A 49,427-nucleotide genomic window follows, 5' to 3' on the forward strand; every position below is an offset into this window, starting at 1 on the left:
AGAAGTATTTGAAGAGACAGGTCTTAATTACGAGGTCGATCATCTTGCTGTCATACACGAGAACTTCTTCATCGGCAGCTCCGGCTTAAAAGGAGTAGACTTCCATGAGCTGACATTCTACTACATGATGAAACCCATGGGCAAAAGAGATTTTACGAGCCATAGCACTACAGAGGCAGGTGCTAAAGAGACAATGCATTGGTTACCTATAGATGAGCTTGATAAGTGCAAGGCTTACCCGACATTTATGAAAGAATATCTTAAATCGGAGCATAGTGGAATAGAGCATATAATTTCAGATGAAAGATATTAATGAATCCCGCTATTATGGCAAGAGATTGTTACATAAACATTATTTCATTGAAATTAACAAATAACCGCCAATGATATATTACAATAATTAACAGTACCCGACGCGCCTCTTAACAATGCGAACCAAATCGGGTCTTTTGATTTTTGGTCTATAACCCGATATTTAACAAGGAAGTTGTTCAAGTGGCGAATAGTAGGAAGTTTGTAGCAAAAACGAAAGATGTTAGCTTAACGGTCAGAAGAGCTGATTCTTTTAGTATTAGTTATGTTAATTGTGAAAAAGATATATTTTGTGTTGAAGAAAATCAAGACGGTATAAAGTTCGTTCAAACAGAAAAAGTGTCGGCTTTTTACTGGCTTAAGTGGCTTGCTAAAGGCAGTCCTGAGGTCATTGTTACGTTGCCGGAGAATGTTGATTTTTGTGAGATTGAAGCTGAGTCGAATCAAGTATTAGTAGCAGATATTAAAGCTGACAAGATTTATGCAGAAGTTCATAACGGCAGGGTGGAAGCAAGGAATGTTCAGGCGAATGATGTTTTTCTAAAGTGTCTTAATGGTTCTGCTGTGGTGAATAATGTTAAGGTTGTTGTTTCTTGCATGGTGGATACGTTAAATGGTACGAGTGTTTTAGAGGGAGAAATTACCAAGGGTGCATGTCTTGAAGTAGTTTGTGAGAATGGTATGGCTGAAGTTTGTGATAAGCATAAAGCAGATCTTGGGCGCAAAACAAATGGATGTGCTCACTATGCTGTGCACTGCTTGAATGGAAAAGCTGTAGTGAAGTAATACTGTTGTGGTGTTTTATGTCCGCTACTTTGACTAGTCGCACGAAATAGAGTTTGGCATATTCTAAAAATGTTTTTAAATGTTGGAGTATTAGGCTTGGTGATTTTTAATCCAAGTGTAAAGGTCATTTTCATTTGCCTTGCCTGATGCAACTTTGAGAATAATATCAATCAGTTCTTCATCTTTATAAGACAACATAATGTTGTTGAGTGCCAGAAAGATTAGCATGACATGTGTGCCGATACGCTTGTTTCCATCTATAAAAGGGTGGTTCTTTATAAGACCAAAAGCTAGACGTGCTGCCTTATCTAAGACAGATGGGAAAAGTTCATTCTCGTCAAATGTTTGCAGTGGAGTCTTTAATGCAGAATCAAGCATTCCTACATCTCGGATACCTGAAGAACCACCACTTGCTTCAATCAGAGCCTGGTGAAGTTTAATCACCTGTTCTCGTGTTAGATACTTCATTTAGCAAGTTCCTCATAAACTTTTTTGTTCTTTTTGATGAACATGTTGGATAAAGCCATAACTTCATCGTCTGCTGGAACAGTAACTTTTTCAGTTTTGGCTTTTGGGAACTCTAAAATCACATAGCGTGGAGCGTTGTTTTTCAAAATAACAGCTGATCCGTATGTGTCAACAAGTCGTGCAACCTTGGAAAAGTTTTGATTTGCTTCGGAAATAGAAACGAGCGTGTCTGTATTTACATTCATATCAATAACCTCCATTTTTAGAAGAATTATAGCATATATTTTAGGATAAATAAATCCTAAGTATTTTGAGAGTTATTTTATAAATGCCATATAGCCTATGTGTGCTCTAGTTGCTTGTGTTTTTGGGGAACAAATCGGTTAAATAATCGTAGAAAAGTTCCCTACATTATTTGCATTCTTATACTGTTACAGTTGGTAACTATAGTGTTTCACCTTGTTTCTTTTCCGCTGTAAATTATTTGTTAGTTTGTAATTAGGCGGTATCTCAATCAAATGTTTCAATACTAATTTGGTTTCCGTCAAGTAATTTCATGATGTGTAATAACTGATTTGAAAGGAGTTGTGTTATGAGTAGTGTTATATCTTTGGGAGAAAAAATTAAAAAGGCTCGTCTGGAAGCCGGGTTGACGCAGGAGGAGCTCTCGGAATTATTGATGGTATCTCGTGCTGCTGTAGCAAAATGGGAAACGAATCGGGGTTTGCCGGATATCGAGAATCTGAAATTTATTGCATCTGCTCTAAGCGTGAGTGTTGATTATCTTTTGGATGAGAACAATAGTGTCGATTTTTCTATTACTAAGAAGCCTATTAATCTCAATAAATATGGTTTCGACGGTAGGTTGAGCAGTTTTAAGAAGCTGAAAATTAAAGAGCAGATTGTCCTAGATGAATATCCTGACTCAGAAATCAATATGCTAACTGTTGTTAAGACTTATAACAGTTCATCTGAGAAAATGGTTGATAATTTTGTTGGATGGTTTTCTACTCTCCTTGGAGGATTGCCATTGTTTGGCACATATGATTTCAGTAAAGCTGTTTCCACTCTTGGGGCTGATCAGTATTATTTGGTGGATAAAAAAGATAAGCAGTATTTCGTGCTTATAACCGATGAGTATATTATTAGCAGAATTATGGGAGTGGCGTTTAATAGTAAAAAATTCCGTATTGGAGATAAAGAATTTATGAAGGTTGGTAAGCTTCGTAATAAGTAGTAAATGGGTGGGTGGGTCTGGTTTTAATATTTTTTCTCATAATATTTGTTGATAAAAAACATGATTAATGGAGAAAAGGCGACTGAAATAGCTAAAAGAGCAGCTGGTAAATATGCCTTTGTTATAAATGCAATTATGGCAATTATTCCCATTAGGTGCATCAGTATGAATGCCATTGTTGCATTTACTTTATCTTTGATTTTCTCGTTTCTTTCATCGTTCACATTTATTTTGTAGTTGTGGTCTTTTTTCATCATCTTATAGTGCATGATTTTTACGTGTGAAAGTGAGATAATCGCAACAAAAACAACCGACAATGCAATTTCTACGGATTCGTTCAGTTTAAGAGTGAGTGCAAGAATTAATCCGCAAATTCCTATTACATATCCTATGTACCAAAAATTCTGGGTTTTCTGTTTTTTCATTTTTTATCTTCCTCGTAGATAAATATTTCTTCGATTGTTAAATTAAAGTACTTAGCAATTTTGTATGCCAATATGATTGATGGGTTGTATCTTCCATTTTCCAAAGAACCGACTGTCTGTCTTGATACTTCGAGTGCGTCAGCAAGTTCTTCTTGGGTTATGCCTTTTTCTTTTCTAATTTGTTCAAGTCTATTTTTCACATTACATTCTCCTTCCTAATGGAAAGTTAGCTTTACATATAGGATAATCTTTTCGAGAGTAAATGTCAAGTTAGCTTTCCATTGGATTTAATTTCGATAATGTTGTTTGCAAAGTTTCATAGTATTCAAGAGAGTAAGAAAAATAGAAGTATATTTTCTTTCAGATACTATTTCAGATAGTATTGTTCTTATGTGTAACAGTAGTGAGCTTTCGGCAAGTAACAGTGAAAATGTGTTAGTAGATTTTACTGAAAAACTTCTTGTGGATGTTAAAGATTTTAACAATAACAACAATAAAGTATTAAGTGTTCCCGTATCTGAATTATTGAATTTTGGATCTGGTTTATCGTCATTAATTCCTGCATGTAATACAGTTACTCAAACAATAACCATTCCTACGGATGGTCTTTATAAGATTGCTAATAAAGCTGCAGGTGATACTCTAAAATACGCAAAAAATGGGAATCTATGGGGATCTTTAAGAAAAGCTGATGGTGGTTCTAGAATGATGCAGATTTCAAAGATGGAGTCTTTGCAAGGTTCTATGAAAACAGTATCTGCGTTTAATCCTGCTCTTTTAATGATGGCCGTGGCTATTTATTCTATTGAAAAAGATATGAAAAAGATTAAAGAGACGCAGGAAAAGATACTTACCTTTATGGAAGTTGAGAATGAGTCACAGATTGAGGCAGATGTTGAGTCATTGATGGGGATTGCTTCTACTTATAAGTGCAGTTGGGATAATGAAATTTCTGTTACGAATAATCATAAGCTTGTTATCGATATTAAGAATCGTGCTAGAAAGAACATTATTGCTTATCAGAAAAAGATTACTGATATTCTTCTGTTAAGGAAGTTTATTGTGTCTAAAAGTAACGTAAATTCGACGTTGTCTGATTTAGGGAAAAAGTTTAAGTATTACAGATTGTCGTTGTATATTTTCTCTCTATCATCTTTGATGGAAATAATGTTAAGTGAAAATTTTGCGGAAGAGTACATTAGTAATGCAGAAAATGAGATAAAGAAATTGTCTGATGACTACTGTGAGAAATTTGAAAAAAGCTCTTTATATTTAGAAAAACTTGGTAATTCGGAAGTAGAAGTCAATGTTGTGAAAGCTATAGGTACTGCTGGTACTGCTGTTGGTAAGTTAATTGGTGGTATTCCTTTAGTTAAAGATGGTTCTGTTGATGAGTTTTTACAAGATAAAGGAAACGGATTACATGAAAATGCTAATGCAATGGGAGTAAAAGCAGTGAAGGAGTTTGCTGTTTTGCGTAATCCGGAAACAAAAGTGTTTGTGGAAAAAATGGAGGATATAACTCAAATCTACAATCGTACTTCGCAAATATGTGTTGATAAAGAAAAAATATATTTGTTGTAAGTCATATATTATTTCATGTTGTGAGAAAACGTTTAATGCGTTGATGTCAAAGGCTGATTAGGTGGGTGTGTTTTATAACGTTCGAAATTACGCTATTTCATTCGTTACTTTTTAACCCAAATCGCGCATTAGTTATTTGGGTCGTTAACAATGTTTTCTATATTTCTGCCTGAGTAGAATATGCGAATAACTGTTACAGTCATTTGGTTTTCGTCTACTTGGTAGAAAACAGTGTAGTTGTCGACTGGAACTCTGCGTATTTCTTTAGAACACCACGGCTCCCACTCTACAAGCTGATAGCACATAGGCATAGTGTTAAGAGAACGTATAGCATGCTTAATGCGGTTGACTTGTTTTTCCGCCGTTTTTGGAACTTTTAAATTAAAGCGAATGTATTCGTATAGCCCAGTGAGATCAAGGAACGCTTGCGGAGAATAAATGACGCTATAGGTTGTGCTCATACGCCGTATTCCTTAGCGAAGAATTGGTCTACTTCATCTGCACTGTATTGTTTGCCAGTTGAAATAGAGTCGATGCCTTTTTGTAATTCTTTATCCAACTCGGCTCTTGTTAAGCTGCCTAAAGCAAGCGGTTTTTCTTGCTTATTAGTCGGCAGACGAAGTTCAAATGGCATGCCTTTTTGTAAAACAATCTGGCTGTAAAGCATTTGGATTGCTGAAGATGGTGTTATTCCAAGCTGGTTCAATATGCTTTCAGCATTTTCTTTAAGATTTGTATCGATTCTTGCATATACAGCGTTTGTGTTTGTCATTGTGCTCGCGTCCTTTCTGACCTTATTTTACAAAATGTTTGCAAGCATACGCAAGCAGATGAAAGCAAAAGTTTAATCACTATTCAGATTATGACTTCACATTGTTGTATCTTCGGATTCAAAATCAAGCTATTAAGCCAATCTTAAACCTTTTTGCAATATTTTCTTATCGTTAGAAAGTTTAGCGTGTGGCGGCTTTAAGCTTGGTTAGTACGATTTTAGATGCGATTTTGCTATTTTATCAGTTATAACTTATAAATTATCGATTTTGTTATTAAATTTCACTTATAGGTGTGATGAACTGTGATTAGTTAAGTGGTTATAAGTGTATTCGAAAAGCCTGCACTTATTGGAAAAATAAAAAATTTTCTTTAATAAAGCTTGTATGTATGGTTTTTTTTTAATAGTAATACTATTAAAGCTAAACAGACTATTATGGATTCTAATTTTAATAAAATTGCATATTAGAAATAAGGAGCACGTATGCGACTAATTAGACCAGATAAGAAATATATCCAAAGTTATATAGAAGCGAATGAAGAAGATGAAATTTTTAGACCGAATGCAGAAAGACGTTTTAGAAATTATGAGACCATTATAGAGAGTTCTTATAACTATGAGCATGGTATAAATTTACCTGAAAATTATGTTAAAGCTACTACATTTTGGCTGATAGATAATGAAAAATTTATTGGTGAAATTAATATTAGGCATGAATTAAATTCTTTTTTAATTAACTATGGTGGTCACATAGGATACGAAGTTAGACAATCTGAATGTATGAAGGGCTATGGAACAAAAATGCTTTCTATGGCACTTACATATTGTAAAGAGACTTTGAATCTACATAAAATTTTGATTACATGCGATGATGACAATATCGGATCGATACGAGTTATAGAAAATAATGGTGGAATTTTAGAAAACAAAGTGAAAAATAGCTTATCAAGAGGAAATGTTACGACAAGAAGGTATTGGATTAATATATAGGGAAAATATTAAATTTTATCTATACTGACCACTCAATCGTGGCTTAGGACAATTTTTTAGACATTTTGTATAATCAAAGCACTATATTCCGTGATTGCATTTTCTGGAGAAAGATGATGAGTGAGACGAATGTAAGGCCAGTGCTTTTCAAGCATGCTTTTTGGGATAATGTGATTATAGAAACTGTTGCTGGCGTTTGCACGCTTATTATTGCGCTGCTTGTACAGCAGTTCGTAGGGCACCACGTACTAGGTTGGGAAACTGTGGTCATACTCGCGTTGAGTGTTGTGGTGTTTTCGCTGCTAAGTGCAGCGTATCTGCAGTGGTATAGGCATCGCAGGCCGGATGACGGGTATTTGCTTATTGGAATCATCGATTTTGTGCTCAGGCTTCTGGTGACCTCTGGTATTGCTTTATTGCTTGTTTCAAATACTACGCTGCTAAGCATTATTATTGGTGCAACAATCACCAGTGTGTTGCTGTTTGTTTTAGAAAAGCCTTGGCAGCCAGGTATGACGGATGCGCAATTACAGGAAGCTTCAAAGAAATCGGTTGAGCTTGGCGTTCAAATGCTTGAAGAAGAACGCGTAAAGCGCGCCGAGGTGAGAAACATGATTGCATTACAGCATGCGAGTGCAGGTAAAACAGACACTCCTAGAGGCGTGTCTTTAACATTTTCCTCGTTAATCGTTGCGAATATGTTGATGGAAGCAGTATATGCTGTTGTTACATTTTTGCTTGCATTGATGCTGCAATGGTGGATGCTTGGTACTATCGTTGGCTGGCGAACGCTACTCGTCATATTCTTCGGCAATATGCTATTTTCTTGCGCGGCGGCTGAGGTTATGGTTCTGATGGGTGCATTGAAGGCTGATCAACAGAAATGCCTAACAAAAAGTTGGCCTTTTTTGACTACTGCTGTATTGCTTAGACTGCTGATTTTCGGTGTTCTCGCTTGGCTTCTTACACCGAGTTTGGTATGGGTGAGCGTAGTCGTTGGTATTGTACTTACCAATATTATTCTCGTTATCAAGTGGAACCCTAAAAGGTGAATTTTTAATTTGTTTCGTTTATAATAGAAACAAATGTAAAAAATGATAAATTTATCGACTATAATCGAAAAAGACTTGCAGCTGAGAATTTGGTGTTTATCTATGCACCCAGGGTGGTTTATGCAAAAGTAACTATAAAAGTAATTACAATAGAAGTCCAAAAAAGTCCTAGTTTTTGCTGCAAGAATCCCCGTGAAAGGGATAGCATAACCCTATTTCTATTTGTTACAAGTAAAACTTAGAACACCTTATACATTTTATGTGTTATCAAAAATAACAACAACAATTGTATGGCAAAAAATTATTGGATAGAATGAGTGTTAAACCTATTTGGTGTTCGACTCCGTGGAGTAAGTGAGGAGGATATTCTTATGTACAAGGTTCTTATGTTCGTGCTGAAGTTGGTTATGTTTACAGCTGTGAATTTTATGTTCCTTTACTTGTCGATGGTGGTATACGGCCATGATTTTGGTGTGATGTTCAAAACGTATGGGAATGCGCTCGGTCCGTTTACGTTCATGCTTGCTTTGATGACAACGATGTTGTTGCCTAATGAAGGAACTATTTTTGAGGGTAAGCGGCAAAAAGTGTGCTAAAAAACCGAGTTTTCGTTGAAATACCAAGGAAAACTTGCTGTAGTTAAGCTAAAAAGGCTTAACATTTAGTATTACTTGACATTGAAAACAAAAGGGGCTTAGGACAATTTTTAGACATTTTGTGCAACCATAGTACGATGTTCCATAATTGTCTTTTAAGCCCCATTTTAATTCTGTGATTGTTGTAAAAATCAATATAAGTATGAATAGCTTGACGTAATTCTTCTGTGCTATCCCAGCTACTGCGACTTAGATAACAAATTGCGAAAAAGTTATGCATTGAGAACGTTATTTGCAATTTTTATATTGCGAGCATGCTGTTAGCGATTAAGCCCTCACTTTGGTGTAAATTCATTTCCTTCCCTTTATCTGCTATTTTTATGTTCAAACTCAAACGAGAAAATAAGCGGGGCTTCCTACCATCACGGCGCTTGATCGTACTATCTGATGCAGTAATGCGAACATAAAAATCGTGTATGACAGTCAAAAAATCCCATTCATGTAAATTGTGTTGCAATATGCGATACAGTATTTTATGGTATGTGTATGGAGGTTGATTGATATGGCATTCGTGAACTTAACGTTGTACGTCAGTCTTGCAACAACGCTTTCTTAAGGTCTTCCATAGAAGAATACGATGGTGCGTTAGGGTCTCTGGAAATTCTTCTAGCTTCTTCCATAGCAGCCAGTGTTTCAGTGTTATATTGTGGCTGCTTAATTATGAATGGGAAACCGCCTTCCATTATGGAAGTTCGTAAGAAAATATTGATAGCATCAGTGACGGAAATTCCGAAGCTGCCAAATAAGTCTTCAGCACTTTGTTTTACACTTGGTTCAATACGTATGTTGATGTTTGCAGTTTTAGACATATTATTACCTCCAACTACTTATATTGTATTGCAAATGTTAAACAAATGTTTTGTGGTTGCTTGTATTTGAGTTTTTGACGTAATACTCATATAATTTTCCACGTAAAGCACATTTAAGTTTATGAGGTGTTGCGCTATGACTGCCCAAATGATCGCTAGTCTTAAGAACGGTTTGAAAGGCATATAAAAGCACATAAAACAGCTTAAGATACATATTCTTTAGCAGTATTAAACACGCATTGCACATGATGTTTGTCATTATGTTTGCACGTGCGCGTTGGTTTTTGCATGTTTTTGCATGTTTTTGCATGTTTTTGCGCGTTCTTATCGTTCTTATAAGCAAGCGTTATCTTTTTATCTAACTGATTTTCATTGTTGAAATTTATTCAATAACAGTAAGAATGAAACTTTAATAACAAGTAAGAACGAAGCAATAATAATGAATAATAATATAGAAAATGCAACTAATAGTCGCGATAACAATAATAAGCAGTCAGCTAGCAACTTAATATTGCGTATTGATAATGTAACAAGATCTTATTCTCGTGGATTTGGCCGTAAGAAGACAACTCGCCAAGTTTTACATAACGTATCTTTTGATATTCATTCTGGTGAAATATTTTGCTTGCTTGGTCCAAATGGTGCAGGTAAAACAACTACCGTGAAAATTGTTGGTACGTTGTTGGCTCCTGATAATGGTAGTGTTCGTATTGCCGATATTGATGCTGTGAGTAATCCTCGAGAAGCACGTAAGCACGTGTCGTTACTTCTTGGAGGTGAGCGAGGATTTTATCAAAGGTTAAGTGCATTAGATAATCTTCGTTATTTTGCGGATCTTTCCGCTGTTCCATATAGGGAGCAAGGAAAGCGTATTCACGATGCTCTTGAGCAAGTTGATTTACTTGATAAAGCTCATGATGTTGTTCAAACTTTTTCAAGGGGAATGTGGCAGAGGTTGCATATTGCTCGATCGCTGGTTGCTAGAACGGATCTTATGCTTTTAGATGAGCCTACCACTGGTTTGGATCCTGAAAATGCTAGGAAAGTACGTGAAATTATTCATGCTTTACGAGATCAAGGAATAGCGATTTTGTTAACTACGCATGAGATGAGTGAGGCTGAAAAATTAGCTGATACTGTTGCTGTAATAAATCACGGTAATATTATCGCTCAGGGAAGTGTTCAGCAGTTGGCTTCTTTGCAGCATATTGATCATGTAACAATGTACGCGTATGACGGTGAAGTATCAAGCGGAACTCCTAGTGTTAAGGAAGAATTGCAAAAACTTGATGGAGTGTTGTGGTGTGATGTTTTTGAATCGCATGGAGTGTTAAATATTACTATCGCGTGGAGTAAAACATTATCTCAAGAACGAAATATTAAAATTCCTGTTGATGGGATTACGCGTTTAGGTGATCGCGCTGCAAGTTTGGAAGAAACGTATCTTGCTATTGTGCAAAATGATAATATTTCTGCGTCAAATATTTCTACTTCTTCTTCTGCTGCTGCGCCGTCTTCTTCGTCTTCTTCACTTTCATTGAGTAAGTAGGAGGCTTAATATGAATACTTCTGCTCATTCATACGCTTCTGTGATTCGTGGCATGTGGTTTCAGCTTAAAAGCTTAGCAAAAACAACGTTTTTCTTGCAAAATGCGATACTTGCTCCAGTATGTTTTGCGTTGATGAAAATTGTTGCATACTATGGTTTTTCTCATAATTGTGCCAACTTCCTTAATAATATTTGGGTTGATTCTTCTATAGCTGGATTATGGTCTGCTACAACTACTGCTGTTGGAATTATTGGATACCAGCGTTATTTAGGAACATTACAATATTTAACTTTAAGTGTTATATCACCTTCTGCAGTGTTTCTTCCTATTGTAGGATCCGCAGCTTTACTTGGTTGTATTGGTATGCCGCTTGCGATTATTACCGTTGCTGTTTTCTGCCATGGGTTCTTTATGATAACATTCACGCAGTTAGTTGGATACTTACTTTCTATGCTTGCTTGCGTAGCTTCTGCTGCATTATTATCTGGAATTTTTGTATTATGCCGTAAAGCTACAGTTTATGAAGGTTTGATTTTAATTCCGGTATGGATGCTTTGTGGAATAGTGATTCCTGTAGAATCAATGCCATTGCCTGCTCGCATTATTGCGTTTATTCATCCGCTTACGTCTGCAGTGTGGGTGGCTCATGCGCAATCGTTTAATGCTACTACTGTGTTAGCAATTGTGTTATGTATTGTATTATCCAGCGTTCTGCTTGTTATTGCAGGTTTCATGTTACGTCATGCTATTCGACTTGCAACGCTTAATGGAAGTTTGAACATAATATGATACGAAATAATAATCAGGTTGAAACTATGCAAAATAAAATTATTCAAAATAGTAAGTACGCTGAATTGCATCAATATAATCAATATTCACAGTATGGTCACGTGAGCGTGTTATCTAGTATACGAACTGGCGCAAGAGTGAGTATACAGAGTATACCTAGCTTAAATAGTTGGAATACTGCTGTTATTCGTATGATTGTTGAGCCTCTTTTATCCACGTTCTTATACGTTTTTCTAGCTGGAGCTGTGAGCGGAGGCTTCAATGGAGCAGCTAGTTATGCGACTAGCGCGGGTTTTAATCATAGTTTGATTGCTTCAACTCTTGCTGCTGTGATGGGAGCGTGTTCTATTTCTACAAGTATGACTGTGTCAGAGGCGCTAGCATGGGATCGTTTTGAAGGCACAACACCATTCGTGCTTACAAGCGCGAAAGTTGCATTACCATTATGGTTCGGTCGTATCATTGCGCTCGTGACTATTTCTTTAGTGAGTGATGCTGTGACTTTGTTTATAACAATGCTTGTAGTAAGCCCGAGTGCTTTCTTTGTGATTAATATGAGCGCGTTGATGCTGTTGTTCCTTATTGTTCCTGTTGCTTCTACGGGATTTGGTATTGCTATAGCTGCTATAAGCATGATGATGAATGATGTTTATACTATTTCTAACGCGCTTAGTGCAATACTTCCTATTGTTTGTGGTGTGATTGCTCCAATTAGCGTATTTCCTAAGATGATGCAATACGTGTTATACGTGATTCCAGTAACTCATGTTACTCAAGCATCTCGTAGTATAATTGATGGTTCTGTAAATGTTGGCGTATCGCTACTTGTGATTCTTATTGTTGGCATGTTATGGGCAATTGTTGGTGTGATCATATGGAATATTGGTGTGGCGGTTCAACAGTGTAAAGGTACTTTAACAAATATAGGGTTTTAGGTAATAAATATGTGAATTTAGTTAATTAAATAAGGATTTTATTAGTGGGTATAGGGGTGGGTGATACTAAAAGCATGTTGATTATTGCGTAAGATTGTTCAGCAAGTTATTAAGCCAATCTTAAACCTTTTAACGATAGCTTTTCCTATCGTTAAAAGGTGCCAAAATTTTATGCAATTGTTTTGTTGTTATTTTTGCTTTTTCTTTAAACGAGAGTATAGTGTTACCAAATTTGTAAAATAAGCTATTGGATTTGTGTAGTTTGTAGTGAATTATTTAAGTTGGATAGCAATTTGCAAGTAATCATGCGAGTAGTTATGTAAGTTTGCATGTAAGTATTCATGTAAGTTTGCATTATTTTGCAAGAGTTTTAGGGGAGAGCTGGTTGCTGTGAAGACGATTTTTAGCAAAGATAATATTTTTATTCGTATGAGATCTATTAGTCCTGCATTGCGATGGGCGCTGGTTGGCTTCTGTTTTTCTATGCTTGGCAATCAAGCGTATGAAGGATCGGTTTTGCCTTCGATTATTATTGTTGGCTTGCCGGCTTGGGTGATTGGTTTTCGTAAGACTTTCATGACGGTTGCCGATTTTCTTTCGCCATGCTCTGGTTGGATTGTTGATAAGCTTGGTGGTTTTCGCGCTCTTGCAATGACTGAAGGTGTAGAAGGCGTGCTCAGTTTGCTACCGCTTCTTATGCTTGGCTCTCCTGCGTGGAAGTGGTCGCTTGTTGCTCTTTCTTGCGCGTTGTTGATTACTGGTCAAGTGATTGATATTGCCAGTGAAGTTTTCGAGGTTGATGCTGCAGGCGGCGATGACGGCATGATTGTAAACTACAGCGGCATTGTAAGCGTTTTGGCGAGTGTTACAGGAACCTTGCTCGGCTCTCCGCTTGGATCTTGGATTGCAAGCTGGTCGATTCCTGCGGTTTTGATTTTCTCGTCCGTGACTTCTTTTGCGGCTTGTGCTACGCGATTTATTATGAAACAAGACATTGCGCAAGCATCTAACGAAGTAGAGGGAGCGTCGCAAGATGTAGAGAATGAATCGCAAGCGATTAGTGAAGAAGGAGAAGTATCGCAAGTATCGCAAGAAAATGACGTTGCCAACAAATCTACAGCTAAGCAATCTGTGAATCCATTACTCAAGAGTAAAATCATGCTTCTTGCTGGATCTCTTTTGGTTGCTTTTATTCCTGCATGCTCTGTTTCTTATATTCTTCTTGGTCTTGGTAAGCAATATGGTTCTAACTCTTTGACGATATTGTATATTTTCACTGGTGTAGGAAGCGTGCTTGCGTCCGTTTTGTATGCGCATTCGTCTCAAAAACTCGGTTTAAGAAAAGTTGCGATTTTAGGTATTGCTGTGAGCCTGCTTGCTTATTGCCTTATGTTTATTAATCTTTTGCCAATGATGTGCTTTGCATTCTTACTTGAAGCTATTGGCGGAATGCTACTAGTAGAGCCGATTATTGTTGCGCGTCAGATTCTGTTTAAAGGAAGTACTCTCGCTAAGTTTTCTGGTTGGGCGCGCCTCGCGTTTGCGATTGGTGCTACTACTGGTTCGTGGATTGGATTTGCATTCTCGTCTACGTTCCAATGGCAGCTTTTGCCTATACTCGCGCTGATTTTCACAGCAGGATTGCTGATTGTTTTACCGCAGTTACCGAACACGAGTTATGTCACAGACTAGGGTGCGATGCTATTTCATAATTCAATAGTTGTGATTTTACTCAAATATACTTGCTGAATCGACACAACATAGAAATCTAACAATTTGCATATATATGCATACCTATGTATAATCTGTAAAAAATAAAAAATAAAAATCTTGCAAGTGTAAATACAAATAAAAGAGTATAAAATATTCTGCACAACTTATAATACAGGAGACTCTTATGCACAAGATTATTCAAAAGTGGAATAGTATTGACCTTATTCTGCGCATTGTCATTGGTCTTTTTCTCGGTGCTGCACTTGGTATTTTTGTGCCTGCTCACGTTTATGTGCTTGATCTTATGGGAAAGCTATTTGTGAGCGCACTTAAATCTGTTGCTCCGATTTTGGTGTTTTGCTTGGTGATTGGCGCGCTGGCGAAAGCAAAAAGTGTTGGCAACATGAGGCTCGTAATCGTGTTGTACGCGCTATCTACGTTTACTGCAAGCCTTGTAGCTGTATGTGCGGCTATGATTTTCCCTGTTAATTTCACTTTTGCGCATGTTGAAGCAGCATCTTCGCCGTCTCCTCAAGGAATCGGTGAAGTTCTTAATTCTCTTGTGTTAAATATTGTTGTCAATCCGGTAGATGCCCTTGCTAAGGGTAACTTTATTGGCATTCTTTTCTGGGCAATTGCGTTTGGTGTTGCCCTTCGCTTAGCTGAACCTTCTACCAAAGCATTCTTCGATAATGTTTCGTCTGCTATTGGAAAAATTGTTCACTGGATTATTAATGCAGCACCTTTTGGCATCATGGGTCTTGTGTATACAACAGTGGCAAGCAATGGTCTTCGCATTTTTAGTGAGTATGGTTCCGTTATTGCCTTGTTAGTTTGCACAATGGCTGTTGTTGCTCTGATTGTTAATCCTATTTTGGTCTTCCTTCTTACTCGCAAGAATCCGTATCCTCTTGTTTTTAGAACTTTGCGTGATTCGGGTGTCACAGCGTTCTTCATGCGTTCTTCTGCTGCGAATATTCCTGTAAATATGAATTTGTGTGAAAAGCTTGGATTTAACAAAGACAATTATTCTGTTTCGATACCGCTTGGTTCAACTATTAATATGAGTGGAGCTGCTATAACGATTTCTATTATGGCTTTGTGTGCTGCGCATACACTTGGTATTTACGTTGATATTCCAACGGCTGTGATTTTATCTGTACTTTCTGCAGTTTCTGCTGCAGGTGCATCTGGTGTAGCAGGTGGTTCGCTTTTGCTTATACCTCTTGCATGCTCGTCGTTTGGTATTTCAAACGATATTGCTATGCAGGTAGTTGCTATCGGTCTTATTATTGGCGTTATTCAAGATTCTTGCGAAACTGCACTTAATTCTTCCACAGATGTTCTCTTTACAGCAGTTGGCGAATATCGCATGTGGCAGCATGCGGGTCTTAAATTTGTAATGGGTAAGGATCACGAGACTGTGCAGCTTAAAAAGTAGCTGTTGTTAAGTATTCTTCTTAGTGCACGTTCTTACGTTTATGCGTTTTATGAGCGTGCGCTTTTTGCTATATTTTGTGGGGTGTTATTGTAAATGAATTTAGCAGACGTGCAAATAAAAGAGTACGAAAAGTATAATAGCAAAGATATTTTAAGGCTGTATGATTCCGTTGGCTGGTCTGCGTATACAGATGATTTAGTCGCTTTGGAACATGGTTTTAACAATTCACTCAAGGTTTTAGCTGCATATAAAAATGATGAGCTAGTTGGCATTGTTAGGGCTGTTGGTGACGGGTATACGGTTGTTTTTATTCAGGATATTCTTGTCTTGCCTGAGTATCAAAGGCAGGGGATAGGGTCTGCTTTGTTAAAGGCGATTGTGGATCGTTATCCTCATGTTCGTCAAATCCAATTGACCACGGATTGTACTGAAAAAACTATTGCTTTTTATAAATCAGCTGGTTTTATTGAGTTTTCAGAAATCGATTGCTGCGGTTTTATAAAAGACAGAACATGATACAGTCGTTTTATCACTATTGGGTAAGGAATAGCAAAATAGCGAAAATAGCGAAATAGCGAAATAGTAGAAGTGGAATCAGCATTTTTAGTGCGCATTAGGCTTTAGGAAAGTGGTAGGTTGTGTTGGCAGGAATGCTTCGGTTAATCCACGCATTTGCTGCGATTATGCTTCCGCTGCCAATTGTGGTTTCGCCGCCTAAGATTGTTGCGTTTGCGTAAATTACTACGTTGTCACCAATATTAGGGTGGCGCTTTCCGCCTTTTACAGGATTTCCATCCTCGTCTAGCGCAAAACTTTTTGCACCCAGCGTTACGCCTTGGTAAAGCTTAACATGCTCGCCGATTACAGTTGTTTCGCCGATTACAATGCCGGTTCCGTGATCAATGCAAAAATATGCGCCAATTTTCGCGCCTGGATGAATGTCGATTCCGGTTTTTCTGTGTGCATATTCGCTCATAAGTCTAGGAATTAGCGGTACGTTAAGTTCGTAGAGTGCATGAGCTGTGCGGTGAATAAGCATTGCATAAAAACCTGGGTATGCGAGTGTTACTTCTACTTTGCTTGTGCAAGCAGGATCGCCTTCGTATATGGCTTGAATATCTGTTAAAAGTAACTTTTTAATTGTAGGAAGAGTATTTATAAATTGATCGCAAATTTCTCGAATTTTAACTGCGTCGTTTGTGTAGGATTGAAGTTCGTGGAATATAATGCGTTCTATAGTGTCTAGTGCGTTTGAAGTAACGGTATACAAACTAGCGTTATTATTCAAACTAGCGTTGAGTTGCGTAGTATTATTGCTTTCATTGCGCACATGCAACTCAGGCAAAAGTAACACCTGAGTCGCATGTATGAGCGCAATAATATTGTGATAGTTAGGTATGAATGTAGCTTGCCTTATGTCAGAATCATGAATTGAGTTGAGTTTGCTTATAAGGTCAAGATGCTCATTCATACATTAATCTCCAGTATTTTTATTTTCTTTATTTCTTCTTATTTTCTAGTTTTGATTACTAACTAATATTGTCATTTATTATTTAATCAAAACTTGTGTGCTTATAGTAGTTCTCCTAAAGGTATTTAGTCTTCAAATAATGCGGTAGACAAGTATCGATCTCCGGAATCTGGCAGTATTGCAACGATAGTTTTGCCCGCATTTTCTTCTCTTTTTGCTTCTTGGATTGCTGTCCAAACTGCAGCTCCGGAAGAAATACCTACGAGCACGCCTTCCTTTTTGCTTATAAGCTTACCACTTTCGATTGCGTCTTCATTTGTTACATGAACAATGCGATCGTAAATGTTTTGGTTGAGCACATCTGGCACGAATCCTGCGCCGATTCCTTGAATCTTGTGTGCTCCTGGCTTGCCGCCTGCGAGCACAGGGGAGTCGGCTGGCTCTACTGCGATTACTTCAAGATGCGGATTTTGCTCCTTTAAATATGTGCCAGTACCCGTGATCGTGCCGCCAGTTCCAACGCCAGCGATAAGAATATCCACGTTTCCGTCAGTGTCTTGCCAAATTTCTGGGCCGGTTGTGTTGTAGTGTGCGTGCACATTTGCTTGGTTGGTAAATTGTCCTGGAGTCCACGCGTTTGGCGTGTTTTCAACGATTTCTTTCGCCTTGGCAATTGCGCCTTTCATTCCTTCTGCAGCTAGGGTGAGCACGAGTTCAGCTCCGTATGCTTTCATAAGTTTTCGGCGTTCAATAGACATGCTTTCTGGCATGACGATAATGCTTTTGTATCCTTTTGTTTGAGATATCATTGCAAGACCAATACCTGTGTTTCCGGAAGTTGGCTCAACAATTACTGAGCCTGGTTTGAGAGTTCCTGCGGCTTCTGCTTCTTCAATCATCTGCTTTGCGATGCGGTCTTTTACGGAACCTGCTGGGTTGAAGTATTCGAGTTTTACGAGGATTTTTGCTTGAAGATTGTGCTCTTTTTCAATGTGAGTAAGCTCCAGAAGTGGAGTGTGACCTACGAGTTCTTGCACGGACTGGTAGATGTTAGACATAATATTTCCCCTTACTTGTTTGTTTTGTTTTGTTTAATTTTGTTTGTTTTTAATTTTTTAAAAATAATTTTTATTAATAAAGCGACTATTGCTTATTAGTTGTTTCTAACGATGCCATTTATTCGTTTTAATATTTAATCCGTATCAATTTTTATTTTTTAACATTTTATATTCGAATTTTGGCATAAAAAAAGAAACAGCGCGCTGTTTCTTGAATCGTAATTTGCTGTGTTTTAACGTAAATGCTTTTAACACAGGCTAGATGTTATGCACAGTCAGTGCTTGAAAACATCATTTCGATTAAGAAATGCGCAACAGCATACGTTACAACAACAATTTGTCATCATATTTGTATGATACATGTGCACTCCTTTACTCGTCGAAATGGTGATAAGTGAAGACTATAGCGAATGGATTTGTGTTTGTCAAACTTTGATTTGTACTACTTTTTCTGCGTGAGTGTCTGATTCTGGCTGTTTTGGGGCACTGGTGCAGATTGCGTTCTGCGTTATTGTCTCATTTTGTCTATCTTCGGACATTAATGCAGTTTGCGCGCTGCGTGAGTGTCTCTGTTTGGCACTAGTGGTCATTAGGTGCAAAATTGCAGAGATTGGCTACTTTAAGGCGGTGAAGAAAATTGCCGCAAACGGCAAAATCTTCACTGGTATTTATTAGATGCGTATCTCAATAGCAGATGTATATCTCACTGACATGTGCGTATCTCAATAACTTTAACTTACAGTATGTCAACCCAGTTTTGTCTAGCATGAAGTATTCTATGCACCATAACTGTTTTGTTCTCTTCGCAAATTTTATAGAAGATTACATATTTTTTAACGAAACATCTTCTAAAGTTTTTGCTACTTAGGTAATCATCGTTCGCCAGTCTGTATCGATACGGCATTGTTGATAGGTTTGAAACAGTGGCTTCTACGTTATCGAGGAATTCGGCTGCTGTAATTGGTGAGTCTAGATTGTGCGCAATGTAATGAACTATGTCTTGCAAATCTTTGTGGTAACTTTGCGAAACGATTATTGCGTATTTTTGGTTATTTTGCGCCATTGTTGAGTTCTTCTCTTAAGCTTCGCATTGATTCTTCAAAAGATAATGTGCGATTGTTACTAAAATCAGACTCGCTTTGAGAGAGTGACCTGTACAGTTCATATTTGCTCATGAACTTGTTGAATAAGTCAATACTCATTACAGCTAAGTCTCCGCGACCGTTTTTTGTAATGAAAACTGGCTCTTTTGTTTCGTGACAGAATGTTGATATCTCGTTGTAGTTATTGCGTAAATCTGTGCTTGACTTAATAGTTGGCATCGTGCGAGTCCTTTGAGATGATTGTTATTTCGTTATTTTTGGCTATTTTATTATTTTTTTGAATGAGCTTATCTAGTTTGCTTTATGTATATAAATAAATTATCAACATAGTTTAATGTAATATAAAGATATTATATGATTATTTCTTTAGATTATTGACTTTGATTGTTTGATTTCCATAATGCTAGTAGCCAATCGTTGCAAATTTGCAGTGATTGGCTACTTTGTTGTTGGTTTGCGCATTTGATACGTTTATGCTGATATTACATATGAGATCAGCGTTTTAATTTGATTTTTTTTTAACTCTATGCTTATTATTTCTAGCAAGCATTATGTATAAGTGTGTTTAAGCATTTATATGTGTTGTCAAGTAGATAAGCATGACCAATCAGGATAAGTATGATAGTGTAGCTTTCAATGCTTTGTAGCGAGTGAATAAGCAAATAGCTTATGAAGATGCTAGCTGCGAAAATGCTATTAGAGAAGAGATAGTAGAAATAGTATAGATATAAAGGAAGTGAGAGGTAGCGAGAATGAGTAAAACTGACAACGCGGCAAATCAGCAATCATCCACACTGCATCCCGACGTAAAAAATTACGTAAAACTATTTTTCAAAGAAAACAAGTTTGTAGCTTTTCTTTCGATGATAGTTTTTATTGCCTTGTCTATGATTTTCACTGCTATTTCTTGGCTTTTGCAAATTATTTTCGACTATATGTCTGGCAAAGGAGCCTTCTCTTTAACTACTATTTTGCTGCTTGTCGCTTCCTTTATGCTGGTAATCTCCCTGATTTTTGCGTTGAAGCGCAGTGCGTACCCTCGCTTTCTTGAAAAAGCAATGAATCAGTATAAAGAGTCTGTTATTAAGAAGCTTTTAAAGAAGAGTTATAGTGATTTTTCGCTTGCGAATTCCGGCACGTATCTTTCTGTACTTACTAATGATTGCGAGCGTATTCAAGAAAAGTATTTGAAGAAGATTTTTGACTTTGCTCAAGACGTTCTTATGCTTGTAAGTTCGCTGGCTCTTATGATTTACTATAGTCCGCTGCTCACTGTTATTGCTCTTATTATTTCTGTGCTTCCTATGGCGTGCTCAATTCTTACAGCTAGCGGAATTGCCACTCGAGAGGAGCAGGTTTCTAAGTCGAATGAGTCTTACACTGCTTTAACGAAGGATGTTTTGAACGGAGTTTCAGTTATTAAGAGTTTTAAGGCGGAGCAGGAGGTTATTGATCGCTACAAGAATCAGTCGATGGAGCTTGAGCATACGAAGAATCTTCGCGAAAAAACGATGACTACTGTTTCTGCTCTTGGCACGATTTCAAGTCTTGGGACTCAGCTTGGCGTGATGCTTGTTGGTGCTTGGATGGTTAACGCTCATGTTGGCGTTATTACTGCTGGCATGGTTTTAGCTTTCACTAATTTGATGAATGGCGTTCTTCAGCCTATTGCAACTCTTCCGCAAATGCTTGGCGAGATGAAGGGTGCTAAGAGGCTTATTAGTAAGATGGCTGATTATATGAGTAACGCTAAGGAAGATTCTGGCGAGATTATTGACGATTCTATTAAAAGTGTTGTTTTGCGAGATGTTTCGTATTCTTATGATGCGGATCATAAAGTTTTGAAAAATGTAAATCTAACTTTGCAAGCTGGAAAATCTTATGCAATAGTAGGACCTTCTGGAGCTGGTAAGAGTAGTTTGATTAATCTGCTTATGGGATACTACAAGGATTATGAAGGTAGTGTGAAGCTGAATAATCACGAGCTTAGCAATGTAAGCAAGAGTTCGCTTTACGATAAGACTACTCTTATGCAGCAGTCTGTGTTTATGTTTGATGCTTCGATTTTAGATAATATTACGCTTTTTAAGCCGTTCCCGAATGCGGAAGTTAATCGCGTGATTCACTTGGCTGGTTTGGATGATTTGATTGCTGCTAAAGGCAAGGATTATCAGTGTGGCGAGAATGGTAGTCATCTTTCTGGCGGCGAAAAGCAGCGTATTGCTATTGCGCGAAGCTTGCTTAAAAAGTCCGAGATTCTGTTGGTTGATGAGGCAACGAGTGCGTTAGATAACGAGACGAGCGCGAACGTAACGCAGTCTATTCTGGATTTGCAAGGAATTCTTCGACTTGTGGTAACTCACCGCTTGGATGCTAATTCGCTTAAGCAATATGATGAGATTCTTGTGATGAAAAGCGGCGAACTTATTGAGCGCGGAAGCTTTGAGGACCTTATGAATCAGAAAGCTTACTTCTACTCGCTTTACACTGTGTCTATGTGAGGATGTTGACTGGCTTGTTGAAATGTGCTGAGCAATTTAGCGCAATAGATCCTGAGCCAGTGTTAGTGGCCATTAGGTGCAAATTTGCAGCGATTGGCTACTTTGAGATATTGAGAGTTTAAATTATCCAGATTATAATAGTAGCCATCAAGTGCAAAATTGCAGCGATTGGCCACTTTGTGGTTGGCTACTTTGTGGTTGGCTGATCTTGGATTGTCCACTTTACAATTGGCTAATCTTGATTCGGTCACTTATGCATACTTTGTCGCAGTGCTTGCGGAAATATTTGCATAGAAATAAGAGCTTTGTGCCACAGCACGTTTGCACAATACTTATTGAAAGGATGCTAGATATGCCTGTTAAAGAAATAAAGAGAGACTATTATATTCAAAAGCTCGATTCGACGAAAAATAATGGTCTTATCAAGGTAATATCCGGCATGCGTAGATGTGGTAAAACGTATATTTTAATGAAACTATTTTATGACCATTTGATTGCGGATGGTGTAGAAGATGATCATATTATTCGCATAGCATTGGACGATAGAAGAAATAAGGACTTGCGTAATCCTGATAATATTCTTGCACATATTGATGAGCTTCTGAAAGACGATAAGACATACTATCTGTTTATTGATGAAGTTCAAATGATGGATGATTTTGTAGATGTGCTTAATAGTTTTTTGCATATCAGTAATCTAGATGTTTACGTTAGCGGTAGTAATTCTAAATTCCTTTCGTCGGATATCGTTACAGAGTTTAGAGGAAGAAGCGATCAGATTAGAATTTATCCTCTTTCGTTTTCTGAATTCATGTCTGTTCGTGAAGAGGATGAGCGGGATGCTTGGGAAGAATATTGGAGATTTGGCGGTCTTCCTCAAGTTGTTTTAATGGAAAGCGATGAGCAAAAACGCGAGTTCCTTCAATCAGTTTTTGAAAACACTTATAAAAGAGATATTCTTGACCGTCATGCAATACGAAAAAGAAGTGAACTTGATGATGTTACTAGAGTAATCGCTTCTTCTATTGGAGCTTTAACTAGCACTAGAAAAATCGTTCAAACGTTTAAATCTGTTTCACAGGTTTCGACTACAAGAACGACTGTTGAGAGATATATCTCTTATCTAGAAGATTCATTCCTTTTAGAGAGCGCTATTCGATATGACATTAAAGGCAGGAAGTATATAGGTAGTCCTGTGAAGTATTATTTTACGGATCTTGGCGTAAGGAACGCGCTTCTCGGCTTTAGGCAGATGGAAGAAACTCACATAATGGAAAATGTTATTTACAACGAGTTAAAACGTCTTGGTTACAAGGTGGATGTTGGTAGTGTGCAAGTTAGTGAAGTGAATAAAAATGGTAAATCAGTTCGCAAACAAACGGAAGTTGATTTTGTTGTAAATATGGCAGATCAAAGATTTTATATTCAATCTGCGCTTGCGCTACCTACTAGAGAGAAGACGTTGCAAGAAGAGAAATCTTTGATGAATATTAGTGATGCGTTCCGTAAGATTATTCTTGTTGGTGGGAGCGTAAAGCCTTGGCATACTGAGGAAGGCGTTCTTGTATTGGGATTGCTGAATTTCCTTCTTAATCCTGAAACTATTTATAAGTAAGGCATTGCGATTTTTTACACCTGAGCTGGTGCTAGTAACCATTAGGAGTAGTTTTTCCTTCTGTGTTAGTGTCTCTGTTTGACTTAGTGGTCATTAAGTGCAGATTTGCAGTGATTGGCTACTTTGTGATTTTTGTACGATAATGTGCGTGCTGGTACATAGGATTGAGTTGCTTGTAGGATGGAGCTGATCGTATGGAGGAGCTGATTGTATGGCAGAATATGATTTACCGATTTTAGAGTATGATTCCGATAAAAGCGCAGTTTTAATGCCAAATCACGATAATATTTCTGTTCAGCTTCCATCTAAAGCGGTTTTTGCTTTCTTGGGCGATGAAATTGATCAGTATGCTTTAAGTAGAAAAGCTACGATTGTAGCAAATTTTGAATCTGCAACTAAAGTATATCCGATATATGTTTTGGAAGAAAAAGTAGGAAATGCAGTAAGAGAAAATACAGGCAGCGAAGTAGAAGAAGAAACGCAAAAAATCTGCTTAGTGCAGGCTCCAGTTGGCGCTCCTGCCGCTGTTCAGATCTTAGATTGGTTGATTTCTTACGGTGTTAGCGAAGTTGTTAGTGCTGGTTCTTGCGGATCGCTAGTTGATTATGCGGAAAACGTTTTTCTGGTTCCGTATAAAGCTTTAAGGGATGAGGGGACTTCTTATCATTATTTGCCTCCAAGTCGTTATGTTGATGTTTCAGAGCGTTCAAGGCGTGCTATTTTGCAAACTTTGCAGGCGCATAATTTGCCTTATCATGAAGTTAAAACGTGGACTACGGATGGGTTTTTTCGTGAGACTAAGACGAAAGTTGCTAGTCGTAAGCAGGAGGGATGCGCGGTTGTTGAAATGGAGTGTTCTGCTTTAGCTGCATGTGCACAAATGCGCGGGATTGTTTGGGGTGAAATTCTTTACACTGCAGATACTTTGCACGATGTTGAAAATTATGATGAGCGTAATTGGGGTGGGGACTCTAAAGCGTATGCGCTTGAGCTTTGTATTGAAGCAGCGTTGCGTATTTGATGCGTTTATGCTGATATTACATGTTGAATCAGCGTAAACGTGTCATTAAGTATTGTTGTGCTGTAATCGCAGAATCCTATCAGCATAATCATGATAGTAATCGTAATAGTAAAATTTAATATAATTCATCCAATCGTGCTAATATAATTTACAATATATGCACGAAAGGACGGTGACTATTATCACTACATTATTAAACGCTAATGGTAGCAATATGGTTACTTTAAAAGAAGCAAAATCTTGCGGACTGTCAAAATACAAGTTTTATAAATTTGTTAAAGATAATGAACTAGAACAGTTAAGCGGTGGAATATATGCGTCTAAAGACTCGTGGGTAGATGAGTTGCTCCTTATTCATAAGCGTTCACCATCCGCTGTTTTTTCTCACGACGAAGCTTTCTTTTATCATGGATTAGTTGATATGGAGCCAATTACTCACACTATTACTGTTTATAGTGGTTTTAATGCTCACCGACTGAAAGCATCGTGCAATGTGAAAGTTTATAGCGTAAAAAAGGAATTGCTTGAAGTTGGAAAGATTTTAGTCACGGATAATCTCGGTAATAAAGTGCCAATGTATAATCTCGAAAGAACTGTCTGTGACGCGTTTAGAAGCAGAAATTTAATTGAAATTCAAGAATTTAATACAATCTTGAAATCCTATATTGCTAGACCAGACAAAGATCTCAATTTGTTAATGGAGTATGCGAAACTTTTTAGAGTAAACAATGTTGTTCGCAAGTATTTTGAGGTGTTACTATAAGTGAATTTAACTGATGCGCAAATAAGAGGTAGAATCAAAAACCTCGCCGAACAAAATAACGCAGATCCTCGTGTATTAATGCGTCTAACGTAGTCATGCGCTAGTGTCTATTAACTGCAGATTTGCAGCGATTGGCTACTTTTGGATTGACTGATTTGTGATTGGTTGATTGGGATTTAAAAATAAACGCCAGTAAAGTTTATTTTTAACTCTACTGGCGTTTATTAGTTATTTTCGTTATTAGTTATTTTCGTTTTTACTTGCTGTGTTTACCAAAATAATCTGCTAAATAAACTGCGACAAAACAATGCCAGCAATCATAAGCGGAATGTTGAAAATAAGGAATGTTGGAACGCAAGTATCCCAAATATGACTGTGCTGACCGTCCGCGTTTAAGCCGGCAGTAGGTCCAAGCGTGGTATCGGAAGCAGGAGAACCTGCGTCGCCAAGAGCTGCAGCTGAAGACATAAGAAGAATCGTTGCAGGAGTGCTAAAACCAATGCTCTGGCAGAGTGGCACGAACAAAACCGCAAGAATAGGAACTGTACCAAACGAAGTACCAATACCCATAGTGACTAGCAAGCCAATAATCGTAATTACAAAAGCAGCAATTAACTTGTTTTGTCCCATGGCAGTAACGCCTATATGTACAAGTTCATCAACCCCACCAGTTGCTTGAATCACATTAGCGTAGCCGCCAGCAATCAGCATTACGAAAGCAATAAGACCCATAAGCTTTACGCCACCCATAAGCTGCTTGTCGATGTCGTTCCACTTTATTGCGCCAAAAATAATCATGGTTGCAAGACCTGCAAGAGAAGAAAGCGAAAGATCCTTACTAATAACTTGCACTACTACAACAACAATAATTGCAAGAATAGTTACGTAATGTGCTTTAGTAAGAGGGCCAACAACAGCGTCCGCAGCACGAGTATCCGCTTGCGTGGTTTCATATTCGCGAGGCTTGCGGTATAGCACAAAAACTGCGAACAGTAAGGCTGCAAGCATTGCAGCACCCAAATACCAGTTAACAGCACTAACGTCTGCAACACTAACCTTCATGCCGTTTTTAGAAAGATTCGTAGCAATAACAGTTTGGAAAATTAGGCCAAATCCAAATGGAATAGCAATGTATGGAACTTCAAGACCAAAAGCGGTGCAGCAGGCAGCGGCTCGGCGATCAATCTTAAGTTTGTTCATAACTTGCAAAATCGGCGGAATAAGAATAGGAATATAAGCAATGTGAACTGGAACAATGTTTTGAGACATGCACGCAATTACTGTTAAAACAGCAAGAAGAATGAATTTGTTAGTTCCAATAATTTTGCTAATTTTTTTAGAAATAATTTGAGCCAAACCAGTTGCTGTAATTGCTTCCGCAAAAGTACCAAGTAAAATGTAGGCGAGTGCAGTTTGTGCGTTAGTAGAAAAACCGTCGCAAAGCAACGCCATAATCGTGTGATTCCCATCTCCAAAAAGCGGAAGATGGCCGGCAATGCCACCTGCAACGCAAGCTACTATCATTGATAGCAAAACATTAAGTTTTGCAAGACTAAGTGCGCATAGCACTACAACCGACACAATAACCGGATTAAATATAATATTTAAAATTTGCAAACTTAGCATGCCGTTCACCCCTTTAAATGCTTGAATTTAATATATTGTTTGAAGCAATACGTTTTATTTCGTATTGCTTAGGTTTGCGTTTTTGCATATGTATTCTTACATATGTATTTCTTACATTTAGTAATTAAAGACAATATAGCATGGAAGTGTTTACAACTTGTTTCTTAAGTAAATATAAAATATAAACAATTAAATAAAAAAATTAGAGTAACTCAACAATTGTTTACCCAAAAGAGTACGCTAAGGTACTAGTGGTGAAGAATTGATAAATCACCAAATGTTCGGTTTTACACCGTTTTATTGCAGCATTGCAACGTGAGTTTATCGCTGAAAAATAGCGGTAAAGCAATGCAAAATTAAAAATTGTTTTGCTCATTGCGAAAAATCTAACAATAAACAACAAACAAAAATTGAAAATTAAAAAAATTAAAAAATAGTTAAGTAGAGTAAGGAGGAATGCCTGACGATCTAAGCAACTGCAGTGTAAACTGTAAAAAAAGATATGCATTGCACTGCAATAAGATACTACGCTGTATCTGTAAGCTGCCGACGTCAAACGCACCAATTATGCAAGAAGATCAAACGCTTTTAGAAGCTAAAGAATTAGGGCTACAAAAATTTAGAAGATCACCATTCCATGATGTGTCGCTAACAGTTAAACCTCATCAAATTGTTGCAATATCAGGCGAACATGGCTCTGGGAAATCAGCTTTGCTGCTTGCGCTATCTGGTTACATGAAATTCACCAGTGGAACACTGAGCATTGTTGATACGAATATTCCTAGTGAAGTTCAAAAATCTCGACAGTACATCGGCTTGGGCTTGTTTAGTGGAATTAACGAATTCTACAAAACACAAACAATAGAAGAAGTGTTGATGAGTGAGCTGAAACTTGCAGCGCGCTCGCCGCTATTCTTGAAACAGTACAAGAATGATGTAAAAAACCGTGAAGCTCTACAGCAGTACGCGTACAATGTGCTCGCACAATGGAAAGTAGTATCTCCTCACAAAACAGCAATAGGAGAGTTGACGCCGTATGAGCGTATGCGTTTAGGAATTGCGCTAGCTTTGTTAAAACAGCCTTGGCTGTTATTTGTTGATGGAGTTGAAACAGAGCTTACTAGTGAGCAAAGTGAATGCTTAGTTGCAGATATTCGCACATACGTTAGTAAACATTACTGTTCTTGCCTTGTTGCAGTTTTGCAAAGTGGGTTGGAAAAGCAAGCGGATCAAGTTTTAAGACTCAACACAAACCGAGTGTATGACGCTAATAAGAATCAGCTTGGCAAACAGCTTAGTAATCAGCTTGGTGTACGTGAAGCAAATGGTGGTGAAAACAATGCGCGTTAATACTTTTGCTCTTGCATTTCGTGAGCTTAACAACACAATGAAAGGAAAAGCTCGAAAGCTTGTTATTGGAACCGTAGCTTTGATTCCACTTTTATACGGATCGCTGTACTTGTGGGCGTTTACGAATCCGTACAAGACGCTAAACACTGTGCCTGTGGCTGTTGTTGTTGAAGACACTGGTGCTGTGATTAATGGTGCTAAGCGCAATATTGGCAACGAAATCAAAACTCGGTTGAAAAACCAGAAAGATGGTAGTGAAGGTTTCCAGTGGAATTTTGTAAATAGTGCTGAAGCGAATAAGGGTCTTAAAAATGGCAATTATTTTATGGTAGCAACTATTCCAGCTTCCTTCAGTAAGTGCATTGCTTCCGCACAATACGATACTCCAACTAAAGCAAAACTTCACGTAAAGTATGATCAAGCAAGCAATATGCTGGCTTCGCAAATTGGTAAGACTGCTTTCCATACTATGCGTAGCGAAATAAGTGAAGCTATTGCGCAAGAGTATTGGGAGCACATGTTTGCGAAAGTAAATTCAGCTTCTGATTCTCTTGGTTCTGCTGCAAATGGAGCTGGTGCGTTACACAAGGGCTCAAAATCTTTGCAAGGCGGAATAAATAAGTTAGCTGATGGGTCGAATAAACTTTCGCAATCTTTGCAAAAACTTCAAGGCGGATTAGGAGAGCTTCAAAAAGGCGCGAATACTCTAACTGAAGCCAATGCTCGCAGTAAAGAAGGAGCGCAATATCTTGCACAAAAAACGCAAGATTTAGCAAACGGAGCTCAACAGTTAAGCGAAGGAACGCAAAGGTTATCGGCTGCAACAGACGAATTCTATGAAGGAGCTCAAAAGCTTGCAGCTTCAAGCAACGAATTAGAAGAACATGTTAAAGCTGGAAATGCTGAAACTAAAACGAAACTTGCGGGTCTTCTTATGCAAGCGCAAAACCCAGCAGTAACAAAGGAAGACGTGCTTGCTAATTTGCAAAGTTTGGCAGAAGGATTAGGAGAAAATTCTCATCTACTTGAAACAAATCTTTCTGCTTTAAGCGCTGGAGCAGACAGGCTTTCTGCAGGAAGCTTGCAAATAAAGGGCGGCGCTGACGCTCTTATGCAAGGCATGGAAAAAGTTAATGTTGGTTCAAATCAGCTTGCTGGTGGCGCAAATACGCTTGCTGACGGTTTGACTCAAGTGAGTAACGGTAGTGAGAAATTAAATAATGGCGTGAGTGTAGCAGCTCAAGGTTCTGCGAAAATAGTGAACGGTTCTGATCAGCTTAATTCCGGCGTTAAGAAGCTATCGGATAATACTCCAAAACTAGTTGAAGGCGCAAAAAAGTTGCATGACGGGCTTAAAGATGCTCAAAAGTCTGGAAAAATCAACAATATTGTGCAAAAAAGTAAGATGATGAGCGCGCCAGTTTCCTTGGAAGAACACGAGTATTCGCACGTTGAAAATTATGGAACTGGTTTTGCTCCTTACTTTATTTCCATCGGCCTTTGGGTTGGTGCTCTTATGGCAACCTTTGTTTTGAGAGTTATGGATAGGCGAGCGATACTAAACGGCATGAATCCGCTTAAAAGTGCGCTTATTAGCCTTACGCCGTTTGTGATTATGGGCATTGTGCAAGCTGTAATTCTTATGGGCGTAGTGCAGTTGGTATTAAAGCTGCAGATTGACAACGTTCTTGCGTTCTACGGTCTTGGAATTATTGCGTCCATCATGTTTATGGCAATAATGCAAATGATCATGGTGGTGTTCCATGTACCAGGGCGAATAGTTGCGATTGTGCTACTTATGTTGCAAATAACAAGCTCTGCAGGAACGTTCCCAGTACAAATGACGCCGGCATTCTTTAGAGCTGTTCACCCATACTTGCCAATGACGTACTCGATTATGGGGTTGCGTCAAGCAATGGCTGGAAAAAACAGTGGTGAAATAGTTTCCGGCATTGGAATGCTTGTGCTTTTCGGCGTTATTGCGATTGCCATAACAAGCATTGCCTTCCGCATGAAGCGTACTGTAACAATGTTTGATTTGCATCCTGTAATAACGCTTGATGCATAAGCGTTCATGCAGGCGCGATAATTAAAATCCCCGCAGCTCTTGTTGGTTGCGGGGATTGTTTTTAGTGAAGCTTGCTTAATTTAGTCACTTTATAAATACGTTATCCGACTTTAGAAAGTAGATGCGTAAACATCAGCAATAGCATCTTCGTCCATATGCATATAGGAGTTCTTCAAAAGTCGCTGCTGTTCTTTAACAACGCTTGAAGCCCAGCTTTGAATCATGTCTTTGGTCATGCCATACTCGTGAAGCTTATGCTTAGGAAGAATCGTGTTAAGAACTTCGTCAAGCTTGTCTAATACGTCCGCTTTTTGGCATTCGAGAATATTTGCCATAAAGTCAAAAAGCTCAGAAAGCTCAGTGTATTCAGCGCTAGTGCTGCTTTCAGCATCGTGCTTAGCATAATAGCGCAAAACGCTGGTAAGAAGCGCAGCATTCGTCTCGCCGTGAGCCACGTGGAAAGTACCACCAAGCGGATAAGCCATCGCGTGAACGCAACCACAACCAGCGTTACCAAACGCAATGCCAGCGTAAAGGCTTGCCGAAACCAAGTCGCTTACAACTTGGCTTTTTGCGCTGCTACCTTCCTTCACAACTCGCATATAACTTTGCAAAATAAGACCGCAAGCCTTGTAACTAAACATTTTTGTAAGCTCGGTTGCAATAGGAGAAAGCGCGGACTCAATCGAATGCGTAAGAGCATCAATAGAGCTGGTTGCAAAAACGTAATCAGGCAGGCTCTTTAACAATTCCGGAATAAGAATCGCGTCCGTAGCGTAGCAAGCATCGTTCGCCAAACCCTTCTTAGTGTTGCGCTTAGTAAGCGAGAATACGGCAACGTTCGTAACTTCGGAGCCAGTGCCGCAAGTAGTTGGCACAAGAATAAGATCCGCACCTTTTTGTGCAGGAATCTTGCCGTCGACCAAATCTTCAAGTGGGCTTGTTTGCTTCAACGCGCAAACCTTGGAAATGTCCAAAACAGTGCCGCCGCCGATGCCAATCACGCGCTTTGGAGTAGTGTGAATATCGCTAACAATCGCATCAACCATTGCGTCGCTAGGCTCGCCTTTGCCGTATTGCTCTTGGAAAATCACGTCGCAATCAAGATTCAAATCGCCAAAATAAGGCTCCCAAATGTACTGGTTTGTAATAACCAAATCGCCCTTACCAAGCTTGAATTCTTGCGCAAAGTCACGTGTACTTTCAAACTTGTGAATAGTTGGTTTAATAGAAAGCTGCTTCATCCTAGACTCCTTTGTGTTGATTTGCATGTCTTACGCTAATAGTGCGCGTTGTGTGCGCGCTTTGTGCGCGGATGATTAAAAAACCAAGCAACTGCTCCATTATAGAACAGATTGCTTGGTTTAATAAATGCGATTTAAGCTAATAGTAGAAGCTAATCAGCAGAGATTAATCAGATATTAATCATCCCTTCAACAAAGCCGTGTAAGCAGCCATCGTAATGTAGTTGTACGGCTGGTTGAAGTGAGGCATGAAGAAGATGTCGCACAAAGCAAGCTCCTTAATAGTAACCTTCTTCTGAATAGCCAGCGAGAACAGGTGAATAGCAGCAGACATATCGTAGTTAGAAGCCAACTGGCAACCAACAATGACCTTCGTATCCTTCTTGTAAACGATGCGAATCTTCACCTTTGGATTCTCAACTTCCATAAACGCAGGCTTTTGAGTATCCTCAAAATCAACGTAATCAACGTCCATGCCCTCTTTTTGAGCGGCAGTCAAGCTCAAGCCAGTGCAAACAAGCTTGTAATCGTAGATCATCATTGCGCTAGAACCTTGCACGCCCTCGGTTTCTACAGGAGTTCCGCAAACGTTGTGACCTGCAATCAAGCCGCTTCGAACGGCGTTAGTAGCGAGCGCAATGTAGTTTACGCGGTCTCGAGCGTTGTCGTAGATTGTAGCGCAGTCGCCAATTGCGTACACGTCCGGGTCGGAAGTTTGCTGCTTCTTGTCAACGAGGAAAGCGCCGTTAGCATACTGCTTCAAATGATCCTTACCGAGCGCAACGTTTGGATGGAAGCCAATAGCGCAAATCACCATATCAGCATCGTAAGTGCCTTTGCTTGTTTTAACAGCCTTGACTTCAGTGTCTCCAACAATCTCCTCAACAGCTTGACCAAGCTCAAACTTAATGCCCTTATCTTCCATAATTTGCTTCAAATTGTTAGAAAACTCTGGGTCAAAGTATCCGTTAAGGATATGGTCTTCCATGTCAATAAGGGTCACGTTTTTACCAAGACGTTCGAAGGCTTCAGCAAGTTCCACGCCAATGTAGCCGCCGCCAAGAACCACGACGTTACGGAAATCGCGTTCTTGAAGCTTAGCGATAACAGTTTGCGCATTCTGGAAAAGCTTTACCATTTGCACGTTTTCTAAGTCAATGCCTTTAATGCGAGGCTTGTTTGGAAGGCTGCCGGTAGCAAGAATCAGCTTGTCGTAAGAATCGTGAATAACAGTGCCGTCTTTAAGTTCGACTGTTACTTCTTTCTTTGCGTAATCAATGTCAAGAACTTTGCTTTCAAGATTTACCTTAGCGCCTTTTTTAACGAAATCTTCTGGCTTCTGGTAGAACAGTCCGTCACTGCTTTGAATCTGCTTGCCAATCCACAAAGCCATACCGCAACCAAGGAAGGAAATATTGCTATTTTGATCGTAGATGGTAAGCTCGTTTCCTGGGTAGCTCAAAATGGTGTTAGCGCAGGCAGTGCCGGCGTGATTTGCGCCAATCTGAATGATCTTCGTCATCGGTAATCTCTTTTCGTCGTTGAATCTAGTTTAATTTTGTTTATTTCTGTTGAAATTATGGTATGTGCTGTATTAACTACTTTGTTTAATTTACACTGCAGCGTGATGGCACATCTAGCGCACAATCTTATTACATGAATGCGAGTCTTACCAATTTTGATTTTGTGCGTGTTGTGTGTGGAGTGTGTGGTTATTTCACAATCTGACTATAACTAATCTTTTTGTGAACATGAATTACGTAGTAGAATCCTGAAGTTTGTATACTGTTTATATACAGTGACATTCACATATGTACAGTTTTTTGTGATGCGTTTTAATGTTTTAATAAAGTGATATTCGTATGAAGGGGTATTGTGATGCGTATTTTGATTACTGGTTTTACGCCGTTTAATAATGAGTCTATAAATCCATCGTGGGAGATTGCACAATCAGTGCATGCGCCTGAAGGTGTGGAACTTGTTCGTTTGCAGATTCCTACGGAATTTAACAAAGGTGCGCAAAAAGTTATTGAGAAAATAGAGGAAGTTCACCCTAATGCTGTGCTTTCATTAGGGCAATTTGGTGGTTCTGCTTGTTTTAACGTTGAGTATGTTGGCATTAACTGTAGAGCTGCGCGTATACCAGATAATAGTGGGTATAAGCCTTGGTATGAGCCTGTTGTGCAGGATGGTGATGTGGCTTATAAAGCGACTTTGCCAGTTGTGAACATAGTTGATGCTTTAAATAAAGCAAAATTGCCGGCGTCTGTGTCTTTTTCTGCTGGCGCGTACGTATGCAATGACGTGCTTTACAGTGTTTGTTATTATTGCCAGACTAAAAAATTGCCAATTAAGAGCGGTTTTATTCACGTTCCGTATTTGCCTGAGCAGGTTCTTGATAAGCCGAGTACGAGTTCTATGAGTTTAGCTGATATGCTTCGAGGTATTGAGATTGCGCTGCAAGTAATTACGGATGATTGCAAATAATTACAAGTAATTACTAATGAATAGTGTGAAATTTTGGGGAATAGCCCGAAATTTTATTCTCTACGCTCGCTCAAGCACGCGTTCGATAGCGTTATTTTGCGAAAGAAGATACACGCAATACTGGTTCATGCTTATTCCTTCTGCTTGAGATTGCTCAGCCAACTGCCTGTGTAATTCTTTAGGAAGACGTAACTTGAACTGACCTGAATAGTCATTCAGCTCATGGTAAGACGGCTCTTTTATGTTGATTTTACTTTCAAGTGCTGCTTCAAGCCAAGCCTTTTTAGCATCCTGCGCATTTGCTGCTGCTTCTTGTTCAGAGTCTCCCGAACTTATGCATCCTGGCAAATCGGGGTAGTAGGACACAAATCCGCCTTCATCTGAATCCTTTACAATCTCCAGCTTATACGATAGTGACATGTAGTAGCTGAGCGTTCTATTTGTTAGTGTTTTGGCGTTGTTTTTGTGAGTGATATTTTTGCTAGCTTTATTTGTTTTAGTCATATTTGATTTCATATTCTGCTGATTTTTAAAAGTTTCATAAAAGTATAAATGGTGTTATATGTGGTGTCAATGGGTTATCGTATTACAATTTGTTAAATTGCATAAAATAACCCAAAACAGCCACTTATGGTGAAGGTGTGGTATAAAAGTCTTATGTTTTCTAAACGCGCTATTACCATTTTTGCGGCTGCTGTCGTAACTGCTTTAGCGCTGGGCACGTTGAGTGCTTGCGAGCCGCAGGGTAAAGCTGTGGGGGATACTGGTCGCGCTGGAGACATAGTTCACGATGGCATAGATATTAATGACATTCATTTGTTGGTAATTGGTTCTAGATCAGCAGCTCTCGATGCTGAGATTATCCAAAAGTGTAAGATGGCGAATTTAAGCGCTTCATACGTGTCGGTGTCAAATATAAATAATCCGAACGAGGCAGCTCAGCAATCTGTTCGCGCTGCAAGTGAACAACCTGTTTCATTAATACTTATAAACGCGCTCGACGTAACAAGCGTTGACGATCCGCATAATGCTAATGATCAACTCAATAAAAAAGAGAACAAACAGCTCAATAAAATCGCGCGCAATAAACAAAACGAAAGCGAAGCATGGATTTCAGCGCTGCAATACGTGCGTTACGCTGGAGTGCCAGTTGCGTTAATAAATCCTGTAAAAGCACCCAAAGACGCAACTTTATATGCTGCAATATTGCGAGTTGGGGTTGGGGATATTTCGCATAATTTAGCGCCTGAGCGGTCATCTTTGCTCAGCATTGTTCGCGCAATAATCGACAATACTCCACACGGTAGGGAAGTGATTATACATGACAAGTAATGAACAAAATGCAATAGCGTCTACAGAAAGCAGCAAAAATAACGCCATTGCAGCGCTTCCTAAAGTAGAAGTTTCTGGATTGAGCACTGAAGAAGTTGCAGAGGCAGTTTCTCGCGGAGACGTAAATATTACTTCTAAGCAGACTTCGCGTTCTTTCATGGATATTGTGCGCGCGAACGTGTTCACATTGTTTAACGCGATTATTTTTACAGCAATGGTAGTTGTGCTTGCAACTGGTTCGTGGAAGGATGCTGTTTTTGGTGCGGTAATTCTGGTAAATACTGGAATTGGCATTGTGACTGAATTAAAAGCAAAGCGTACGCTTGATAGTCTTTCTATATTGATCGCAGCTCGCGCAATGGTGCGTAGAGGCGGAGAAAATATTGAGATTGCGCACAAAGATATTGTGCTTGGTGATGTTTTGTGGCTTAGAGCTGGCGAGCAGGTTCCGGCAGACGTAGAAGTGCTGGAATCGTGGGGCTTGGAAATGGATGAGTCCATGCTCACGGGCGAGTCTGCTACAGTTCGAAAAACCAAAGGTGACGACGTTTATTCCGGATCTACTGCAGTTTCTGGAATGGCTTTAACACGTGTTACTGCCGTAGGAGAGCACAGTTATGCGGCAAAATTGGCGGCACAGGCGAAGGTTTATACCAAAACAATTTCTGACTTAAGCCGTGGAATTAACACGATTTTGAAGTATATGACGATGGTTGTGGTGCCTTTGTGTGTGTTACTTGTGTGGTCTCAAATGCACAAGGTTGGCGGATTTGTTGAAGCTTGGCAGACTGGTGCTTGGAGGGGAGCTGTTGTTTCTGCTGTTGCAGGCGTTGTTGGTATGATTCCAGAAGGGTTGGTGTTACTTACTTCGCTTAATTTTGCGGTGGCTGCTATGCGACTTGCGCGTAAACAAACGTTAGTTCAGGAATTGGAATCTGTAGAAACCTTAGCGCGCGTAGACTGCTTGAATCTGGACAAAACTGGCACTATAACCGACGGAGGTATTGCATTCGTTGGTGTGGAAAATATAGATAATATTGGCGTAGAGAATCTGAATAATACTAGTGCAGAAATATCTTTACAAACCAGCTTACAAACCAACCAAGCTTTATTTGACTTATCAAACGAAGAAAATCCAAACGCAACAGGTGTTGCAATTATGCAAGGGCTTGGCGCTCAAGGAGTCGCAGCTAGTGAGCATATATCTAACCGCCTTCCATTCTCTTCTGCTAGAAAGTGGAGTGCTGTGCAATATGCGCAAAGTAGTGGAGAGCATGAAACTTGGTATATGGGTGCTCCGGAAGTATTGCTCAGCGCGATTAATTATGTAGATTCCAATGAACTCTTAGCGAAAGTTAATTCTTATGCTGAGCAGGGTGAGCGCGTTCTGCTTCTTGCGAAAGTAAGTAGCGAAGTAAGTAGTGCTGTAAGTAGCGTCGAAAATAGCGAAGTAAATAGCGTCACAGAAACAGATAAAACTTTTGGCGATTCTCCTACTATTTGCTCCGCTGCTCAGCCTGTTGCTTTAGTTCGCTGCTCTGAGCGTATTCGTGAAGATGCGCGTAAAACGCTCGAATGGTTCCGTGAGCAGGGCGTGCGCTGCCGTGTAATTTCGGGAGATAATCCTACAACTGTTGCGGCTGTTGCTGCAAAAGTTGGATTAACAGGAGATCGCAAGCCTGTTGCAATGGACGCTAGAAAACTGCCAGAAGATATTAACGAATTGGCTAAAGTGCTTGAAAATGTGGATGTGCTTGGTCGTGTGCTTCCTCATCAAAAGAAGGCAATTGTTCAGGCGCTTCATACTCAGGGCCATGTGGTTGCTATGACTGGTGACGGCGTGAACGATACTTTGGCTCTTAAAGAAGCTGATTTAGGCGTTGCTATGGGCAATGCTGCTCCCGCTGCAAAAGCTGTAGCTCAAGTGGTTCTTGTTGATTCACGATTCTCGCATTTGCCGGATGTTGTAGCTCGCGGTAGGCAAGTAATGGCAAATATGGAACGTGTGGCTGGCTTGTTCCTTGTAAAAACTGTATATTCTGCGCTTATTTCTGCAGGAGTCGTGCTTCTATCGTTGCACTTCCCGTATTTGCCTCGTCACATTACTTATATTGGTTCTTTAACTATTGGTATTCCAGCATTTTTGCTCGCTCTTGCTCCTAATACTCGTAGATACATTCCAGGTTTCTTGAAGCGAGTTGTTCGTTTTGCTGTTCCTAGCGGATTTGCTATAGCTACTTCTGTGCTCGCTACTGCTGTTATAGCTCCTCGCGTTTTGGGATTGAATCTTGACGAAGATACAGAAAATAGTTTGAAAGCTTCTCGCTTTATTGTTTCAAGCGTGCAAGCACTTGCAACTACTCGTAGTATTTGTTCCGTAATCGTATTTGTTCTTGGCATACTCGTACTTGCAAGCGTTGCTAAACCTTTGCGCTCGTGGAGGGGGATTATGGTTGCGCTATTTGCTGCAGCTGGAGTTGCTGGAGCTTTTATACCGTTTACTGCAAAATTCTTTGAACTTCACGTGCCGACTGCAGGAAGTGCATTTATTGCAATGCTCGTAGCTGTTGTTTTAGCTGTACTCTTGTGGTTTGTATGCGTGAGCTTAGCAAACTTATTGTCTCAACAAAGCAAGAAGTGAACAATCTAACATATTTCTAACGCAATTAGTGTGTCGTAGCGAGATTGAGAATGCTTACAATAGATACGTGTTCAGTATTTTAGAAATGTTTTCAGTTGGAGTTGGTCCTAGTTCTTCGCATACGGTTGGTCCTATGCGTGCAGCTTATGCGTTCGTTACTTCATTACAACAAAGCGGTAATCTTAAAAAAGTTGCGCACGTAAAAGTGACGCTTTATGGCTCATTGTCTCTAACCGGTCTTGGTCACGGAACTGATCGTGCTTGTGTTGCAGGGCTTGAAGGAAATCTTCCCGACAATGTAAATACTAACCATATGCTTACAATTCGTGAAGAATGTCAAAAAACTGAAGCATTGACGCTTGCTGGAGAGCATACAATTGCTTTTGATTACGATAAAGACGTAATTTTTGAAAAATGGAAGCGTATGGTTGTGCATCCTAACGGAATGCGTTTTGTCGCAACGGATGTTGACGGAAATAACATTGATGAGCAAGTATGGTATTCAATTGGCGGCGGATTTGTGCGTCAAGGTCATGCAGACGACGCAATGGTTGGGTTGCATGAGCGAGTCACTGAGCAGGATGAAAATAACGCAAATAAGAGTGATATAAGCGAAAGTAATAGCGAAAGTAATAGCAAAAATACAGAAAGCATTTCAAAACAAACAAAAGATTCCACGGTACCATATCCTTTTACTTCTTGCGACGAGCTTATAAATATTTGTCGCGAAAAGCATATGTCAATAAGCGATGTTGTGTGGCAAAACGAGCTTGCATTGCATGAAGGTGATGCCGACTACGTACGTAACTATTTGTTACACGTTTGGAATGTTATGAGCAAATGTGTCGAAAATGGCTGTAATTCAAAGCAGGCGATTTTGCCAGGCGGGTTGGATGTGCCTCGCAGAGCGCCTCGCATGTATGAGCGTCTTGCAGCGAACTCAGACATGCTTCGCAATAATCGTAGACGTGCAGATGCGGCTTTGGAAACTTCGGATTCTGCATGGGTAAATCTTTTTGCGCTTGCAGTGAGCGAAGAGAATGCTGGTGGTGGACGTATTGTTACTGCTCCAACGAATGGTTCTGCAGGCATTATTCCTGCGGTATTACAGTATTACTGGCGATTTGTTGATTCTGCTGATGAAGATGGAATTGTACGTTTTTTGCTTGCTGCTGGTGCTGTTGGCTACTTATTTAAGCGCAATGCTTCGATTTCGGGTGCTGAAGTTGGTTGCCAAGGTGAAGTGGGTTCAGCCTGTTCAATGGCTGCAGCAGGACTATGTGAAGTATTAGGTGGTACTCCTGAGCAGGTTGAAAATGCTGCAGAAATCGGCATAGAGCATCATTTAGGATTGACTTGTGATCCGGTTGGTGGATTAGTACAAATTCCGTGCATTGAGCGTAATGCTATGGCTGCGAATACTGCAATTAACGCTGTACGCATGGCCATGCTGGGGGACGGTTCGCATATGGTAAGTCTTGACCAGGCGATTAAGACGATGAAAGAAACTGGTCATGATATGATGTCGAAATATCGAGAAACCTCAAAAGGTGGATTAGCTGTTAACGTTGTTGAATGCTAATTTGTGATTACGAGTGATATTTACATGAAGTTATGCACAATATATTATATGTATGTGCGACCGTAATGATTCAGTGCTAATCTAGGACAGGTTAATCTCAGAAGTATTAATCTCAGTGGTGCTTGCTGGTTTGGTTACTTACAAATCTGGAGAAGTGCTCATGTAGTAATGCAGGATGTGGCTATGAAATTTTTATGTAGTCACCTATGCAGATGTTATACTATTTCAGATTATACTGTTTGGAAGTTTGTAAAGGAGGCAATATGGCACAGGATATGCCAGAAGTGATTGCAGAATTTGGCACGACGCCAACGGTGACGTTCCCAGCATCTGAACCGCCAGCTGGGCTAAAAGTTGTTGAGTTGGTTGAAGGTAATGGTCCAGTGGTTCGTGCTGGTGACACCGTAACTGTGAATTATCACGGCGTTGTTTGGGGTGCTGAGCAGCCGTTTGATTCTAGCTTTGCTCGCCATACTCCAGCTAGCTTTGGTATTGGTGTTGGTCAAGTAATTCAGGGTTGGGATCGCACGGTTCCAGGACATAATGTTGGCTCTCGCTTACTGATTTCGATTCCACCTGAGTATGGCTACGGTTCTCGTGGTGTTCCGCAGGCAGGCATTGGTGGTGGTGATACCTTAGTGTTTGTTGTTGATATTATTTCAACTCGTTAATGAAGCGTATTTATTTATTTGTGAATATGGATTATTGCTCGTATAGAGTTTGTATCCTTATAGGAGATCGTTGGATAAGGAGGTAACAATGGCTGAAGAAAAAACTATTCTGCTTACGCAGGAAGCGTACGATAAATTAAAAGAAGAGTTAGCGCATCGTGAAGGTGAATATCGCGATGAAATTACTGAGCGAATCGCTGCAGCTCGTGCTGAAGGTGATTTGTCGGAAAACGGTGGCTATCAAGCTGCACGTGAAGAGCAAGGTAAGAATGAAGGACGCATTAATGAGCTTATTGTGAAGCTTCGTAATGCGAAGATTCTTGAAGCTCCTAAGGATGGCAGTGTTGGTAATGGATCATTAGTAACACTGGAACTGGCTGGCCGTGAGATGACCTATGTTCTTGGTTCTCGAGATATTGCTGTTGCTACAGAGTACGATGTTATTAGCCCTGAGTCGCCAATTGGTGCAGCAATTATGGGTGCTCATACTGGAGATACTGTTAGCTATGCGGCTCCAAATGGACGTGAAATTTCAGTGACAATTAAGGATTCGCATCCACTTGCGTAAGTAAGTTTCATAATCTTGCCAAGATGCTTTGCTGTATTTTGTCGTTAACGTTAGTTTGTGTGTTATTTTTTCAATAAGAGCAGATTATAGTTAATTTTGCAGTAGCTGAGGTAAGTATTGTTCTCCCCACCTAATTCGTGTGTGAATAGGTGGGGAGATTTCTTTAGGGTTTGGGTTTAAAATTTTGTATCTTAGAATTTTAGAATTTGTTTTTATGATTTGCAATTTATATTTTCTGCTGTTTTGCTTCTCTGTGCTAATGGTATGCTGCACCTGATTGCGTTAAATTTTATTGTTTGTTCAGCAGTTACGTATTTGTTAGATTTTTCGCAATACTGTAACAACTTTTCCCATAATAGTCGCGTGTGAGCCGTCAATAGGAGAGTAAGCTGGATTGTGCGGAATGAGCCACACGTGACCGTGGTCATTTCTAAAAGTTTTAACAGTTGCTTCGTTATCTAATAATGCAGCAACAATGTCTCCGTTTACTGCTTCATGCTGTTCTCTCACAACAACATAATCTCCGTCGCAAATAGCGGCATCAATCATTGAGTCTCCATGTACTTCAAGCATAAAAAGATTGCCACTACCTGTAAGGCGTTCTGGTAGACGCATAACATCTTCGACATGTTGTTCAGCTGTAATGGGTACTCCGGCAGCGATGCGACCAACTAACGGCACGTCTCGAGAGTTGATGAGTGCATCAGATTCATAAATACTGATGTTGGCAGCCTTTGAGATATTTTCGGTATTGCTATGGGAAGTATCACTACTTGTAGTATCAGTTGCTGCGTCTTCAATAATTTCGATTGCACGACCTTTATTTGCATTAATCCGCAAAATGCCTTTTGTTTCGAGAGCACGTAGTTGATGTTTGACAGATGATGGGCTACGTAGTCCGACTGCTTCTCCTATTTCGCGGAAAGAAGGAGGATAACCATGGGTTTTGAGATTACGTTGAATTGCATTAACGATATTGCGCTGACGTTCAGTAAGTGGCACTTTGGTAATGCTGTTAATACGGGCGTCTTTGTTGCCTGTATGTGTGTCCTCGTTGCTCATGATACTCCTTTCGTTATGTATATAATAACGCATTTTTGAAAAAAATCAAACATCTGTTCGACACGCCATTGCAACTTACGAACAAATGTGTCATTATTAGTACACCTGTTCGATAGAACAAATGTTCAATTCGCTAAAGGTGGAGGAAAGATGACAATGAGTGCGTTATTACATAATAGTTATCGTGCTGTAGTTTTGGCTGATAGATGCGAAACTAAATATGCTAATCACAGGATTAGTAATGCTGTAAAACATGCTCATAAGAATTTGATATTTCGTATGTTACCGTTATTGATAGCAGCAATTGCAATCTGCGCACTATGCATGCCGCGGATGGCTATTTCTGCTGTTCCAGAAAAATATGTGACTTACACAGTTCGACCAGGAGATACGCTGTGGAGTTATGCTGAAGCTATTACTCCTCGTGATGGTGATATTTCGGATAATGTTGAACGATTAATTCTTCTTAATCATCTTTCTTCGCCGGATTTGGAAATCGGACAGTCTATTAATGTTCCGGTAGTTGATGCTAGGTAATTGATTATACTGATGCAACAATGTATGAATGGGGGAAATCATGAGAAGGGAAATTATGAATACGTGGGTTTCCTAACTAATCTCTTACAAAGCCACAAATTTTAATATCTTTCCTTTCCTAAAAATTAAGATAGCTCAGAGCAATACCTCTGAGCTATCGAATAAGCCTTTTCATCAAGAAACAATGCGGAGTCTTTTGATGAAAGTACTTAATATTTTAACCAACCCAGATGATAACGTCAACGATCTTGTAACGTTTAATGCTCCTTCCGCAGCTCTCCAGTTTGACGAGGAAAAACGGGAAGAGATTCGCTCTCTTAATCCTGATGCTCAAATGAATTGGGCACATACTACTACGCAACAGTTGCGCGAAAAACTTGTCACAACGATTGATAGCGTAGAGCTTGCTAACAATAATGTTGCAGACTTCTGCATTGCATTAAATACGGCGCTTTCTGGTGAAGCATGGGCTATTCTTGGCTATAAATCTGCTGAAGATTACGTGAAGTCTGAACTCAACATGGAACAGTTGGGACATGTTCGTGAAGCACGAGGCGAAGTTGCTCGCTCATTGAAGTCTATGGGTGGTTTTTCTAACCGTGTTATCGCATCCGTCCTCGGAGTTTCTCATCAAACAATCAACAAAGATATAAAGAATATGCCTGTACAGGTGGCAACTCAGTTGCCACCTGTACACTCTGCTTCTTCTGGTCACCGTGACCAGAAGTCACTGTCAATGGACGGAAAATCATATGCGAATAAGCGTGATGATAAGTCTCTTGTTCGTGATTTTCTTGAATTTTCCTATCTTCATGTTTTAAAAGGAAGGAGTCTTCGTGATATTGAGCAGGAGACACACACTCCTTTTAATACCGTGAAGTCTGTATTGGATATGGCTGATGCGTATCAGCGTTATGATCGCAAGGGGGAAGAATTTCATAATCATGTGACTCAGCTTTTTGTTAAGGCACGTCGTATGCAGCTTGATCCTGAGCATCCTGTATCGCATGGTGCTCTTGCTCTCCAATTGGGTATATCCTTGGAAGGTCTTGATTTTCTTTTATCTCCTCAAGGTTGGTCTGACCCTTCTTACCACCATCATAGCGATAGTAAAGCGATTGTCACTGTTAACCATATTGTGGCATGCATGATTAGTCCGGTAAGCTTAGAGAGCTGGGTTGATGGCGAGGGGCAAGCTGATCGCTCCTTCTTAAATATGGCCGATGAGAGCTTCTCAAAAACTACTGTGAGCGAGATTGCTCAGATTGTTGGGCAGAAGCAGTCTAATATTTCTTATCATCTTTCCAAACTCAAGCGTATGATTACAGAATCTCGCTCTAATATGCTTCTTGATCATGCGCTTGGATTTACTCCAGGACAGAACACTGATAGCAGTGAGAGTTCATCAGTAAAGTCCACTACTCCTTCTGCAGTACAAGCGTTGACGACGCATAATCAAGAAGGCAATGCATCTTCTGGTCACGATGACCAGAAGACACTATCGATGGATGTGCTAGATACTGCAAACGGGTGGACAATTGTTCCACCGGATGTGTATAACCGCATGAGTAGTCTTCAACGCTTACATATGCATTGGTATGAAGAACGTCGCTGTGAATCCTTAACTATGCAGGAGCTTGTCTCAAATATTGGTTCGATTGGGCGTAACTTACTTGATGGGGTGAAAGATTTCAAACCAGAACAAGCACGCAAAATCGGTAATATTCTCATGGATGAGCTCAAAGCTTTCATGGAAATTGATGATTGTATTTCTTTTATCCCTGAAATCATGAATGTCATCCCTAAAAGTGTGAAACAAGACTTGTTATTGAGTATTGAGGATCGTATTGCAAGCTTGACTAGGCTAAAAGATCGTATTGATAACCCTGACACTATGTCTACGGTAATGAGTCATGACACGTATCAAGATCATGTAGACGCTATCTCAAGCGAAGAGGATATTAATGATCTCATGATGAATCAATGGTAAAAGGATATTTTGAGAACTCACTCAGTCAAAAAGAAAAGGTGGTAGCCCCAGCAAAAATACCATCTATCTTTTTTGGAACTTGAACAAAATAGCGGATTGAGACTACCACCATGAAACACACTACCACATTAATGGATAATACGATACCGGTATTTCTGACTTTAGATGTTCAAGAAAGAATTCTCCGTATTGTCGAGAAGGTTGATATTACAGCCACGTGTGCGCGCTGGCTCAAGGCTACAGGAGAGTCATTAGATACACTTCAGATGATTGCTCTGCGTCGTATCATGATTGCTTGGAAGTCTGAGTATTTGAAAGTCAAAAATGATGACGAACTCGCTCAAATGGCGGCGGGTTGGATGCATGTGACAGCGTTTAATGCTTTAAGTGAGTATGCGCGTGAACTCACGGATGGTGCCCGTGTCATACAAATGCCAGAAACAGATACTGCACAACGCATGTACGGTATTGATGAGCAGCATTATGATTTAGAGGAACTTAACCGTATCATTATTAGTGAGCTTGATTTACCTCTTACAGCAAATGCTATCGAGGATACCCTGAGCATTTTAACGCGTATAGGCAAGCGTTATCGTAGTAAATATTCGGCTCATGAATGGGGCATACTCGTACGTAAGGTAACAAGCTATCATCCGGATATGGCACTGATTCGCGCATTGAAGAAGGTGTGCGTTACCGCTTTTCAGTCGCGGCGTATCCCTTCTACTAGTCTAGAAGTATTGCATAATATTGTTGTTCAACCAGTGCGTCATTCTAGTGCAGTAAAAAAGCGCAGTGCTTAAATCTCATAAGCTCAGTTATACCGTTATTTCTTACCGTACACGACTTTTATTATCGTGTACGGTTTTATTTTATGAGGATAAGGATAGTACGAGGCTGCGTGCTTTCTTATAATCTGGCTCATGTGTCTGTTGCCTTGGATATTGCATGTGTATGATGTCTTCTATCCGTGTGATATGAGCTTTATAGGGACGCCGACCGTGCTGTCTTTGTTCTACCTTGGTGGAAAGGTAGTCTACTTCACTGACCCACCATGCCCACAAGACTCTCTCGAGTGTGTAGGTAGCTTCGCGCTGGGCAGTTATCCCTGCACAGCCTAGTTTGTGGGCTTTTTCATTGAGATGTTGTGTGATGTTGGGGTGGGAAAGGTGTTGTGTAGCCAGATGATTTCCTGTGCTTATGCCGAGGCCTGTGTGTGTGCAGGCATCATGAGAGGTGATGCCAAGCCATGAAGTGAGCATTGTGCTGAGTGCATCGTAAAGAGCAGTGAGCGTGTTTTCTTTGGGGGCGTATTTACTTGTGTCAAGATAAGCTGACAAACCATCTTCTTGCCCTCTTTTTCCAGTTTTTTCAGATATGGGCTGATTGCATACTCATGCGCTATACGCCCTGATGCAGGAGTGATGAGGGTAATAATTTTTTGCTTTCTCAATCGTGTGAGGCTGTTGGATACAGCTTGGCGACTTAACCCACAGGCTAGTGCGATACGTCTTGAATCTGCTTGGAGGGTGAGAGTATTGGCTTTCAGTGCCCATAAGCTGAGTGTATTGATCACGCGCTGGTCACTTGCTTGTCCTGTGCCGTGTATGCTGCGCTGCATATTCCAGGTAACGAGAGCATCTATGATTGTTGTGACATGTTTTTTGCGTGTCAAGAAATCGGTATCGTTACCAGTTTTAGTATGTGTAGTGATGTATGTATAAGCTTTATTCCACATGCGGGCGAGCATGAGGCGCATACTATTGACCCCTCGTGCAGGTCTTTCCACGCGAGTTCCATGATTATTGATAGTGTACGCGTGCGTGAAACCTGGCAGTTGGGGAGACGACTCGATGTAGGTTACGAGGGTGTTGTAGTGCCAATGATTTTTTATTGCACTGCATACGATTTGATAAAGTCTGCGTGATGTATCCGTCTTTACTGTTATGGGAGTGTGGATAAGAACAGATGCGTACTGGGATAGAGGGCGTATTGTTCCTGGAATATAAGGCAGGCCTTGTGTATCTTTATGTTGTTTTTTCTCTCCTTGATTCTCAGAGACTGGCGAAGGCATATTGAGTTGGGAGAGTTTTTCAAGAAGATTTTCTATATCCTCTTGTTGTGTGGTTGGATAGTAGAGTGTATCAAGTTCACCTTTTATGATGTGGCTTGTGCCTTTTTTCCAGTGTGGGCTCAGTGGTGGGCGTACACATCCTGTCTTGGGATTTACCAGTGGTGTAGGGTCGAGAGTTGTAAAGATGCGACTCATTAAGAGTGCTAGATGACGCACAAGGTCCGCATCAATATTATCTATTGAAGCTATCCAGATATGATACCCGCCGTTCGCGGAGGATTGACATGTCACGTAATCGATACCTTGCTGGTCAAGAAGGTGTTCGATATCTTGTCTATCTACATCTACCTGGCGAGTAGCATGATTTGAGGTGTGGTTGTCAAGGTCGAAAACGATATACTGGTATGCTCCTTGCCATGCTAAATAAATAGCCCAGGGTACAAGAGGGCGTGATGAGGGCATGAGTGTTTCACGGGTGCTATTGACGAGTTTCCCTTTATGCCGCGTGTAGACGCGTATGTGATCGCGAATATTTAAATTTACGGTCACATCCCATGCAGTATCACTGACCATAGGCTCTTCTCCTCATATCCTTCTCGCTACTGGTAAGTATTTTTTCTACCTAGTAATGAGGAATACAACATGATTGTTTTGATATCAGTAAAAATGAAGGCTTATTTTTATATCAAACAATAATTTTTCTTTTTCTCATTTTTATGTAGACAGCCACTTCTTCACATTGATTATGTGATATCAAGAATGGATTTATAAATAGTGCATGATTTTCTCATGCCTTTTTCGCAAGGAGACATAGGCTTATGAAAATTGCTATTGCAAATGCTAAAGGCGGTGAAAGAACTTAACACGCTTGCTCGAGTCTGTCTCAACCTTTCCTTGACTCATTAAATCACGAGTAAAACGTTCATTCAGCATACTCATAGTCTCGTTATCATTGGTCATCAAAATCGCATCGAGGCCCTCTGCTACATCCTTGAGAGTATCTTGGTAAGCTTGGTCTGCCATGGCACCGTCGATACGACTTTGATGTATACGTCCCATGGCACGATACTCATTAATAGCTTGATACGTGCCCTGTTTTGTGAGCTGCTGGTCGCGGAGCATGAGGGTTACGTCTGCTTCATGATTATCCTGGAAACGAAAGAGCGTATTGAGCTGGGCGTAATGAGTGGAGCCTTTCAGATAGGTTTCGTAGAGTGCGCCACTTCCTTCGCCTACGGCCGCAAGCTGCATGTGATCACCAGTGAAAAGGATACGCGTATTCTTATCCGCTGCTATCTGGCATAGTTTATCCAAGTCACGTGTAGACGCCATACCGGCCTCATCCACAATCATGATACCGTTGCTTGGTATTGTGTATTGTTTGAGCATGCTCATGCTGCTAATAAGTATGGCACGCGCACTCTTTTTCTCTTCTACACTACTGGAGGACGATGATAGAATCTGCTGGGCACGGATGATACGATTCTCGACGGCATGATGTTCGGCTTCTGTGATAATCGCAGCAATAGTTGCACAGTTGACTTGTAAAGATTCTTGCATTTCTTCTGCTGCGCGAGTCGATGGGGCAGCACCTATGAGGTAACCGTCACTGTATACATGGTCAATGACATATTTCATTGCTTTCAACGTGGTGGTCTTGCCTGTACCAGCGGCTCCGATGATGCTAAATATACGCTGCTCTGTAGATAATGCGCGTAGAGCTGCAGCATACTGGTCAGACGATAGAGGGTGAATAGCGTGTGTATTGTATTCGTCTAACAAACGTGCAGCTATATTCTTATCGATAAAAGCTGTCGCTAGCTTGCTATCCATGAGAGTGGTGAGATTATTTTCAGCTTGGACAAGAGAGTTCGTAGCGAAAATACGTGTACCTTTTTTCCGATCCAGCACGCTGGTAACCTCACCCATATCATTTATGTGGGTATAACGCGTATCATGGAGAAGCTCAGCTGGGATACTGTAGCGTTTTGATGTGATAGGAGTAAACTGTTGGGCAGTTTGTTGTGTGATAAATTGAGCAGTTTGTTCGCGATCGGTTTCACTCGCAAATGGTACGTTATCGAGTAGGCTTAACGCACTCGTATACATGTGCTCATAAGTGAATGTTGTTTTATGAGCGCCAGCATATTGTTCAAACAGTTCAAGGAACTGTTCATCTGTCATCTTTTCCGCACTAATATTAACAGTTATCTCATCGGCCATAGTATCGATAAGTGCTTTTTTCGCAATAGCAAAGATATGATTCTTGTCTAACTGGTCAAATGTGACAGACACACTTTGACTTGTTGCACGCACAGACATGACGAGCTCTTGCGTATCAAGACCAAGATTTGTTGCAACACGTTCTACATGCGCGCGTGACGTGCCAAGATCCATGGTGTCTTCAGTCTTGTGACGTCTCGTGGTAGCCCATGCTTTTTTCTCTAATCGGGACAGCTCTCTGCGAGTAGGTTCGCGCCCATTAGCCGCAATAAATTCTTGTGTGAGCCTATTAAGCTTTTGTTCAATAGCAAAACTTCTACTACTGGTTGCTCGTATGAGCTCGTCAGGGATTTGTTTCATCTCCCAGACTTTAGTTTTAGGATTTATAATGCTATGTCGCTGCTCCCATTCAATCCCCATATCACGCCGTAGCATATCGCGTAAAATTTGGGAATGGTACACGTTGATAGACTCTTTAACCGCGAGAAGAGTCTGGCCATCCAGTGCGACTGCTTTACCATCTTCCCGCAATGCAATATTACTGATGACAGCGTGTGTATGGTAGTGGGGTTCGCCATTACGGTTGGTGTAATGATCGTAGGCTGCTATGGCAAAACCAGTAAGCTTCACATTAGCGGTGCCTCCATGTCCTACACGTCCATAGCATCCTTTTTCCTCTAACTGGTGTATTGCTTCCTCTAATGCTTTATTCCATATATGATCAAGTTCATTTCGTGTGGGTTCGTCAGCAAGAATCCAGTACAAGCTAAAACTTTTAGGAGCTGCAAAAGTGGCATCAATGCTTGTCACGGTAGAATGACTTCTAGGGTTGCGTGGGTCAGCAAGCTTCACACTAATATGAGGCGCAAGCTTTTGACCTGTGACAGGGTTTTCCATTTTCTCGATGAGAGAGTAGAGCTC

46 protein-coding genes and 1 pseudogene are annotated in these 49,427 nt (G+C 40.0%); 28 read left to right on the forward strand and 19 right to left on the reverse strand.

Annotated features, from left to right (window positions below; genetic code table 11):
* Positions 1 to 313: pseudogene (locus HMPREF3208_RS02130) on the forward strand (NUDIX hydrolase); the annotation flags it as partial.
* A gap of 182 nt (positions 314 to 495) precedes the next feature.
* The gene (locus tag HMPREF3208_RS02135) at positions 496 to 1,098 is read left to right on the forward strand and encodes a DUF4097 family beta strand repeat-containing protein (RefSeq protein WP_032814670.1); all 603 of its coding nucleotides are present in this window, start codon (positions 496 to 498) and stop codon (positions 1,096 to 1,098) included.
* A gap of 90 nt (positions 1,099 to 1,188) precedes the next feature.
* Here the strand turns inward: HMPREF3208_RS02135 and HMPREF3208_RS02140 are convergent, their stop codons facing one another.
* Positions 1,189 to 1,566 (reverse strand): type II toxin-antitoxin system death-on-curing family toxin, encoded by a 378-nt coding sequence (locus tag HMPREF3208_RS02140; RefSeq protein WP_016637472.1) that lies wholly within the window; start codon positions 1,564 to 1,566, stop codon positions 1,189 to 1,191.
* Positions 1,563 to 1,811, reverse strand: coding sequence for a prevent-host-death protein (locus HMPREF3208_RS02145; protein ID WP_004128496.1), 249 nt, complete (start codon positions 1,809 to 1,811; stop codon positions 1,563 to 1,565). Before HMPREF3208_RS02145 ends, HMPREF3208_RS02140 begins: the two co-directional genes overlap by 4 nt.
* A 347-nt stretch (positions 1,812 to 2,158) precedes the next feature.
* Here HMPREF3208_RS02145 and HMPREF3208_RS02150 point away from each other — a divergent pair, with 347 nt between their 5' ends.
* Entirely contained in the window at positions 2,159 to 2,803 is a 645-nt protein-coding gene (locus HMPREF3208_RS02150; protein ID WP_016637470.1) for a helix-turn-helix transcriptional regulator, read from the forward strand.
* A gap of 23 nt (positions 2,804 to 2,826) precedes the next feature.
* On the opposite strand, the gene HMPREF3208_RS02155 is transcribed toward HMPREF3208_RS02150, so the two are convergent.
* Together HMPREF3208_RS02155 and HMPREF3208_RS02160 are read right to left on the reverse strand one after the other, a co-directional pair.
* Positions 2,827 to 3,228 carry a hypothetical protein gene (locus HMPREF3208_RS02155; protein ID WP_016637469.1) on the reverse strand — a complete coding sequence of 134 codons (402 nt, stop codon included), beginning with the start codon at positions 3,226 to 3,228 and terminating at the stop codon, positions 2,827 to 2,829.
* Entirely contained in the window at positions 3,225 to 3,428 is a 204-nt protein-coding gene (locus HMPREF3208_RS02160) for a helix-turn-helix transcriptional regulator (protein WP_004113289.1), read from the reverse strand. The genes HMPREF3208_RS02155 and HMPREF3208_RS02160 overlap by 4 nt, the downstream gene beginning before the upstream one ends.
* Before the next feature lie 190 nt (positions 3,429 to 3,618).
* Here HMPREF3208_RS02160 and HMPREF3208_RS02165 point away from each other — a divergent pair, with 190 nt between their 5' ends.
* Positions 3,619 to 4,812 carry a hypothetical protein gene (locus HMPREF3208_RS02165; protein ID WP_016637468.1) on the forward strand — a complete coding sequence of 398 codons (1,194 nt, stop codon included), beginning with the start codon at positions 3,619 to 3,621 and terminating at the stop codon, positions 4,810 to 4,812.
* A 128-nt stretch (positions 4,813 to 4,940) separates the two neighbouring features.
* Here the strand turns inward: HMPREF3208_RS02165 and HMPREF3208_RS02170 are convergent, their stop codons facing one another.
* Both HMPREF3208_RS02170 and HMPREF3208_RS02175 read right to left on the reverse strand, forming a co-directional pair.
* On the reverse strand, positions 4,941 to 5,273 hold the full coding sequence (locus HMPREF3208_RS02170; RefSeq protein WP_064347015.1) for a type II toxin-antitoxin system RelE/ParE family toxin: 333 nt from the start codon (positions 5,271 to 5,273) through the stop codon (positions 4,941 to 4,943).
* Complete coding sequence (locus HMPREF3208_RS02175) at positions 5,270 to 5,584, reverse strand: type II toxin-antitoxin system RelB/DinJ family antitoxin (protein WP_064347017.1); 315 nt, start codon at positions 5,582 to 5,584, stop codon at positions 5,270 to 5,272. Before HMPREF3208_RS02175 ends, HMPREF3208_RS02170 begins: the two co-directional genes overlap by 4 nt.
* 483 nt (positions 5,585 to 6,067) lie before the next feature.
* On the opposite strand from HMPREF3208_RS02175, the gene HMPREF3208_RS02180 reads away from it, so the two are divergent.
* From HMPREF3208_RS02180 to HMPREF3208_RS02190, 3 genes are all read left to right on the forward strand, one after another.
* Positions 6,068 to 6,574, forward strand: coding sequence for a GNAT family N-acetyltransferase (locus HMPREF3208_RS02180; RefSeq protein WP_064347021.1), 507 nt, complete (start codon positions 6,068 to 6,070; stop codon positions 6,572 to 6,574).
* 116 nt (positions 6,575 to 6,690) lie between these two features.
* Entirely contained in the window at positions 6,691 to 7,626 is a 936-nt protein-coding gene (locus HMPREF3208_RS02185) for a hypothetical protein (RefSeq protein ID WP_064347025.1), read from the forward strand.
* A gap of 317 nt (positions 7,627 to 7,943) precedes the next feature.
* On the forward strand, positions 7,944 to 8,222 hold the full coding sequence (locus tag HMPREF3208_RS02190; RefSeq protein WP_016637462.1) for a hypothetical protein: 279 nt from the start codon (positions 7,944 to 7,946) through the stop codon (positions 8,220 to 8,222).
* A 58-nt stretch (positions 8,223 to 8,280) separates the two neighbouring features.
* Here HMPREF3208_RS02190 and HMPREF3208_RS06985 read toward each other — a convergent pair whose 3' ends face one another.
* Entirely contained in the window at positions 8,281 to 8,502 is a 222-nt protein-coding gene (locus tag HMPREF3208_RS06985) for an IS3 family transposase (protein ID WP_419471009.1), read from the reverse strand.
* Between the two features lie 310 nt (positions 8,503 to 8,812).
* Positions 8,813 to 9,091 carry a type II toxin-antitoxin system RelB/DinJ family antitoxin gene (locus HMPREF3208_RS02195; protein ID WP_064347027.1) on the reverse strand — a complete coding sequence of 93 codons (279 nt, stop codon included), beginning with the start codon at positions 9,089 to 9,091 and terminating at the stop codon, positions 8,813 to 8,815.
* Positions 9,092 to 9,530: 439 nt separating this feature from the next.
* On the opposite strand from HMPREF3208_RS02195, the gene HMPREF3208_RS02205 reads away from it, so the two are divergent.
* The 6 genes from HMPREF3208_RS02205 (at position 9,531) to HMPREF3208_RS02230 (ending at position 16,035) form a co-directional block, all read left to right on the forward strand.
* Entirely contained in the window at positions 9,531 to 10,640 is a 1,110-nt protein-coding gene (locus tag HMPREF3208_RS02205) for an ABC transporter ATP-binding protein (RefSeq protein ID WP_064347031.1), read from the forward strand.
* 10 nt (positions 10,641 to 10,650) lie between these two features.
* The gene (locus HMPREF3208_RS02210) at positions 10,651 to 11,430 is read left to right on the forward strand and encodes a hypothetical protein (protein ID WP_064347033.1); all 780 of its coding nucleotides are present in this window, start codon (positions 10,651 to 10,653) and stop codon (positions 11,428 to 11,430) included.
* Entirely contained in the window at positions 11,427 to 12,365 is a 939-nt protein-coding gene (locus HMPREF3208_RS02215; protein WP_064347035.1) for an ABC transporter permease, read from the forward strand. The genes HMPREF3208_RS02210 and HMPREF3208_RS02215 overlap by 4 nt, the downstream gene beginning before the upstream one ends.
* A gap of 390 nt (positions 12,366 to 12,755) precedes the next feature.
* Positions 12,756 to 14,057 (forward strand): MFS transporter, encoded by a 1,302-nt coding sequence (locus tag HMPREF3208_RS02220; protein ID WP_064347037.1) that lies wholly within the window; start codon positions 12,756 to 12,758, stop codon positions 14,055 to 14,057.
* 205 nt (positions 14,058 to 14,262) lie between these two features.
* Positions 14,263 to 15,519: a serine/threonine transporter SstT gene (gene sstT / locus HMPREF3208_RS02225; RefSeq protein ID WP_016637719.1), complete on the forward strand. Its 1,257-nt coding sequence runs from the start codon at positions 14,263 to 14,265 to the stop codon at positions 15,517 to 15,519.
* A 93-nt stretch (positions 15,520 to 15,612) separates the two neighbouring features.
* Positions 15,613 to 16,035, forward strand: coding sequence for a GNAT family N-acetyltransferase (locus HMPREF3208_RS02230; protein ID WP_016637718.1), 423 nt, complete (start codon positions 15,613 to 15,615; stop codon positions 16,033 to 16,035).
* Positions 16,036 to 16,132: 97 nt separating this feature from the next.
* Here the strand turns inward: HMPREF3208_RS02230 and epsC are convergent, their stop codons facing one another.
* The 4 genes from epsC to HMPREF3208_RS02250 form a co-directional block, all read right to left on the reverse strand.
* Positions 16,133 to 16,990 carry a serine O-acetyltransferase EpsC gene (epsC, locus tag HMPREF3208_RS02235; protein ID WP_016637717.1) on the reverse strand — a complete coding sequence of 286 codons (858 nt, stop codon included), beginning with the start codon at positions 16,988 to 16,990 and terminating at the stop codon, positions 16,133 to 16,135.
* 125 nt (positions 16,991 to 17,115) lie between these two features.
* Positions 17,116 to 18,048: a cysteine synthase A gene (gene cysK, locus HMPREF3208_RS02240; protein WP_016637716.1), complete on the reverse strand. Its 933-nt coding sequence runs from the start codon at positions 18,046 to 18,048 to the stop codon at positions 17,116 to 17,118.
* A 736-nt stretch (positions 18,049 to 18,784) separates the two neighbouring features.
* A complete protein-coding gene (locus HMPREF3208_RS02245) occupies positions 18,785 to 19,111 on the reverse strand; it encodes a type II toxin-antitoxin system RelE/ParE family toxin (protein ID WP_016637715.1) in 327 nt (108 codons plus the stop codon).
* On the reverse strand, positions 19,098 to 19,370 hold the full coding sequence (locus HMPREF3208_RS02250) for a type II toxin-antitoxin system Phd/YefM family antitoxin (RefSeq protein WP_032814805.1): 273 nt from the start codon (positions 19,368 to 19,370) through the stop codon (positions 19,098 to 19,100). Before HMPREF3208_RS02250 ends, HMPREF3208_RS02245 begins: the two co-directional genes overlap by 14 nt.
* Positions 19,371 to 19,903: 533 nt before the next feature.
* Between HMPREF3208_RS02250 and HMPREF3208_RS02255 the strand changes: the two genes are divergently transcribed.
* From HMPREF3208_RS02255 to HMPREF3208_RS02270, 4 genes are all read left to right on the forward strand, one after another.
* Positions 19,904 to 21,652: an ABC transporter ATP-binding protein gene (locus HMPREF3208_RS02255; protein WP_016637713.1), complete on the forward strand. Its 1,749-nt coding sequence runs from the start codon at positions 19,904 to 19,906 to the stop codon at positions 21,650 to 21,652.
* Positions 21,653 to 22,004: 352 nt separating this feature from the next.
* Positions 22,005 to 23,267, forward strand: a complete 1,263-nt coding sequence (locus tag HMPREF3208_RS02260; RefSeq protein ID WP_032814807.1) for an ATP-binding protein — start codon at positions 22,005 to 22,007, stop codon at positions 23,265 to 23,267.
* A 211-nt stretch (positions 23,268 to 23,478) separates the two neighbouring features.
* The gene (locus HMPREF3208_RS02265) at positions 23,479 to 24,288 is read left to right on the forward strand and encodes a nucleoside phosphorylase (RefSeq protein WP_016637711.1); all 810 of its coding nucleotides are present in this window, start codon (positions 23,479 to 23,481) and stop codon (positions 24,286 to 24,288) included.
* Between the two features lie 214 nt (positions 24,289 to 24,502).
* Positions 24,503 to 25,051 carry a type IV toxin-antitoxin system AbiEi family antitoxin domain-containing protein gene (locus tag HMPREF3208_RS02270; protein ID WP_230953057.1) on the forward strand — a complete coding sequence of 183 codons (549 nt, stop codon included), beginning with the start codon at positions 24,503 to 24,505 and terminating at the stop codon, positions 25,049 to 25,051.
* A gap of 285 nt (positions 25,052 to 25,336) precedes the next feature.
* Here HMPREF3208_RS02270 and HMPREF3208_RS02275 read toward each other — a convergent pair whose 3' ends face one another.
* The gene (locus HMPREF3208_RS02275; protein WP_064347040.1) at positions 25,337 to 26,677 is read right to left on the reverse strand and encodes a Na+/H+ antiporter NhaC family protein; all 1,341 of its coding nucleotides are present in this window, start codon (positions 26,675 to 26,677) and stop codon (positions 25,337 to 25,339) included.
* 567 nt (positions 26,678 to 27,244) lie between these two features.
* Between HMPREF3208_RS02275 and HMPREF3208_RS02280 the strand changes: the two genes are divergently transcribed.
* Positions 27,245 to 28,027 carry an ATP-binding cassette domain-containing protein gene (locus tag HMPREF3208_RS02280; RefSeq protein ID WP_064347042.1) on the forward strand — a complete coding sequence of 261 codons (783 nt, stop codon included), beginning with the start codon at positions 27,245 to 27,247 and terminating at the stop codon, positions 28,025 to 28,027.
* The gene (locus tag HMPREF3208_RS02285; protein ID WP_064347111.1) at positions 28,017 to 30,095 is read left to right on the forward strand and encodes a YhgE/Pip domain-containing protein; all 2,079 of its coding nucleotides are present in this window, start codon (positions 28,017 to 28,019) and stop codon (positions 30,093 to 30,095) included. The genes HMPREF3208_RS02280 and HMPREF3208_RS02285 overlap by 11 nt, the downstream gene beginning before the upstream one ends.
* Positions 30,096 to 30,205: 110 nt before the next feature.
* Here HMPREF3208_RS02285 and HMPREF3208_RS02290 read toward each other — a convergent pair whose 3' ends face one another.
* Entirely contained in the window at positions 30,206 to 31,339 is a 1,134-nt protein-coding gene (locus tag HMPREF3208_RS02290; protein WP_064347044.1) for a 4-hydroxybutyrate dehydrogenase, read from the reverse strand.
* A gap of 181 nt (positions 31,340 to 31,520) precedes the next feature.
* A complete protein-coding gene (gene nox, locus HMPREF3208_RS02295) occupies positions 31,521 to 32,861 on the reverse strand; it encodes a H2O-forming NADH oxidase (RefSeq protein WP_016637706.1) in 1,341 nt (446 codons plus the stop codon).
* A 356-nt stretch (positions 32,862 to 33,217) separates the two neighbouring features.
* On the opposite strand from nox, the gene HMPREF3208_RS02300 reads away from it, so the two are divergent.
* Positions 33,218 to 33,826, forward strand: a complete 609-nt coding sequence (locus tag HMPREF3208_RS02300) for a pyroglutamyl-peptidase I (protein ID WP_064347046.1) — start codon at positions 33,218 to 33,220, stop codon at positions 33,824 to 33,826.
* 60 nt (positions 33,827 to 33,886) lie between these two features.
* Here the strand turns inward: HMPREF3208_RS02300 and HMPREF3208_RS02305 are convergent, their stop codons facing one another.
* Positions 33,887 to 34,330, reverse strand: a complete 444-nt coding sequence (locus HMPREF3208_RS02305; RefSeq protein ID WP_155237232.1) for a toxin-antitoxin system HicB family antitoxin — start codon at positions 34,328 to 34,330, stop codon at positions 33,887 to 33,889.
* 126 nt (positions 34,331 to 34,456) lie between these two features.
* On the opposite strand from HMPREF3208_RS02305, the gene HMPREF3208_RS02310 reads away from it, so the two are divergent.
* The 5 genes from HMPREF3208_RS02310 (at position 34,457) to HMPREF3208_RS02330 (ending at position 40,620) form a co-directional block, all read left to right on the forward strand.
* Entirely contained in the window at positions 34,457 to 35,158 is a 702-nt protein-coding gene (locus HMPREF3208_RS02310) for a hypothetical protein (RefSeq protein WP_064347048.1), read from the forward strand.
* Positions 35,148 to 37,799, forward strand: coding sequence for an HAD-IC family P-type ATPase (locus HMPREF3208_RS02315; protein WP_064347049.1), 2,652 nt, complete (start codon positions 35,148 to 35,150; stop codon positions 37,797 to 37,799). The genes HMPREF3208_RS02310 and HMPREF3208_RS02315 overlap by 11 nt, the downstream gene beginning before the upstream one ends.
* A gap of 85 nt (positions 37,800 to 37,884) precedes the next feature.
* Positions 37,885 to 39,381 carry an L-serine ammonia-lyase gene (locus HMPREF3208_RS02320; protein ID WP_064347113.1) on the forward strand — a complete coding sequence of 499 codons (1,497 nt, stop codon included), beginning with the start codon at positions 37,885 to 37,887 and terminating at the stop codon, positions 39,379 to 39,381.
* A 263-nt stretch (positions 39,382 to 39,644) separates the two neighbouring features.
* Positions 39,645 to 40,052: an FKBP-type peptidyl-prolyl cis-trans isomerase gene (locus tag HMPREF3208_RS02325; protein WP_016638054.1), complete on the forward strand. Its 408-nt coding sequence runs from the start codon at positions 39,645 to 39,647 to the stop codon at positions 40,050 to 40,052.
* Positions 40,053 to 40,140: 88 nt separating this feature from the next.
* A complete protein-coding gene (locus HMPREF3208_RS02330) occupies positions 40,141 to 40,620 on the forward strand; it encodes a GreA/GreB family elongation factor (protein WP_016637699.1) in 480 nt (159 codons plus the stop codon).
* 318 nt (positions 40,621 to 40,938) lie between these two features.
* Here HMPREF3208_RS02330 and lexA read toward each other — a convergent pair whose 3' ends face one another.
* Complete coding sequence (gene lexA / locus HMPREF3208_RS02335; RefSeq protein WP_032814817.1) at positions 40,939 to 41,640, reverse strand: transcriptional repressor LexA; 702 nt, start codon at positions 41,638 to 41,640, stop codon at positions 40,939 to 40,941.
* Between the two features lie 129 nt (positions 41,641 to 41,769).
* Here lexA and HMPREF3208_RS02340 point away from each other — a divergent pair, with 129 nt between their 5' ends.
* The 3 genes from HMPREF3208_RS02340 (at position 41,770) to HMPREF3208_RS02350 (ending at position 45,012) form a co-directional block, all read left to right on the forward strand.
* Positions 41,770 to 42,219, forward strand: a complete 450-nt coding sequence (locus HMPREF3208_RS02340) for a LysM peptidoglycan-binding domain-containing protein (protein ID WP_016637697.1) — start codon at positions 41,770 to 41,772, stop codon at positions 42,217 to 42,219.
* A gap of 199 nt (positions 42,220 to 42,418) precedes the next feature.
* Positions 42,419 to 44,209 (forward strand): helix-turn-helix domain-containing protein, encoded by a 1,791-nt coding sequence (locus HMPREF3208_RS06750; RefSeq protein WP_196488949.1) that lies wholly within the window; start codon positions 42,419 to 42,421, stop codon positions 44,207 to 44,209.
* Positions 44,210 to 44,319: 110 nt separating this feature from the next.
* The gene (locus HMPREF3208_RS02350) at positions 44,320 to 45,012 is read left to right on the forward strand and encodes a hypothetical protein (RefSeq protein WP_155639952.1); all 693 of its coding nucleotides are present in this window, start codon (positions 44,320 to 44,322) and stop codon (positions 45,010 to 45,012) included.
* Between the two features lie 395 nt (positions 45,013 to 45,407).
* Here HMPREF3208_RS02350 and HMPREF3208_RS02355 read toward each other — a convergent pair whose 3' ends face one another.
* Together HMPREF3208_RS02355 and mobF are read right to left on the reverse strand one after the other, a co-directional pair.
* The gene (locus HMPREF3208_RS02355; protein ID WP_064347053.1) at positions 45,408 to 46,856 is read right to left on the reverse strand and encodes a hypothetical protein; all 1,449 of its coding nucleotides are present in this window, start codon (positions 46,854 to 46,856) and stop codon (positions 45,408 to 45,410) included.
* A 267-nt stretch (positions 46,857 to 47,123) separates the two neighbouring features.
* On the reverse strand, positions 47,124 to 49,427 hold a 2,304-nt coding region (gene mobF / locus HMPREF3208_RS02360), incomplete at its 5' end, for a MobF family relaxase (RefSeq protein ID WP_155639953.1).

The organism is Gardnerella vaginalis (genome assembly GCF_001546485.1).
Lineage (GTDB): Bacteria > Actinomycetota > Actinomycetes > Actinomycetales > Bifidobacteriaceae > Bifidobacterium > Bifidobacterium vaginale_D.

What these genes read in the sequence shown, in the direction of transcription:
- HMPREF3208_RS02150 (WP_016637470.1), top strand. Translation starts at nt 2,159, where the DNA reads ATGAGTAGTGTTATATCTTTGGGAGAAAAAATTAAAAAGGCTCGTCTG.
- nox (WP_016637706.1), bottom strand. Translation starts at nt 32,861, where the DNA reads ATGACGAAGATCATTCAGATTGGCGCAAATCACGCCGGCACTGCCTGC.
- HMPREF3208_RS02230 (WP_016637718.1), top strand. Translation starts at nt 15,613, where the DNA reads ATGAATTTAGCAGACGTGCAAATAAAAGAGTACGAAAAGTATAATAGC.
- HMPREF3208_RS02270 (WP_230953057.1), top strand. Translation starts at nt 24,503, where the DNA reads ATGGTTACTTTAAAAGAAGCAAAATCTTGCGGACTGTCAAAATACAAG.
- HMPREF3208_RS02305 (WP_155237232.1), bottom strand. Translation starts at nt 34,330, where the DNA reads ATGACTAAAACAAATAAAGCTAGCAAAAATATCACTCACAAAAACAAC.
- HMPREF3208_RS06985 (WP_419471009.1), bottom strand. Translation starts at nt 8,502, where the DNA reads ATGCATAACTTTTTCGCAATTTGTTATCTAAGTCGCAGTAGCTGGGAT.
- HMPREF3208_RS02250 (WP_032814805.1), bottom strand. Translation starts at nt 19,370, where the DNA reads ATGCCAACTATTAAGTCAAGCACAGATTTACGCAATAACTACAACGAG.
- HMPREF3208_RS02350 (WP_155639952.1), top strand. Translation starts at nt 44,320, where the DNA reads ATGAAACACACTACCACATTAATGGATAATACGATACCGGTATTTCTG.
- HMPREF3208_RS02195 (WP_064347027.1), bottom strand. Translation starts at nt 9,091, where the DNA reads ATGTCTAAAACTGCAAACATCAACATACGTATTGAACCAAGTGTAAAA.
- HMPREF3208_RS02290 (WP_064347044.1), bottom strand. Translation starts at nt 31,339, where the DNA reads ATGAAGCAGCTTTCTATTAAACCAACTATTCACAAGTTTGAAAGTACA.
- HMPREF3208_RS02180 (WP_064347021.1), top strand. Translation starts at nt 6,068, where the DNA reads ATGCGACTAATTAGACCAGATAAGAAATATATCCAAAGTTATATAGAA.
- HMPREF3208_RS02245 (WP_016637715.1), bottom strand. Translation starts at nt 19,111, where the DNA reads ATGGCGCAAAATAACCAAAAATACGCAATAATCGTTTCGCAAAGTTAC.
- HMPREF3208_RS02260 (WP_032814807.1), top strand. Translation starts at nt 22,005, where the DNA reads ATGCCTGTTAAAGAAATAAAGAGAGACTATTATATTCAAAAGCTCGAT.
- HMPREF3208_RS02215 (WP_064347035.1), top strand. Translation starts at nt 11,427, where the DNA reads ATGATACGAAATAATAATCAGGTTGAAACTATGCAAAATAAAATTATT.
- epsC (WP_016637717.1), bottom strand. Translation starts at nt 16,990, where the DNA reads ATGAATGAGCATCTTGACCTTATAAGCAAACTCAACTCAATTCATGAT.
- HMPREF3208_RS02310 (WP_064347048.1), top strand. Translation starts at nt 34,457, where the DNA reads ATGGTGAAGGTGTGGTATAAAAGTCTTATGTTTTCTAAACGCGCTATT.
- HMPREF3208_RS02155 (WP_016637469.1), bottom strand. Translation starts at nt 3,228, where the DNA reads ATGAAAAAACAGAAAACCCAGAATTTTTGGTACATAGGATATGTAATA.
- cysK (WP_016637716.1), bottom strand. Translation starts at nt 18,048, where the DNA reads ATGTCTAACATCTACCAGTCCGTGCAAGAACTCGTAGGTCACACTCCA.
- HMPREF3208_RS02285 (WP_064347111.1), top strand. Translation starts at nt 28,017, where the DNA reads ATGCGCGTTAATACTTTTGCTCTTGCATTTCGTGAGCTTAACAACACA.
- HMPREF3208_RS02275 (WP_064347040.1), bottom strand. Translation starts at nt 26,677, where the DNA reads ATGCTAAGTTTGCAAATTTTAAATATTATATTTAATCCGGTTATTGTG.
- HMPREF3208_RS02280 (WP_064347042.1), top strand. Translation starts at nt 27,245, where the DNA reads ATGCAAGAAGATCAAACGCTTTTAGAAGCTAAAGAATTAGGGCTACAA.
- sstT (WP_016637719.1), top strand. Translation starts at nt 14,263, where the DNA reads ATGCACAAGATTATTCAAAAGTGGAATAGTATTGACCTTATTCTGCGC.
- HMPREF3208_RS02255 (WP_016637713.1), top strand. Translation starts at nt 19,904, where the DNA reads ATGAGTAAAACTGACAACGCGGCAAATCAGCAATCATCCACACTGCAT.
- HMPREF3208_RS02185 (WP_064347025.1), top strand. Translation starts at nt 6,691, where the DNA reads ATGAGTGAGACGAATGTAAGGCCAGTGCTTTTCAAGCATGCTTTTTGG.
- HMPREF3208_RS02265 (WP_016637711.1), top strand. Translation starts at nt 23,479, where the DNA reads ATGGCAGAATATGATTTACCGATTTTAGAGTATGATTCCGATAAAAGC.
- HMPREF3208_RS02210 (WP_064347033.1), top strand. Translation starts at nt 10,651, where the DNA reads ATGAATACTTCTGCTCATTCATACGCTTCTGTGATTCGTGGCATGTGG.
- HMPREF3208_RS02320 (WP_064347113.1), top strand. Translation starts at nt 37,885, where the DNA reads ATGTTTTCAGTTGGAGTTGGTCCTAGTTCTTCGCATACGGTTGGTCCT.
- HMPREF3208_RS02165 (WP_016637468.1), top strand. Translation starts at nt 3,619, where the DNA reads ATGTGTAACAGTAGTGAGCTTTCGGCAAGTAACAGTGAAAATGTGTTA.
- HMPREF3208_RS06750 (WP_196488949.1), top strand. Translation starts at nt 42,419, where the DNA reads ATGAAAGTACTTAATATTTTAACCAACCCAGATGATAACGTCAACGAT.
- HMPREF3208_RS02355 (WP_064347053.1), bottom strand. Translation starts at nt 46,856, where the DNA reads ATGGTCAGTGATACTGCATGGGATGTGACCGTAAATTTAAATATTCGC.
- HMPREF3208_RS02325 (WP_016638054.1), top strand. Translation starts at nt 39,645, where the DNA reads ATGGCACAGGATATGCCAGAAGTGATTGCAGAATTTGGCACGACGCCA.
- HMPREF3208_RS02175 (WP_064347017.1), bottom strand. Translation starts at nt 5,584, where the DNA reads ATGACAAACACAAACGCTGTATATGCAAGAATCGATACAAATCTTAAA.
- HMPREF3208_RS02170 (WP_064347015.1), bottom strand. Translation starts at nt 5,273, where the DNA reads ATGAGCACAACCTATAGCGTCATTTATTCTCCGCAAGCGTTCCTTGAT.
- HMPREF3208_RS02140 (WP_016637472.1), bottom strand. Translation starts at nt 1,566, where the DNA reads ATGAAGTATCTAACACGAGAACAGGTGATTAAACTTCACCAGGCTCTG.
- HMPREF3208_RS02145 (WP_004128496.1), bottom strand. Translation starts at nt 1,811, where the DNA reads ATGAATGTAAATACAGACACGCTCGTTTCTATTTCCGAAGCAAATCAA.
- HMPREF3208_RS02315 (WP_064347049.1), top strand. Translation starts at nt 35,148, where the DNA reads ATGACAAGTAATGAACAAAATGCAATAGCGTCTACAGAAAGCAGCAAA.
- HMPREF3208_RS02300 (WP_064347046.1), top strand. Translation starts at nt 33,218, where the DNA reads ATGCGTATTTTGATTACTGGTTTTACGCCGTTTAATAATGAGTCTATA.
- HMPREF3208_RS02205 (WP_064347031.1), top strand. Translation starts at nt 9,531, where the DNA reads ATGAATAATAATATAGAAAATGCAACTAATAGTCGCGATAACAATAAT.
- HMPREF3208_RS02330 (WP_016637699.1), top strand. Translation starts at nt 40,141, where the DNA reads ATGGCTGAAGAAAAAACTATTCTGCTTACGCAGGAAGCGTACGATAAA.